44 protein-coding genes (1 of these 44 cut by a window edge) are annotated in these 48,709 nt (G+C 66.1%); 21 read left to right on the forward strand and 23 right to left on the reverse strand.

Annotated elements, in window-relative coordinates:
- The 5 genes from NUW50_RS15770 to NUW50_RS15790 form a co-directional block, all read left to right on the forward strand.
- Positions 1 to 537: the 3' portion of an N-acyl homoserine lactonase family protein gene (locus NUW50_RS15770; RefSeq protein ID WP_258290093.1), read on the forward strand. 312 nt of this gene lie to the left of the window's left edge; 537 of the gene's 849 nt are visible here — the last part of the coding sequence; its start codon lies beyond the left edge, outside the window; its stop codon occupies positions 535 to 537.
- 87 nt (positions 538 to 624) lie between these two features.
- Complete coding sequence (locus NUW50_RS15775; protein WP_258290094.1) at positions 625 to 2,253, forward strand: isochorismatase family protein; 1,629 nt, start codon at positions 625 to 627, stop codon at positions 2,251 to 2,253.
- A 215-nt stretch (positions 2,254 to 2,468) separates the two neighbouring features.
- Positions 2,469 to 3,215 carry an SDR family NAD(P)-dependent oxidoreductase gene (locus NUW50_RS15780; protein WP_258290095.1) on the forward strand — a complete coding sequence of 249 codons (747 nt, stop codon included), beginning with the start codon at positions 2,469 to 2,471 and terminating at the stop codon, positions 3,213 to 3,215.
- 27 nt (positions 3,216 to 3,242) lie between these two features.
- Positions 3,243 to 4,085: a fumarylacetoacetate hydrolase family protein gene (locus tag NUW50_RS15785; protein WP_258290096.1), complete on the forward strand. Its 843-nt coding sequence runs from the start codon at positions 3,243 to 3,245 to the stop codon at positions 4,083 to 4,085.
- A 121-nt stretch (positions 4,086 to 4,206) separates the two neighbouring features.
- Positions 4,207 to 5,193, forward strand: coding sequence for a formylglycine-generating enzyme family protein (locus tag NUW50_RS15790; RefSeq protein WP_258290097.1), 987 nt, complete (start codon positions 4,207 to 4,209; stop codon positions 5,191 to 5,193).
- Positions 5,194 to 5,205: 12 nt separating this feature from the next.
- On the opposite strand, the gene NUW50_RS15795 is transcribed toward NUW50_RS15790, so the two are convergent.
- Together NUW50_RS15795 and NUW50_RS15800 are read right to left on the reverse strand one after the other, a co-directional pair.
- Positions 5,206 to 6,798: a gamma-glutamyltransferase family protein gene (locus tag NUW50_RS15795; protein WP_258290098.1), complete on the reverse strand. Its 1,593-nt coding sequence runs from the start codon at positions 6,796 to 6,798 to the stop codon at positions 5,206 to 5,208.
- A gap of 2 nt (positions 6,799 to 6,800) precedes the next feature.
- Positions 6,801 to 7,982, reverse strand: coding sequence for a mandelate racemase/muconate lactonizing enzyme family protein (locus NUW50_RS15800; protein ID WP_258290099.1), 1,182 nt, complete (start codon positions 7,980 to 7,982; stop codon positions 6,801 to 6,803).
- 122 nt (positions 7,983 to 8,104) lie between these two features.
- Between NUW50_RS15800 and NUW50_RS15805 the strand changes: the two genes are divergently transcribed.
- From NUW50_RS15805 to NUW50_RS15820, 4 genes are read left to right on the forward strand one after another with little or no spacing between them, the layout of a single operon-like run.
- Positions 8,105 to 9,124 carry a succinylglutamate desuccinylase/aspartoacylase family protein gene (locus NUW50_RS15805; RefSeq protein WP_258290100.1) on the forward strand — a complete coding sequence of 340 codons (1,020 nt, stop codon included), beginning with the start codon at positions 8,105 to 8,107 and terminating at the stop codon, positions 9,122 to 9,124.
- A 1-nt stretch (position 9,125) separates the two neighbouring features.
- On the forward strand, positions 9,126 to 10,622 hold the full coding sequence (locus NUW50_RS15810; RefSeq protein ID WP_258290101.1) for a M81 family metallopeptidase: 1,497 nt from the start codon (positions 9,126 to 9,128) through the stop codon (positions 10,620 to 10,622).
- Complete coding sequence (locus tag NUW50_RS15815; RefSeq protein ID WP_258290102.1) at positions 10,619 to 11,797, forward strand: mandelate racemase/muconate lactonizing enzyme family protein; 1,179 nt, start codon at positions 10,619 to 10,621, stop codon at positions 11,795 to 11,797. Before NUW50_RS15810 ends, NUW50_RS15815 begins: the two co-directional genes overlap by 4 nt.
- 6 nt (positions 11,798 to 11,803) lie before the next feature.
- The gene (locus tag NUW50_RS15820) at positions 11,804 to 13,300 is read left to right on the forward strand and encodes a sulfatase-like hydrolase/transferase (protein ID WP_258290103.1); all 1,497 of its coding nucleotides are present in this window, start codon (positions 11,804 to 11,806) and stop codon (positions 13,298 to 13,300) included.
- Between the two features lie 16 nt (positions 13,301 to 13,316).
- Here the strand turns inward: NUW50_RS15820 and NUW50_RS15825 are convergent, their stop codons facing one another.
- Genes NUW50_RS15825 through NUW50_RS15835 form a run of 3 tightly spaced genes read right to left on the reverse strand, consistent with a single transcriptional unit; the run spans position 13,317 to position 16,596 of the window.
- Positions 13,317 to 14,594 (reverse strand): sulfatase family protein, encoded by a 1,278-nt coding sequence (locus NUW50_RS15825; protein WP_258290104.1) that lies wholly within the window; start codon positions 14,592 to 14,594, stop codon positions 13,317 to 13,319.
- Positions 14,591 to 15,589 carry an ABC transporter ATP-binding protein gene (locus NUW50_RS15830; protein ID WP_258290105.1) on the reverse strand — a complete coding sequence of 333 codons (999 nt, stop codon included), beginning with the start codon at positions 15,587 to 15,589 and terminating at the stop codon, positions 14,591 to 14,593. The genes NUW50_RS15825 and NUW50_RS15830 overlap by 4 nt, the downstream gene beginning before the upstream one ends.
- On the reverse strand, positions 15,586 to 16,596 hold the full coding sequence (locus NUW50_RS15835; protein WP_258290106.1) for an ABC transporter ATP-binding protein: 1,011 nt from the start codon (positions 16,594 to 16,596) through the stop codon (positions 15,586 to 15,588). The genes NUW50_RS15830 and NUW50_RS15835 overlap by 4 nt, the downstream gene beginning before the upstream one ends.
- A 116-nt stretch (positions 16,597 to 16,712) precedes the next feature.
- Here NUW50_RS15835 and NUW50_RS15840 point away from each other — a divergent pair, with 116 nt between their 5' ends.
- A complete protein-coding gene (locus NUW50_RS15840) occupies positions 16,713 to 18,149 on the forward strand; it encodes a sulfatase-like hydrolase/transferase (RefSeq protein WP_258290107.1) in 1,437 nt (478 codons plus the stop codon).
- A 19-nt stretch (positions 18,150 to 18,168) separates the two neighbouring features.
- Here NUW50_RS15840 and NUW50_RS15845 read toward each other — a convergent pair whose 3' ends face one another.
- On the reverse strand, positions 18,169 to 18,906 hold the full coding sequence (locus NUW50_RS15845; protein WP_258290108.1) for a GntR family transcriptional regulator: 738 nt from the start codon (positions 18,904 to 18,906) through the stop codon (positions 18,169 to 18,171).
- A 151-nt stretch (positions 18,907 to 19,057) separates the two neighbouring features.
- Here NUW50_RS15845 and NUW50_RS15850 point away from each other — a divergent pair, with 151 nt between their 5' ends.
- The 3 genes from NUW50_RS15850 to NUW50_RS15860 all read left to right on the forward strand — a co-directional run bounded on the left by NUW50_RS15850 (position 19,058) and on the right by NUW50_RS15860 (position 22,586).
- On the forward strand, positions 19,058 to 20,632 hold the full coding sequence (locus NUW50_RS15850; protein WP_258290109.1) for an ABC transporter substrate-binding protein: 1,575 nt from the start codon (positions 19,058 to 19,060) through the stop codon (positions 20,630 to 20,632).
- Between the two features lie 105 nt (positions 20,633 to 20,737).
- The gene (locus tag NUW50_RS15855; protein ID WP_258290110.1) at positions 20,738 to 21,685 is read left to right on the forward strand and encodes an ABC transporter permease; all 948 of its coding nucleotides are present in this window, start codon (positions 20,738 to 20,740) and stop codon (positions 21,683 to 21,685) included.
- Positions 21,675 to 22,586, forward strand: a complete 912-nt coding sequence (locus tag NUW50_RS15860; RefSeq protein ID WP_258290111.1) for an ABC transporter permease — start codon at positions 21,675 to 21,677, stop codon at positions 22,584 to 22,586. Before NUW50_RS15855 ends, NUW50_RS15860 begins: the two co-directional genes overlap by 11 nt.
- A gap of 7 nt (positions 22,587 to 22,593) precedes the next feature.
- On the opposite strand, the gene NUW50_RS15865 is transcribed toward NUW50_RS15860, so the two are convergent.
- From NUW50_RS15865 to dctP, 3 genes are read right to left on the reverse strand one after another with little or no spacing between them, the layout of a single operon-like run.
- Entirely contained in the window at positions 22,594 to 23,868 is a 1,275-nt protein-coding gene (locus NUW50_RS15865) for a TRAP transporter large permease (RefSeq protein WP_258290112.1), read from the reverse strand.
- Between the two features lies 1 nt (position 23,869).
- Complete coding sequence (locus tag NUW50_RS15870; RefSeq protein ID WP_258290113.1) at positions 23,870 to 24,352, reverse strand: TRAP transporter small permease; 483 nt, start codon at positions 24,350 to 24,352, stop codon at positions 23,870 to 23,872.
- A 57-nt stretch (positions 24,353 to 24,409) separates the two neighbouring features.
- Complete coding sequence (gene dctP, locus NUW50_RS15875; protein WP_258290114.1) at positions 24,410 to 25,417, reverse strand: TRAP transporter substrate-binding protein DctP; 1,008 nt, start codon at positions 25,415 to 25,417, stop codon at positions 24,410 to 24,412.
- 132 nt (positions 25,418 to 25,549) lie between these two features.
- Between dctP and NUW50_RS15880 the strand changes: the two genes are divergently transcribed.
- From NUW50_RS15880 to NUW50_RS15895, 4 genes are read left to right on the forward strand one after another with little or no spacing between them, the layout of a single operon-like run.
- Positions 25,550 to 26,389, forward strand: a complete 840-nt coding sequence (locus NUW50_RS15880) for an HpcH/HpaI aldolase/citrate lyase family protein (protein ID WP_258290115.1) — start codon at positions 25,550 to 25,552, stop codon at positions 26,387 to 26,389.
- Positions 26,386 to 26,922: a MaoC family dehydratase gene (locus tag NUW50_RS15885; protein WP_258290116.1), complete on the forward strand. Its 537-nt coding sequence runs from the start codon at positions 26,386 to 26,388 to the stop codon at positions 26,920 to 26,922. Before NUW50_RS15880 ends, NUW50_RS15885 begins: the two co-directional genes overlap by 4 nt.
- 1 nt (position 26,923) lies before the next feature.
- Complete coding sequence (locus NUW50_RS15890; protein WP_258290117.1) at positions 26,924 to 28,123, forward strand: CaiB/BaiF CoA transferase family protein; 1,200 nt, start codon at positions 26,924 to 26,926, stop codon at positions 28,121 to 28,123.
- Between the two features lie 4 nt (positions 28,124 to 28,127).
- Positions 28,128 to 28,862 (forward strand): GntR family transcriptional regulator, encoded by a 735-nt coding sequence (locus NUW50_RS15895; protein WP_258290118.1) that lies wholly within the window; start codon positions 28,128 to 28,130, stop codon positions 28,860 to 28,862.
- Between the two features lie 15 nt (positions 28,863 to 28,877).
- On the opposite strand, the gene NUW50_RS15900 is transcribed toward NUW50_RS15895, so the two are convergent.
- The 4 genes from NUW50_RS15900 to NUW50_RS15915 all read right to left on the reverse strand — a co-directional run bounded on the left by NUW50_RS15900 (position 28,878) and on the right by NUW50_RS15915 (position 33,537).
- Positions 28,878 to 29,864, reverse strand: a complete 987-nt coding sequence (locus tag NUW50_RS15900; protein WP_258290119.1) for an ABC transporter permease — start codon at positions 29,862 to 29,864, stop codon at positions 28,878 to 28,880.
- Positions 29,861 to 30,841, reverse strand: coding sequence for an ABC transporter permease (locus NUW50_RS15905; protein WP_258290120.1), 981 nt, complete (start codon positions 30,839 to 30,841; stop codon positions 29,861 to 29,863). Before NUW50_RS15905 ends, NUW50_RS15900 begins: the two co-directional genes overlap by 4 nt.
- Positions 30,838 to 32,358, reverse strand: a complete 1,521-nt coding sequence (locus NUW50_RS15910) for a sugar ABC transporter ATP-binding protein (RefSeq protein WP_258290121.1) — start codon at positions 32,356 to 32,358, stop codon at positions 30,838 to 30,840. The genes NUW50_RS15905 and NUW50_RS15910 overlap by 4 nt, the downstream gene beginning before the upstream one ends.
- Positions 32,359 to 32,421: 63 nt before the next feature.
- Positions 32,422 to 33,537 carry a sugar ABC transporter substrate-binding protein gene (locus NUW50_RS15915; protein WP_258290122.1) on the reverse strand — a complete coding sequence of 372 codons (1,116 nt, stop codon included), beginning with the start codon at positions 33,535 to 33,537 and terminating at the stop codon, positions 32,422 to 32,424.
- 461 nt (positions 33,538 to 33,998) lie between these two features.
- Between NUW50_RS15915 and NUW50_RS15920 the strand changes: the two genes are divergently transcribed.
- From NUW50_RS15920 to NUW50_RS15930, 3 genes are all read left to right on the forward strand, one after another.
- Positions 33,999 to 34,937, forward strand: coding sequence for a sugar ABC transporter substrate-binding protein (locus NUW50_RS15920; RefSeq protein WP_258290123.1), 939 nt, complete (start codon positions 33,999 to 34,001; stop codon positions 34,935 to 34,937).
- A gap of 101 nt (positions 34,938 to 35,038) precedes the next feature.
- Positions 35,039 to 36,523 carry a sugar ABC transporter ATP-binding protein gene (locus NUW50_RS15925; RefSeq protein ID WP_258290124.1) on the forward strand — a complete coding sequence of 495 codons (1,485 nt, stop codon included), beginning with the start codon at positions 35,039 to 35,041 and terminating at the stop codon, positions 36,521 to 36,523.
- A complete protein-coding gene (locus NUW50_RS15930) occupies positions 36,520 to 37,467 on the forward strand; it encodes an ABC transporter permease (protein WP_258290125.1) in 948 nt (315 codons plus the stop codon). Before NUW50_RS15925 ends, NUW50_RS15930 begins: the two co-directional genes overlap by 4 nt.
- A 50-nt stretch (positions 37,468 to 37,517) precedes the next feature.
- Here NUW50_RS15930 and NUW50_RS15935 read toward each other — a convergent pair whose 3' ends face one another.
- The 10 genes from NUW50_RS15935 to NUW50_RS15980 all read right to left on the reverse strand — a co-directional run bounded on the left by NUW50_RS15935 (position 37,518) and on the right by NUW50_RS15980 (position 48,078).
- Positions 37,518 to 38,603: an ABC transporter ATP-binding protein gene (locus NUW50_RS15935; RefSeq protein WP_258290126.1), complete on the reverse strand. Its 1,086-nt coding sequence runs from the start codon at positions 38,601 to 38,603 to the stop codon at positions 37,518 to 37,520.
- Between the two features lie 2 nt (positions 38,604 to 38,605).
- Positions 38,606 to 39,391 carry an ABC transporter permease gene (locus NUW50_RS15940; protein ID WP_258290127.1) on the reverse strand — a complete coding sequence of 262 codons (786 nt, stop codon included), beginning with the start codon at positions 39,389 to 39,391 and terminating at the stop codon, positions 38,606 to 38,608.
- A complete protein-coding gene (locus NUW50_RS15945; protein ID WP_258290128.1) occupies positions 39,388 to 40,374 on the reverse strand; it encodes an ABC transporter permease in 987 nt (328 codons plus the stop codon). Before NUW50_RS15945 ends, NUW50_RS15940 begins: the two co-directional genes overlap by 4 nt.
- A gap of 76 nt (positions 40,375 to 40,450) precedes the next feature.
- Entirely contained in the window at positions 40,451 to 41,557 is a 1,107-nt protein-coding gene (locus NUW50_RS15950; RefSeq protein WP_258290129.1) for an ABC transporter substrate-binding protein, read from the reverse strand.
- A gap of 48 nt (positions 41,558 to 41,605) precedes the next feature.
- Positions 41,606 to 42,712, reverse strand: coding sequence for an NAD/NADP-dependent octopine/nopaline dehydrogenase family protein (locus tag NUW50_RS15955; RefSeq protein WP_258290130.1), 1,107 nt, complete (start codon positions 42,710 to 42,712; stop codon positions 41,606 to 41,608).
- Complete coding sequence (locus NUW50_RS15960) at positions 42,709 to 43,296, reverse strand: peroxidase-related enzyme (protein WP_258290131.1); 588 nt, start codon at positions 43,294 to 43,296, stop codon at positions 42,709 to 42,711. Before NUW50_RS15960 ends, NUW50_RS15955 begins: the two co-directional genes overlap by 4 nt.
- Positions 43,293 to 43,775 carry a hypothetical protein gene (locus NUW50_RS15965; RefSeq protein ID WP_258290132.1) on the reverse strand — a complete coding sequence of 161 codons (483 nt, stop codon included), beginning with the start codon at positions 43,773 to 43,775 and terminating at the stop codon, positions 43,293 to 43,295. Before NUW50_RS15965 ends, NUW50_RS15960 begins: the two co-directional genes overlap by 4 nt.
- Positions 43,772 to 45,253: an NAD(P)-binding domain-containing protein gene (locus NUW50_RS15970; protein ID WP_258290133.1), complete on the reverse strand. Its 1,482-nt coding sequence runs from the start codon at positions 45,251 to 45,253 to the stop codon at positions 43,772 to 43,774. Before NUW50_RS15970 ends, NUW50_RS15965 begins: the two co-directional genes overlap by 4 nt.
- A gap of 30 nt (positions 45,254 to 45,283) precedes the next feature.
- The gene (locus tag NUW50_RS15975) at positions 45,284 to 46,621 is read right to left on the reverse strand and encodes an MFS transporter (protein WP_258290134.1); all 1,338 of its coding nucleotides are present in this window, start codon (positions 46,619 to 46,621) and stop codon (positions 45,284 to 45,286) included.
- On the reverse strand, positions 46,618 to 48,078 hold the full coding sequence (locus NUW50_RS15980) for an aminotransferase class V-fold PLP-dependent enzyme (RefSeq protein ID WP_258290135.1): 1,461 nt from the start codon (positions 48,076 to 48,078) through the stop codon (positions 46,618 to 46,620). Before NUW50_RS15980 ends, NUW50_RS15975 begins: the two co-directional genes overlap by 4 nt.
- A 111-nt stretch (positions 48,079 to 48,189) precedes the next feature.
- Between NUW50_RS15980 and NUW50_RS15985 the strand changes: the two genes are divergently transcribed.
- Positions 48,190 to 48,654, forward strand: a complete 465-nt coding sequence (locus NUW50_RS15985; RefSeq protein WP_258290136.1) for an Lrp/AsnC family transcriptional regulator — start codon at positions 48,190 to 48,192, stop codon at positions 48,652 to 48,654.
- The last annotated feature ends 55 nt before the right edge of the window (positions 48,655 to 48,709 follow it).

Consider the following 48,709-nt stretch of genomic DNA (forward strand, 5'->3'; position numbering starts at 1 on the left):
CTGTTCCCGATGAACACCACGGTGGTCCTGAACCGGCGCGAGATGGAATTCTCGGTCTCGGGGATCATGTATCCGCAATATCCCAAGCCCGACATCAAGCATCTGGTCGATCGGATCTACGAACCCGAGGCGATCCGCTTCCTCGATCTCGACATCACCACCGCCGAGGAGATCATCCCCGGCGTCTGGTGCGAACATGCCGGCGGCCATACCGAAGGCTCGATGAATGTCATCGTCGAGACCGCCGAGGGGCTGGCCTGCATCTGCGGCGACGTGATCTATGACTTCAACGACCAGATCGTGAACCACGTCTACACCAACAACTGGATGGAGCCGCGCACCACCGGCAACCATTCGCAGTCGAAGCGGGAAGAGAAGGGGGCGATCAAGAAGCTCCTGAACAACTACACCTTCCTGCTGCCGATCCACGACCGCCCGGCCAAGATCGAACGGCAGAAGGTCGTCGGCCGGCTGGGGATGCAGGTTCCCGGCCCGATGACCGAGACGCTGCCGGACCGGCCCTGGTTCCCGGCCTGATCGGTCGCGCCTTTCCGCAACACCCGGGGCCCGCAGCGGCGGGCCCCGATCCGACCCGCCCCGGCCGACTGAAGAGGACACCCAAAGATGGCGCATCAGGCAATCTCTGACAGGTTCACCGATCTCATCGACCCGGATGCGCCGGTACGGCAGCTGGCGACCGGCTTCACCTTCACCGAAGGTCCGCTCTGGCATCCGCTGGAGGGGCACCTGATCTTTTCCGACATGCCCGCCGATGTGCGCCGCCGCTATACGCCGGGGCAGGGCATTCGCGAGATTGCCAAGCCCTCGAACAAGGGCAACGGCATGACCTATGACGCCGAGCTCAATCTGCTGGTCTGCGAGCATTCCACATCTTCCGTGGCGCGGATCACCCCGGAGGGGCGGCGCGAGGTTCTGTGTTCGCATTATCAGGGCCGCGAGTTGAACAGCCCGAACGACATCGTGGTCGGCAACGACGGCAGCATCTATTTCACCGATCCGACCTATGGCCGGAAAGAGCATTTCGGGGTGCCGCGGCCGCTGCAGCTGGGCTTCCAGGGCGTCTATCGTCTGCCGCCCGGGCACCGGCCGGGGGACGAGCCGCAGCTGGTGGTGGACCGCTATCTCTTCACCCAGCCGAACGGGCTGACCTTCTCTCCCTGCCAGCGCTGGATGTGGGTCAACGATACCGATCAGGCCAACATCCGGATGTTCGATGTCGCGCCCGACGGCACGTTGACCAATGGCCGGGTCTTCGCCGGGGGGATTTCCGACAGCCGCCTGCCGGGCCGGCCGGACGGGATGAAGGCCGACAAGGACGGCAATATCTATGTCACCGCGCCGGGCGGGGTCTGGGTCTATTCCTTCGAAGGTGAGTTGCTGGGCAAGATCCGCGTCCCCGAGATGGTGGCGAACCTGCATTGGGGCGGCCCGGACTGGAGCACGCTCTATTTCTGCGCCATGACGACGCTGTTCTCGCTCGACACCAAGACCAAGGGCCGCGACGAACCGTTCATGTTCCCGCGGCCCCGGGCGCGCCCGACGGCCGCGACCGCGGCGCCGGCGCGAACTGCCGCGCCGGCGCGGGCCGCCGCATCCGCCGCGCCGCTGATCGTGAAGCAGCGGCTCGACGCCCGCATCGACGGGTCCCGGACGGCGCTGATCCTGCAGGACATGCAGAACGACGTGATCATCGACGGCGGCGCCTTTGCCGACACCGGGGCACCCGATCACGCAAGGGCGCAGAATGTCATCGCCAATGCCGCCAGCCTGGCCGAAGCGGCGCGGCGGCGCGGGGTGATGGTGATCTTCGTCTGGATGGTGATCGAGCCCGGCGCGCCCTATCTGGCGCAGCACGCGGCGCTGATGCAGGGGCTCAAGAGCCAGAACGCGCTGGTGCGCGGCACCTGGGGCGTCGCGCCGGTCGATGGTCTGGCGCCGCAGCAGGGCGATCTGGTCGTCGAGAAGATGAGCATGTCGGCCTGGGAAACCTCGCGGCTGGAATCCTATCTGCATCACGGCGGCCGGGACACGATCATCAACTGCGGAAGCTGGACCAACATGAGCGTCGAGCACACCGCCCGCACCGGCGCCGACAAGGGCTTTCACATGATCGTCCCCGAGGATGCCTGTTCGACGATGAACGCCGATTGGCATGCCGCCTCGATCAACTACGCGATGCAGAACGTGGCGACCGTGACCACCACCGCGGCGGTGCTGGAGGCCCTGGGCTAGGGTGCCCCGGCGCGGCGGACCGGCCTCGCCGGGACATCGAGTTGCCGCCGATGTCATTCCGTTGATGCAGCCGCCGCGGAACTGGTCGATATTGCGGTCGAGCCGAGGATGCCCGGCCAGCCCGTATCGGGCTGCCGAACCGTCATGTGCAGCCACTGCCGCCCCGCGCGGTGCCGGCTGCGCGATTTCAACCTTATCCATGAAAGGACAATCCCTTGAGCAGAGCTGAATTATCGAAGCAGAGCGCGATCGTGACCGGCGGGGCGCAGGGTATCGGCGGCGCCGTGGCCGAGCATCTTGCGGGGCGCGGTGTGCGGGTGGCGATCTGGGACATGGATGGCGATCTGGCGCAGGCGACGGCGACGCGTCTCGGCGCCGGGGCGATCGCGGTGTCGGTCGATGTCTCGGACTGGGACAGCGTGCAGGCCGCGACCGGGCAGACCGTCTCGGCCTTCGGCGGGGTCGAGATCCTGGTGAACTCGGCCGGGATCGCCGGGATGAACGCGCCGCTGGCCGACTACCCGGTGGAGGAGTTCCGCAAGATCGTGGACATCAACCTGAACGGCACCTTCCTGGTCAACAAGGCGGTGGTGCCGCTGATGAGTGCCGGGGGCTATGGGCGGATCGTCAACATCGCCTCGGTCGCCGGCAAGGAGGGCAATCCCAATGCCAGCGCCTATTCGGCCTCGAAGGCCGGGGTGATCGGGCTGACGAAATCGCTGGGCAAGGAGCTGGCGGGGCAGGATATCGCGGTCAACTGCGTGACCCCGGCGGCGGCGCGGACCCGGATCTTCGACCAGATGAAGCAGGAGCATATCGACTACATGCTGTCGAAGATCCCGCGTGGCCGGTTCCTGGAACTGGACGAGGCGGCGGCGATGATCGGCTGGCTGGTCTCGCCCGAGAACAGCTTCACCACCGGCGCGACATTCGATCTGTCCGGCGGCCGCGCGACCTATTGAACGACTTGAAGATCAAGGAACAACCTTATGAAACTGCTACGTTTTGGACCGAAGGGGCAGGAGCTTCCCGGGATTCTGGACAAGGCCGGCAAGCTGCGCGACCTGTCGGGCCATCTGGGCGATTTCGCCGGCGCCGGCCTGCCGGCGGCGATCGAGACCGCCCGGGGCATCGACCCGGAGAGCCTGCCGCTGGTGCCGGGCTCGCCGCGGCTCGGGCCCTGCGTCGGCGGCGTCGGGAAGTTCATCTGCATCGGGCTGAACTATTCCGACCACGCCGCCGAATCCGGCATGGAGGTGCCGCCGGAACCGATCCTGTTCTTCAAGGCGACCTCGGCGATCTGCGGCCCGAATGACGATGTCGAGATCCCGCGCAACTCGGCGGCCACCGACTGGGAGGTCGAACTGGCGGTGGTGATCGGCAAGACCGCGAAATACGTCCCGGAAGCCGAGGCGATGGACCATGTCGCGGGCTATTGCGTCGTCAACGACGTATCCGAGCGCGACTTCCAGATCCGGCGTCACGGGCAATGGGTGAAGGGCAAGTCGGCCGACACCTTCGGCCCCATGGGCCCCTGGCTGGTGACCCGGGACGAGGTGCCGGACCCGCAGGCGCTGGCCATGTATCTCGAGGTCAACGGCAAGCGCTACCAGAACGGCAGCACCGCGACGATGGTCTACGGGGTGCGGCATCTGGTGTCCTACATCTCGCAGTTCATGAGCCTGCAGCCCGGCGACATCATCTCGACCGGAACCCCGCCCGGCGTCGGCATGGGCCAGACCCCGCCGGTCTACCTGAAACCCGGCGACGTCATGGAACTCGGCATCGAAGGCCTCGGCAGCCAGCGCCAGCGCACCGTCGCCGCGGCGTGAGCAAGCCGGGCCCGGGCGGCCCCGGCGGCCCGGGCCGCGACGATTGGCGCGGGGCAACTGAGGGGCGGGGCATTGCAGCTCTTGCCCGGATCATGCGAAACCCGACCCGAGAGGGTGAGCGATGAACGACGAGACCAGTGTCGCATCGAAGGGCAACTGTTGCAGTGTCGGCTCGGCCGCGCCGGCATCGAATGACGAGCGCTACATGTCCGCGGCGCTGGCGGTGGCCCCGGCCGCGCCCGAGGTCCGGGCAGAACTGAAGGCCCGGTTGAAGCCGATCCCCGGCGGGTTCTTCGAGATGGGCACCCGGAAATCCCGGTTTCCGGCCGATCTCGACAGCCCGCGCCGCCGGGTCAAGCTGTCGCCCTACCTGATCTCGCCCTTCACCGTCAGCAATGCCGACTATGCCCGTTTCGTCGCGGCGACCGGCTATCGCACCGTGGCCGAGGAGGAAGGCTGGAGCTTCGTCTTCCACCTCTTCCTCGGCGAGAAGGCGCGGGCCTGGCCCGGTCCGCCGGGACTGGAATGGTGGCGGGCCGTCAATGGCGCCTATTGGGCCGCGCCCGAGGGACCGGGATCGGACTGGACGGGGCGCGAAAACCATCCGGCGATCCATATCGCCTGGTATGATGCGCTGGCCTATTGCACCTGGGCCGGGCTGCGCCTGCCGACCGAGGCCGAATGGGAACGTGCCGGGCGCGGCGGTCTGGCGAACATGAAATTCCCCTGGGGCAATGTCATGCAGCCCGGGGGCGAGCACCGGATGAACACCTGGCAGGGAACCTTCCCGGTCGAGAATACCGCCGAGGACGGCTTTGTCGGCACCGCGCCGGTCGATGCCTTTCCGCCCAACGGTTACGGGTTGCACAACATGACCGGCAATGTCTGGGAATGGGTCGCCGACCGTTTCGGGCCGCCGGATCTCGGGCACAGCCCGCTGGTCGATCCACAGGGACCGAAGGAAGGCATGGCGCGGATTCAGCGCGGCGGCTCCTACCTCTGCCACGTCAGCTATTGCGACCGCTACCACGTGCATTCGCGCACCGGAAACCCTCCGGACACCTCGACCGGCAATCTCGGATTTCGTGTTGCGGGCGACCCCGACTGAGCGCCGCCCCGGTCAGACCTCGGCTTCGCTCACCGCGGCCGCATAGGGCAGATCGACCGAGGGCATGCCGCAGTTGATGCCCTTTTCGGTGTCGCGCGCGACCGAAGAGATGCAGGCGAAGAGGAACGGATAGACCGTGTTCTCGACCACCCGCACCGGGGCGACCGCGGCAATCGCCTCCACCGCCTCGGGCGACAGGCGGTGATCGCAGGCCACCGCCTCCAGCCGCACCGGGTCGATCCGGGGCGCATGGGCGGCATCTTCCAGGCTCATCCCGTGGTCGATCACGAAGGAGATGGTCTGCAGGATCGAGGGCGGCACCCGGCGCCCGCCCGCAGCGCCGAGCGCCAGGACCGGCTTGCGGCCGCGCCGCACCATCATCGGGCAGGCATTGGTCAGGGGATACTTGCCCGGGCCGATGGAATTGGCGTGGCCCGGTTCGGGATCGAACCAGAACATGCCGTTGTTCATCAGCAGGCCGGAGGACTGCAGCGAGACTTTGGAGCCGAACCGCGCGCCCATCGTGTTGGTCAGCGCGGCCATGCCGCCGTTCCTGTCCACCACGCTGACATGGGTGGTGCATTTCTCGTTCGGATTGTCATCACCCATTTCGGAATAGCGTTCCTGCCACAACTCGCGCATCAGCAGCGCGAATTCGGCATAGTCGGCCGGGGTCGGCGGACGGCCCGAGGGGGCGAAGCGGTGTTCCACCCGCTCGAAGAACCGCATCACGGTCGGGGCACCGTTCAGGCCGGGTACGCCCAGGAGTTCCGTGTCGCGATAGGGCTTGATGTCCGGGGCGCTGACCCGGGCCCGGTAGGCGGCCAGATCGTCCAGCGTCCAGTTGCGCCCGACCGCCTGCATGTCGGCGACGATCGCTTCGCCGATCTCGCCCTCGTAGAAATCGCGCGCGCCGTTCTTCTGCAGTTGCCGCAGAAAACCGGGCATCATCGGATCGCGGACTACTTCCGAGGCATCGTCGCTTTCGCTGACCGGCGGGAACAACCCGTCGCGCAGGAACACGTCGCGGGTATGCGGATATTGCGAGATTTGCCGCGCCTCCACGGCAATGGCGAAAGTCGTGTACCAGCCCACCGGAATGCCGCGCTCGGCCAGCGGGATCACATATTCCAGCGCATCGCCCCAGGACAGGGTGCCATAGTGGTCGAGCGCCGCGGCCAGGCCGTCGGCGGCACCGGGGATCAGGATCGAATGCGGGCCGACCGTGTTGCGGTCATCGGCGACCATGGGCCATTGGAACGGCCCGTGCCGGCCCGGCACCCCGGCCAGCGGATAGTTCGCCGGATCGGCATCCGCCGCCGCCTTCATCGAGAAATTGACCGCCCCGGCCCCGTGGCCCGGCAGGTCGAGCACCAGGAAGCCGCCACCGCCCAGGCCGCTGCTCCAGGGTTCAACGACGTGCAGGGCCAGCGCCGTGACCACCGCCGCATCGACGGCGTTGCCGCCCGCCGCCAGTGCCCGCGCCCCGGCCGCGGCGGCAATCGCGCTCTGTGCCGAAACGACGCCGCCTTCGGTCAGAACCGCCGGCTTGGAGAGGGTCCAGTGCTGGTGCCGGTCCTGCTTGCGGATCATGTGGCCGGACATGCTCAGGCCTCCTGCGCGAACATCTGCGCCGCATTGGGCGCGTAGCGGGCGACCTTCTCGGGGTCGAGCGTGACCCCAAGCCCGGGGCGGTCGGGGATCGAGAGGTTGCCATCGGCGTCCAGCGTGAACGGGTCGGTCAGCAACCCGTCGACATAGGCGCTGCCGCCGATGTACTCGACCAGGTCGACATTCGGCAGCGCGGCCGCCAGTTGCAGGTCGGCCGCCAGGCCAAGGGCGGTGTTCCAGCCGTGCCCGACATATCTCACCCCGAAATCCTGTGCCGTCCTCGCGATCCGCCGCTGTTCCGACAGCCCGCCGACCTTGGTCACGTCGGGCTGCACGATGTCGAAGGCGCGCTGCACCAGGAAGGGCAGGAACGCCTGGCGGCGGGTCATGACCTCTCCGCCGGAGATCGGCACCCGGCTGGTCTGGCGCAGGGTCACGAAATCCTCCAGCGCGTCGGGCACCAGGGCTTCCTCGAACCAGGAGACCTCGTGATCGGCCAGCATGTCGGCGGTGCGGAGCGCCCATTTCAGGCCGTTGGGCCAATAGGCGTCGCTGCCCCCGGCATCGACCATCAGCTTGCCACCCTCGGGCAGTTCCGCCCGGGCCGCGGCGACGATGGCCTCGTCCAGCTTCGGATCATCGCGGCGCCCGAACGGGCCCCAGCCGATCTTGAAGGCGCGGAACCCCTGTTCGCGGAAGCGCACGATCACCTCGGCCATCGGGCCGGGTTCCTCCATCAGCACCGAGCAATAGGGTTGCACCTTTTCGCGGTGCCGCCCGCCCAGAAGCATTCCGACCGGCAGCCCGGTCGCCTTGCCCAATATGTCCCAGAGCGCGATGTCGATGCCGCTGATGGCATGGGTCAGGGTACCGCCGCGCCCCATCCAGAAGCTGTTCTGATGCAGCTTCTCGCTGACCCGCTCCGGCTCCAGCGCGTTCTCGCCCAGATACAGCGGCGCAAGATGTGCGACGGCGGCTGCGGCCAGCCGGCCATCGGTGAAGACGCTGCCGAAGCCGGTGATACCGGCATCGGTATGCACCGCGATCAGCGTATGGACCGAGTCGGTCGGCTGGATTTCGTTCGACCAACCGCCCGGCGGGCTGTCCCCGAAGAGCGGCGCCGCCACGATTCCGGTGATGCGCACCTTCGGGATTGCCTGCGATCGTTCCTCGATCATGTCTCGCTCCTTCCTCGTGTGGGCTGGCGATGATTGACAGTCAAAAAAATAGTATACAATAATACGATGCGTGCAAGCTTGCGCGAAAAACGGGCAAACAAGACTGCAGGGGGGAGTGTCGAATGGCTGAGGCCGCGAGCCGCATTACGGCAGAGATAGATTTCGACCAGCAAGGGCGTCAGGCGGGATACCTTCGTGCGCCGCTGTCCCGCAACACCTCGGGCTGGGGTGTCATCGAGATCCCCATCGTCGTGGTCAAGAACGGCAGCGGTCCGACGCTGCTGTTCACCGGCGGCATCCATGGCGACGAATACGAACCGCAGATCGCGGTTTCGGAACTGGCCCGCACGCTCGACCCCGCCACGGTGCAGGGTCGGGTGATCATGCTTCCGGCGGTCAACATCCCGGCGGTCATGAATGACACCCGCCTGTCTCCGGTGGACGACCGCGACATGAACCGGTGCTTCCCGGGCGACCCCAGGGGCACCTTCAGCGAGATGGTGGCACATTACCTTGACGCGGTGATCCTGCCGATGGTCGATGCCTCGGTCGATCTGCACACCGCCGGGCATTCCAGCGATGCCGCACTGTCGACCAACATGCATTACATCGCCGATCCCGACGGCATGGCCCGCACGCTGGCCGCCGCCGAAGCCTTCGGTGCGCCCTACAACGTGGTTTTCTCGGGCGTGGACGAAGGCGCGACCCTCACCTCGTCGGTCGAGCGGCGGGGCATCCTGTCGCTGGGCACCGAAGTGGGGGGCTGGGGCCGCGTGAATATCGAGGGCGTCCGGATTGCCCGGCGCGGGCTGCGGCGCTTCCTGAACTTCATGGAGGTGACCGAGACCGGCCTGGAGGAGGACGACGATCCGAAGACCCGCCACATGCAGGTGAGCGACCGGGCGAACTATTCCTTCGCCCCGGCCGCGGGCCTGTTCGAACCCTGCAACCTGGCGGGCGACACGGTGCGCAGTGGCGACCCTGCCGGCTATCTGCATTTCGTCGAGGATGTGGATCACGAACCGATAAAGGTGACCTACAAGCGGGACGGGGTGCTTTGGATGTCGGCCGGTCCGGGCCGTGTGGCGCGCGGCGATACCGTGGCCGTGGTGATGAATGAATACACTGGTGGGAGGCTCTGACATGAGACGCATTCTGATGCTGGATTGCAAACAGGAGATTTCCTCGTTCAATCCGCTCCCCTCGCAATACGAGAACTTCCACATTTCCCGGGGCGCGGAGTTGCTGGAGCATCGCGGCCTGAACACCGAGATCGGCGGGGCGCTGTCGGTCTTCGAGGCCGGTGGCGACATCGAGGTGGTTCCGACGATCGCTGCGCGGGCCGGCAGCGCCGGGCTGTTGTCCGCCGAAGGCTGGGCGCGGCTCTCGACCGAAATCCTGGACGCGGTCGCGGCTGAAATCGGCTCGGTCGACGCGGTCTATGCCTCGCTGCATGGTGCCATGGGCGCGGACGGGGAACTGGACCCCGAAGGCCACCTGCTGACCGAGATCCGCCGCATGCTCGGCCCCGACAAGCGGCTGGCGATCTCGCTGGACCTGCATGGCATCTGCACCGACCGGATGCTGCGCCAGGTCGATGGGCTGACGCTCTATCACACCTATCCGCATGTCGATTTCGCCGATACCGGTGCCCGCGCGGCGCGGTTGCTGCTGAAGCTGATGAACAGCGACGTGCGGCCGATCATCTCGCGGGTGGTGATGCCGACGCTGGTGCGCGGCAACGAGTTGATCACGGCCAAGGGCTACTACGGCGACCTGATCCGCGAATGCCAGCGGCTGGAGCGCGACGGCTCGGTGCTGGCCGCCGGGATCAGTATCGGAAACCCGTTCACCGACGTGCCCGAGCTGTGCTCGCAGGTGCTGGTGACGACCGAGTCCGATGAAGGGCTGGCCAAGGCCGAGTCGATCCGGCTGGCGCAGGAGTTCTGGCCGAAACGGGCCCTGATGCAGGCCAATCTGATCGAACTGCCCCGCGCCATCGCGCAGGCCTCGACGATGGCCGGGCCGCTGTTGTTCACCGATGCGGCCGATGCGACCTCTTCCGGCGCGACCGGGGATTCCAACCTGATCCTGAAAGGTCTGCGCGATGCGGGCTATCCGGGCCGGGTGCTGGCCCAGATCGTCGATCCCGGCGCGGCGGCTGCGGCGCACAAGGCCGGGGTCGGGGCGCGGATCAAGGTCACGCTGGGCGGGGCGATCGACCCCGCCCGCTTCCCGCCGATGCCGGTCGAGGCCGATGTCGCCCTGCTGTCGGACGGCAAGGCCCGGCTCGAAACCATGGGAACGCCCCTGGCGGCGGGTCCGACGGCGGTGCTGCGCTTCGACAACTTCACCGTGGTGGTTCTCAGCCGCTCGGTCAGCCTCTTCGACCGTGCGCTCTACTATGCCAATGGCTGCAACCCGCGGGATTTCGACCTGATCGTGCTGAAATCGCCGCATGCCGAGTTCCACATGTATGACGCCTGGGTCGAGAAGAACTTCAACATCGACGTGCCCGGGGCGACCTCGGCCAACCTGCCGACGCTCGGCCACACGATCTGCGCCCGGCCGATGTTCCCGCTGGACGAAGATGCCGCTTTCACGCCCGAGGCGGTGATCTACCGAAGGGGATCGGCATGAGGGTCGAGGCGGTCGATTTCTTCTACCTCTCGATGCCGGAGGTGACGACCGCAGCGGACGGCAGCCAGGATGCGCTTCTGGTCCGGGTCGCGGCCGGCGGGCATGTCGGCTGGGGCGAATGCGAAGCGGCACCTCTGCCCTCGATCGCCGCTTTCGTCTGCCCGATGTCGCATGGCGCCTGTCGGCCGGTCTCGGCCTCGGTGCTGGGCGCACAGCTGAACGACCCCGGCGATATTGCGGCGATCTCGGCCCGGGTGGCGCATGACAGCATGGACCTGTTGCAGGCGGCGCATACGCTTTCGGGGATCGAGATGGCGCTCTGGGACCTGCTGGGCAAGGCCCGGGACGAACCGGTCTGGAAGCTGCTCGGCTACACCCGTTCCGAACCCAAGATCCCCTATGCCTCGCTGCTGTTCGGCGACACGCCGGCAGAGACGCTGGAGCGGGCCCGCAAGGCAAGGTCCGAGGGGTTCAGGGCGATGAAATTCGGCTGGGGTCCGATCGGCACCGGCACCGCCGCCTATGATGCCGAGCATTTCGATGCCGCCCGTGAAGGCGGTGGCGAAGACAGCCATCTGATGGTCGATGTCGGGCAGATATTCGGCGAGGATGTCGAGGCCGCGGCGGCGCGGCTGCCCGCCCTTGTCGCGGCGCGGGCGACCTGGCTGGAGGAGCCGTTTTCCGGACATGCCTTCGAGGCCTATGCCGCCCTGGGAGCGCGAAGCCCGACCGTCGGCATCGCCGGGGGCGAGGCGGCGCACAACGTCGCCATGGCCCGGCACCTGATGGATTTCGGCCGCGTGAAATTCATCCAGATCGACTGCGGCCGGATCGGCGGCATCGGCCCGGCCCATGAGGTGGCGCAGCTGGCCGCCGCGCGCGGGGTCTCTTACGTCAATCACACCTTCACCACGCATCTGGCGCTCAGCGCCTCGTTGCAGCCCTTTGCCGGGCGTGCCGAGGACCGGATCTGCGAATATCCCGCCGACCCATGCGTGCTGGCGCTGCGCGTGGCGGCCAATCCGATCCTCCGCGATGCCGCGGGCGAGATCCGGGCGCCCGAGGCGCCGGGGCTGGGGATCACCGTCGATACCGAGGCGCTGCAGCCCTATCTGGTCGATACCGAAATCCGGGTCGGCGGCAAGCTCCTCTACGCCACTCCGCCGCTCGGCTAGGCGCGGATGGGCGACCGGCCGGATATCCTGTTCCTGTTCTCGGACCAGCATGCCCGGTCGGTTTCGGGGGCCTATGGCGATCCGCTGGGCGCGACGCCGCATCTGGATGCGCTGGCGGCGCAGGGCGTGACCTTCGACAATGCCTATTGCCCCTCGCCGATCTGTACACCCAGCCGGATGTCGCTGCTGACCGGACGCTGGCCGCACGAGCAATCCTGCTGGACGCTGGACGACATGCTGGCCTCGGACCTGCCGACCTATGCCCATTCCCTTGGCGCCGCCGGATACCGGACCATCTCGGTGGGCAGGATGCATTCGATCGGGCCGGACCAGCTGCACGGCTTTTCCGAGCGGCTGGTCGGTGATTGCGGGCCGAACTGGATGGGCGTGGCGCGGCAGAGGCTGGGGCCGCTGGTCGGCGCCCAGGGGCCGAGCGGGCCGGGGCCGGACGGTCTGGCCCGCTCGCTGGCATTGTCGGGGCGCGGGCAGTCGGGCTACGAGGTGGTGGACGACGCCACGACGCAGGCCGCCTGCGACCGGCTGGCGGAACTGGGCCGCGCCCGGCAGGGCGGCGACGACACGCCGTTCTGCATGGTCGCCGGGTTCATCCTGCCGCATTGTCCCTTTGTCGCCCGTGCCGGGGACTATGACCGTTTCGAAGGCCGGGTCCCGGCTCCGCGCCTCCCGAAACCGGCGCCGGGGGCCGAGCCCGAATGGGTGACGCAATGGCGTGCCGAGGGCTGCACCGAGGCGGCGGATGCCAAGGCGGTCGAGCGGGCACGGGCTGCCTATTGGGCGCTGGTCCACGCCATGGATGTCAAGATCGGGAAAATCCTGGACGCCTTGCGCGGCGCCGGGCTCGGAGAGAACACGCTGATCATCTATGCCTCGGACCATGGCGAGCATGCGGGCGAGCGCGGGCTGTGGTGGAAGAACACGATGTACGAGGAATCGGCGGGGGTGCCGCTGATCCTGTCCTGGCCGGGGCATCTTCCCGAAGGGAGCCGCTGCCGGAGTGTCTGCAACCTGGTCGATCTCGGCGCCACGATGATCAGCGCCGCCGGGGCGCCGGCGCTGCCCCGGTCGCGGGGCCGGGATCTGTTGCCACGGGCCCGCGCCCCCGACGCCGGCGTGACGGGCGAGACCTTTAGCGAATATGTCACCGACCTGTCCTCGCCCTGGACCGGCAAGGAGACGAAATGCATCCGGATGATCCGCTCCGGGCGGTGGAAATACGTCCATGCCGAGGGCGACCGGCCGATGCTGTTCGATCTGGTCGCCGATCCGGACGAGATCGACGACCTGTGGGACCGCCCGGAACATGCCGGGCTGCGCGACGAGCTGAAGGCCCGGCTGCTGGCCGGCTGGAACCCGGCCGCGATCCGGGCCGAAGTCGATGCCCGCTGCGCCGAGAAAGAGATACTCAGGGAATGGGGCCGCCGCACCCGGCCGCCCAGCACCGCCCAGTTCCTGATCGAGGATTCCGACAACTGGCTGGACTAGGGCAGGGGCCGGTCCGCTAGGATCGAAGCGCGGCCAGGCGTGGCGCCAGGTCCGCCCGCATCGCGGCGATCATCGCACTGCCTTCGCCGTCGGCAATCTCCTCGGCCTTTGCCGCCATGTCGGCGGCCAGCGCGTCGATCTCTCGCGCATAGTCGGGATAGTGCTTGTAGCGTTCGAAGCCGGGGTCCGGGCGGGGGGTCAGGAAGATGTTCCACTCTTCCTCGGGGTCCGTCTCCAGATCGTAGAATTCATGCGCCCCGTTGGCCGAGACGACCAGCTTCCAGCGGTGGGTCCGCCAGGCCCTTTGGTGAATGGCGCTGATATGGGTGATGTTCTGGACGTAGAAGCCCCGGCGCCAGTCCCCGGGCTCGGCGCCGCGCAGCAGCGGCAGAAGCGACCGGCCCTGCAGCTGGGACGGTCTCTCGATCCCGGCGAGGTCCAGCATCGTCGGCGCCAGATCCTGCAGGCCGATCTGCAGGTCGCAGCGGCTTCCGGGGCGGATCCCCGGCCCTTCCACGATGAAGGGAATCCGCAGGGAATCGTCGGTGCAGACGAACTTGTGCTCGCCCTCGCGGCGATACCAGAAGGTGTCGCCGTGGTCCGAGAAATAGATCACCACGGTGTTCTCGGCGAGCCCCGCCTCGCGCAGGGCCGCACGAACCCGGCCGAGGTTGTGGTCCAGCGCCGAGACGGCGGCATAGTATCCCGCGAAGGGCACGCCGCGACCGCGATAGGGCTCATAGAACCTTTCCGGCGCGGTATAGGGATCATGCGGCGGATAGAAGCTGAGGATCATCGCGAAAGGGCTGTCGGCCCCGGCCTGTGCGCCGATCCAGTTCGTCGCCGCGTCGGTTGCACGGTCGGGGCGATAATCGCCGTTCAGCTTGCCGTCGATCCAGTGCCCCTGCCGCGAGTTGAAGCTCTCTTCCCAATGGTCGAAGAACGGTGGCTGCTTCTCGCCCAGGTGCCACTTGCCGAAATGCGCGGTGCGATAGCCGCCGCGCTGCAGGTGGTCCCAGACGGTATCCTTGACCGCGGAATGGGTCGCGAAGGCATTGTCGACGCCATAGAGGTTGTCGATCACGCCGTGGGTCGAGGGGTAGGTCCCGGTCCAGGCCGTCGCCCGCGCCGGCGTGCAGACCGGCCAGGGGGTCAGGGCGGTGTCGAAACACATGCCGCCCGCGGCCATCGCCTCGGTCTGCGGCGTCACGGTGAAGCGATTGCCGTAGCAGGTCAGGCTGTCCATCCTCTGCTGGTCGGTCATTACCAGCACGATGTTGGGGCGGTCCGTCATGGGGGTGATCCTGTCGCTGGTTGCGGGGTTCCGGCCAGATGGCACGAGACCTGGCGCCCGTCGTCCAGCATCCGCAACTGCGGCGGATCGGTCCGGCACCGGGCTTCGGCGATCGGGCAGCGGGTGTGAAAGCGGCAGCCCGGCGGCGGATTGGCCGGGCTGGGAACGTCGCCCTTGATGGTGAAGAAGGACTTGCGGCCCTTCTTGGCCGAGGGCACCGAGCTGAGCAGTGCCTGCGTGTAAGGATGGGTCGGAGCCTCGAAAATCGCCTTGCGCGTTCCGATCTCGACGATCTGTCCCAGATACATCACCGCGACCCGGTCCGAGATGTGATGCACCACGCCGAGGTCATGCGAGATGAACAGATAGGTCAGCCCCAGATCGCGGCGCAGATCGACCAGCAGGTTCAGGGTCTGCGCCTGTACCGAGACATCCAGCGCCGAGACCGCTTCATCCAGCACCAGAAACGCCGGGTCCAGCGCAAGGGCGCGGGCGATGCAGACCCGCTGCCGCTGGCCGCCGGACATCTCGTGCGGGAACCGCGCCGCCTGCCACATCGACAGGCCGACCCGGTCCAGCAGGCCGCGCAGCTTGCGCTCGCGCGACACCGGGTCGCCGACATCGTGGACCACCAGCGGTTCGACGATCAGCTCGCCCACGGTCATTCGCGGGTTCAGCGCGCCGAACGGATCCTGGAACACGATCTGCATCCGCTTGCGCAGCGCCCGCATCTCGGCCGGGGGCAGGGCGAGGATATCGGTGCCGTCGAAGGTCACGGCGCCCGAGGTCGGCTCGACCAGCCGCAGGATCAGCCGCCCGGTGGTGGTCTTGCCGCAGCCGCTTTCGCCGACCAGGCCCAGGGTCTCGCCGCGGGCGATATCGAAACTGATGTTGTCCACCGCCAGGATATGGCCGCGCTTCTTCAGCGCCCCGCCAGACCCGGTGAGGAACTCCTTGCGCAGGTTGCGCACCGACAGAAGTGGTTCCTTGCTCACGTCGGCCCCTGAAACTTGTAATCCGTGTTGCGGATGCAGGCGGCGCGGTGATCGGGGCCGACCGGTGTCAGCAGCGGCCGGGCCGTGTCGCAGACCGGCCGGGCGTGATCGCAGCGCGGCGCAAAGCGGCAGCCCGGCGGCAGGTCATGGATCGGCGGAACCGTGCCGCGGATGGCATTCAACCGCTCCGGTTCGCCGTCGATCTCGGGGATGCTGGCCAGCAGCGCCTCGGTATAGGGATGGCGCGGGTCGGAGAAGATCTCGCTGGCCGAGGCTTCTTCGAGCACCTGGCCCAGATACATGATCATCACCCGGTCGGTGAAGGCCGAGACGACGCCCAGGTCGTGGCTGATCAGGATGATCCCCATGTGGTATTCGTCCTGGAGGTCCAGCATCAGGTCCAGGATCTGCGCCTGGATGGTGACGTCCAGGGCTGTCGTCGGTTCATCGGCGATCAGCAGCCTTGGCTGGCAGATCAGCGCCATGGCGATCATCACACGCTGCCGCATCCCGCCCGACATGTGATGAGGATAGTCCTTGATCCGCTGCTCGGGCGAGGGGATCCCGACCCGGCGCAGCGCCTCGATGGCGCGGTCGCGGGCCTCGTGCCGGCTGACGTTCAGATGCCGCTGCGCGGTCTCGGCGATCTGCTGGCCGACCGTCAGCACCGGGTTGAGCGCCGTCATCGGCTCCTGGAAGATCATCCCCATCCGGGAGCCGCGCAGGGATTCCAGCCGGGCTTCGCTGGCCGAGAGAATGTCTTCGCCGTCCAGGAGCATCCGCTTGGCGCTGACCCGGCCGCCCCGGGGCAGAAGCCGCATGATCGCCAGGGCCGTCATGCTCTTGCCGCTGCCGGATTCCCCGACGATGCCCAGGGTCTTGCCCGGATCGAGCCGGAACGACACGCCGTTCAGGATGTTGAGCTTGCCGAAATCGACCGACAGGTCCTCGACTTCCAGCAGCGGTGTGCCTTCGGGCGCCTGGACAGGCATGTCGGTGCTGTGCATCTCGGTCTCAGCTATCCCATGCATCGATTGCTGTGGCTGGTTTGTGCCTCATGATCGTATACTATAATACGATCCTGTATAAGCAAGCGTCACGGCATCCGGTCGCGGAGGTTAGAATGCACCAGCCCAATATCGTTGTCGTTCTCGTGGACCAGATGCGGCGCGATGCCTTGAGCTGCATGGGCGATCCGAACCTGCGCACCCCGCATATCGATGCGCTGGCCGCGCGCGGGATGCAGTTCACTGCGGCCAATTCGACCTTTCCGGCCTGCGTGCCGTTCCGCTTCTCCATGATGACCGGCCACTATGCCCACAGCCGCAATGTGCCGGCGCTCGGCTATCGGCTGTCGCCGGCCGAACGCACCCTGGGCGAGGCGGTCGCGGGGCAGGGCTATGCCACCGCCTATATCGGCAAATGGCATCTCTATTCCGCCTACGGTGTCAGCGGCGGGTTGAACCTGTCCCAGGCGGCGCGCTGCCCGATCCCGTCCACGCACCGGCGAGGGTTCGACTATTGGCGAGGGTTCGAACTGCGCAACGACTTCTATGACACCTGGCTGTTTTCCGACGACGACCCCGAGCCGGAACACCTGGAAGGCCATCAGACCGATCTGCTGTTCGAGCGGGCCTTCCGCTACATCGAGCAGGACCGCCCGGGGGATACGCCATTCTTCCTGATGCTCTCGGTCGAAGCACCGCATCCGCCCTTCATGGCGACGCCCGAACATCTGGCGCGGGTCCGGGCGCGGGGGCCCTGGAAACCGCGACCGAACACCGACATGGGCGCGATCGAGTTCTTTCCGCCCGAATGGTACGATCCGACCGGACCGGCGGGGGCGATCGACGATGCCGACCCGGCGACGATCGCGCCGGTCTTCGAAGCCAACATGCAGGCCTACTCGGCGATGATCGAGCAGATCGACGACCAGATGGGCCAATTGGACGCCTGCCTGAAACGGGCCGGGCTGGATCAGGACACCATCGTGATCTTCCTCTCCGATCACGGAGAACTGGCGGGCAGCCACGGGCAGCTTGGCAAGGCGCAGCCCTGGGAGGAATCGGTCGGCGTGCCCTTGATCGTGGCCGGGCCGGGGATCGGGCAGGGGCGGCGCTCGGGCCTTCCGCTCTGCACCGAGGACCTGTTCCCGACCTTCCTCGGTCTTGCCGGCGGCCGCGATGACGGCGTGCCGGGACTGGACCTCGCGCCTTTCCTTCGGGGAGGACCCGAACCGGAACGGGACGGGGTTCTGCTGGAGTTCGTGACCGAGACCCGGCCGGGACGGGGCTACTATGACGAGACCTGGCGCGGCATCCGGACCCGCCGGCACAAGTATACCGTCCTGGGAGATCGCAGCGGCGCCCGGCCCTGGCAGCTGTTCGACCTGGAGGCCGATCCGTTCGAGAAGACCAACCTGGTCGATGATCCCGCGGCGCGGGAGGTCGCCGCCGATCTGCACCGCCGGCTCGGCGCCCTGCTGCTGGAAACCGGTGACGACTACGCTCTGGGGCCGGCCTTCGGCGTTCCCGGCCAGGGCTGCGTGGCCCCCGCCTGACCGGAGCGGGCGCGGAGCCTCAGACCGCCTTGTGGTTCTCTTCGATCTTCCGGAGCTGTTCGACCAGATCCTCGTAATCGACCGCGCGGGTGTATTCGAGGATGTGGATTTCCATCAGCCGGTTGTACTTGTCGCGGTCGCCGGCACGCAGCGCCGCGATCACGTCATCATGTTCGGCGACGATGCCCTTCACCGGCTTGCGCAGCGTGGCGAGGCCGAAGATGATCGTGAGCTGGCGCGACAGGGGTTCCCAACTGCGCACCAGCACATCGTTGCCGGACAGCTGGCAAAGACAGCGGTGGAACTCGGTATCCAGCTTGGCGACACCGAAACTGTCTTCGGCATCCGCCGCGGCATGCATCCGCGCCAGGATGTGTTCCAGCGGCCCGGTATCCGCCAGGCCTTCCTTGATCCGCCCGATCGCCTCGGCCCCGGCAAGCTGTTCCAGCGCCAGCCGGACCCTGAGGATTTTCTCCAGCCCGTGGATATCGACACTCATCAGCCGCATGCCCCGGTAGCGCTCGCTGACCACGACCGACTGGCTTTCCAGCAGGCGCAGAGCCTCGCGCACCGGGATGCGGCTGACATTCAGGGCCCGGGCGACCTCGGCCTCGACGATCCGGTCGCCAGGCAGGAATTCACCCCGCGCGGTGGCCTCTACGATGGCGTCGACGACCTGATCGACCAGGGTCTTGGTCTGCAACGGGGCAAGGCGTGACAGGCCCTTGCGCTCCTTTTTCGCGGCGATCTCGGCCATGCTTCGCGAATCCCTTGACATAAATTGGCGGGGCGAACATCGTATACGATAATACGATCCTCGCGCGATTAGTGTCGATATACTGACATTGGTCTGAATCGACAAGCAGTCGACAGACGGGGGCAAATCCAGCAAGGGAGGACTCAAAGCAATGAATATCCACAGAAAACTGGCATCGGGGCTCAGGTCGTTGAGCGCTGTCGGTGTCATCGCTCTGGCTGCGGCATTTTCGCCCGCTCCAGCGCAGGCGCAGGTCAAGGGCGGTGAACTGGTCGTCGTTCAGGGGTCGAACCCGCCCAGCCTGGACGGCATGTCGACCTCGTCCCAGGCGTCGCGCAACATCAACATGAACATCTACGAGACGCTGTATGGCTTCAGCGAGGACATCAAGCCGATCCCGATCCTGGCCGAAGGGGTCGATATCTCGGAAGACGGTCTGACCTATGTGTTCACGCTGCGCAAAGGCGTGCTGTTCCACAACGGCGACGAGATGAACGCCCGCGACGTGAAGGCCTCGCTGGAACGTTATCGCCGGGTCGGGGCGACCAAGAACCTGCTGGCCCCGGTCAAGGACATCGAGATCACCGGCGAGTATGAAGTCACCTTCCACATGGTCGAGCCGACGCCGACCTTCCTCGAAGCCTTCTCCTCGCCGCGCGCCCCGGCGATCATCATCCCTGAAGAGGATGGCGATACCGAAGCCGGCAAGAACAGCTTCATCGGCACCGGGCCCTACAAGTTCGTCGAATATGTCCCCGACGACCATGTGACCATCGAACGGTTCGACGACTATTCGCAGGACCTGCGCTCGGACGGCATCGACGGGTTCGGCGGCAAGAAGACCGCCTGGCTTGACCGGGTGATCTTCCGGATCATTCCGGAGCCGGGTGCCCAGGTCGCGGCGCTCGAGGCCGGCGAGGTGGATATCCTCGAACAGATTCCGATGCCCGCCGCGCGGCGTCTGGAATCCGATCCGGATATCGTCCTGCACGAGAACGCCCGCTGGGCCTTCACCACCTTCATCTTCAACACCAATGTGCCGCCCAGTGACAACGTGAAGTTCCGCGAAGCCGTGCAGGTGGCGCTGAACATGGAAGAGATCATGGCGATCTCCTCGGAAGGGCTCTACACCCTGAACCACCGCTGGCAGTACGAGGGCACGACCTATGATCCGGGCCAGATCGGCGCCGAATACTACAACCAGGCCGACACCGAACGCGCCAAGGCGCTGCTGGAGGAAGCCGGGTACAACGGCGAGGAGTTCGTGATCCTGACCGACTCCAACATCCCGCAGCACGGCCGTTCGGCGGTTGTGATCGCGGAACAGCTGAAGGCCATCGGCATCAACGCGGTGATCAACCAGGTGGACTGGCCGACCGCGCTGAACATCCGGATGCAGGACGAAGGCTGGAACGGCTGGACCCTGCAAATGGGGATCGAGCCCTATCTCGGGCCGGTCGGGCTGATCGCCACGCTGACCTCTCCGGCACGTCCGCATTTCGTCAAACCCGATCCCGAGCTTGATGCGCTCTATCAGGAACTGATCAAGGGCGAGACGGTCGAGGCGCGGCAGGAGACCTTCAAGAAGATCCAGACCCGGCTCTACGAGATCTTCGCGATCATCAAGGTCGGCGACTCGGGCCTGATGCATGCGTCGCGCGCCAGCGTGAAAGGGTTCATCCCGTTCCGCTTCCCGCGGGTCTATGACATCTGGCTGGAAGACTGAGGCCCCTTGCCATGACGACCAGCGGCGCCAGCCCTCCCGGCGCCGCTGGTTCTTTCCGGACCACCAGGCGGTCCGCCAACCCCCGAAACCGGTAGATCGAGCGAGATGATCCGATTTCTGGCCTATCGACTTCTCAGCGCCATTCCGGTGCTCTTCGTCGTTTCGCTCGTCACCTTTCTCATCATGTGGCTGGTTCCGGGCGACATCTCGGCAGAGATCGGCGGGATCGACGCGACGCCGGCGGACCTTGCCGCGATCCGCGAGCGTCTGGGGCTCGACCGGCCGCTCTGGGAGCGGGCGCTGAACTGGTACGGCGCCCTGTTTCAAGGCGACCTGGGGCAATCCTACACGCTGAACCGTTCGGTTCTGGGCGCGGTGATGGAGCGTCTTCCGGTGACGCTCTCGCTGGCCGCCATCGCGTTGATGCTGGCGACCCTGATGGGGATGCTCCTCGGCATCCTGGCCTCGGTCCGGCACAACACCTGGCTGGATCAGGGCGCGATGGTGACGGCGCTGATCGGCCTGTCGATCCCGGACTTCTGGTTCGGCATCGTGATGATCATCCTCTTCGGCGTCTGGCTGGGCTGGCTGCCGACCGGCGGCTTCGTGCCGCTTTCCGAAGACCCCGTCGGCTGGGCCCGCAGCATGGTGCTGCCCTCGCTGACCCTGGCGATCACCCAGATGGGCGTGATTGCCCGGATGACCCGCTCGGCGATGCTGGACGTGCTGGGGCAGGACTACATCCGCACCGCCCGCGCCAAGGGGATGCGGGCCCGCACGGTGATCTTCCGGCACGGGCTGCGCAACGCGATGATCCCGATCATCACCGTGGTCGGCGTGCTCAGCGGGGTGCTGCTGTCCGGCGCCGTGGTGATCGAGACGGTGTTCTCGCTGCCCGGGGTGGGCCGGCTGATCATCGGCGCGATCCAGCGCCGCGACTTCCCGATCATCCAGGGCGGATTGCTGATCACCGCCTGCGTCTTCGTCTTTGTCAACATCTTGGTCGACATGGCCTATGCCTGGTTCGACCCGAGGGGCCGCGATGACAGCTGAGGCCAACCCGGATACCCTGTCGATCGGTCAGGAAATCAAGCTGGCGCGGCGCCGCCGCAGGCTGACCTTCGCCCGCCGTCTGCTGACCCATCCATCCTTTCTGGTCGGCTTCGTCATCCTGGTTCTGTTCACCCTGACGGCGCTTCTGGCCGATGTCCTGGCGCCTTACGGCCCGACCAAGATCAACTACCGCTCGATCCTGGCGCCGCCCTCGGCCGAGTTCTGGTTCGGCACCGACGCCTATGGCCGCGACGTGCTGAGCCGGGTCATCTACGGCACCAGGGTCTCGTTGCGGATCGGCGTCTTCGTCGTGGTGATGACCGGTATCCTGGGCACGCTGCTGGGCACCCTAGCGAGCTATGTCAAATGGCTCGACGGGCTGATCATGCGCTCGCTCGACGGGTTGATGGCCTTTCCCGGGGTGCTGCTGGCGATTGCGCTGGCCGCGGCGCTCGGCCCGTCGGAGGTCAACGCGATCATCGCCCTGACCGTCACCTTCACCCCGCGTACCGCGCGGATCGTCCGGGCCAGCGTGATCGTGGTGCAGGGGATGCAGTTCATCGAGGCCGCCCATGCCGTGGGTGCCAGCCATGCGCGGGTCATCTTCCGCTATATCCTGGCCAATGCCCTGTCGCCGCTGATCGTGCAGCTGACCTTCGTCTTTGCCGTCTCGATCGTGGCCGAGGCGATCCTCAGCTTCCTGGGCGTCGGTCCGCCGCCGCCGGCGCCCTCGCTGGGCAACATCATCGCCGACGGGCGCAGCAACATCCAGGAAGCCTGGTGGATCGCGGTCTTTCCCGGCCTGATCATCGCGGTGGCGGTCCTGGGGCTGAACCTGATGGGCGACGGTCTGCGCGACATCCTCGACCCGCGCCACAGCGGCGCCCGCGACAAGACCTGACGCGGTCCTAGTCCAGCACGAAATCGGGCAGCATCAGCGAGAGCTGCGGGAAGAACGTCACCGCGACCAGCAGCACAGCCATCAGTGCCAGGAATGGCAATATCCCCCGCATGACCTCGGTGACCGGCGCCTTGGCGACGCTGGACAGGACAAAGAGGTTCAGCCCGACCGGCGGTGTCAGCATCGCCATCTCGATATTGATCACCACGATGATCGCGTAATGCACCGGGTCGATCCCGAATTGCTGGAACAGCGGCAGCACCAGCGGGACCGTGATCAGCACGATCGACAGCCCTTCCAGCACCATGCCCAGCAGCAGCATCGACAGGTTCATCATGATCAGGAACTGCCAGCCCTTCAGGTCGATCTCGTTGACGAACTCGACCAGCCGCGCCGGCATCCGGGTCTCGGTCAGCCAGTGGCCGAAGAGCTGCGCCGCGACGACGATCATGATGATCGCGGCCGAGCGGCGCATCGCCACGGCCGTGATCGGCACCACTTCGCGCAGGCTGCAGCCCCGGTAGACCAGCAGGCTGACCAGGATGGCCAGGAAGGCGGCCAGCCCGGCGGCCTCGGCGATCGTCGCATAGCCGCCGTAGATGCCGACAAAGATCACCACCGGGATCAGCACAGCCGGGACCGCGTTCCAATTGGCCCTGAGAAACTCGGACAGGCTGGGCGCCTCCAGCCGGGGCAGTTGCTTGCGAGTGCCGTAGATCAGGATATAGGCGACGAAGAGCGAGCCCTGCAGCAGGCCCGGCACGATGCCGGCCAGGAACAGCCGCGGGATCGAGGCCTCGGCGATCAGGCCGTAGATCACCAGGATGATCGAGGGCGGGATCAGGATGCCCAGCGTGCCCGAGGCGCCGACCACGCCAAGCGCGAAGGGCCGGTCATAGCCCCGCGCCAGCATCGCCGGAACCAGGATCGTCGCCATCGCCAGTGCCGTCGCCACCGATGAGCCCGAGACCGCGGCAAAGACCGTGGTCGCGCCGACGCAGGTCAGCGCCAGTCCGCCGCGCAGCCGGCCGAGCCAGACCTCGGCCATCTCGATGAGGCTCTTGGCGATGCCGCCGCGTTCCATGAACTGCGCCGCGATGACAAAGAAGGGCACCGCCAGGATCGTCTCGCCGTTCAGCTTGTCGATGGCGACCTGCGCCACCGAGATGCCGGGCGTGTTCCCGGTCCAGAGCAGCACCAGCGACAGCCCGCCCAGGGCGGCAAAGATCGGGATGCCGAGAAACAGAAGCGCCAGCAGGCCGGCGAAGACGGCGGCCAGCATCTCAGACCTCGCCCGCGGTCGCCATCGGGCCGCGGCGTATGAGAGAGACCAGCTCCACCACGTAGCGGATGCTGCAGGCGGCCATCGAGACGGGCAGCGCGGCATAGAACCAGGCGGTCGGAATCTGCAGGAAGGAGGGGCCGCGTTCGTCCCAGGCCAGCGCGAAGGCGACGACCTTGGTGCCGAACCAGGTCAGCGCGATGCAGAAGGCCAGACCGGCGAGGGAGGCCAGGATATTCGCGAAATGGACGAATCTCGGTCCGGTCAGCCGCAGGAAGAAATCGGCCCGGATATGCTCGCCATTCGCGACGCAGGCGGCCGAGGAGATCAGCAGCGCCCAGGCGACCAGATAGGTCGTGATTTCCTGAATCCAGCCGCCGCTCAACGGTGAGGAGATCAGCCGCAGCACCATGCCGGACAGAAACAGCAGCAGCGCCGCAAGGGCCAGGACCGCGCCGAGATAGGCTTCGATGGATTTCCACATGGGCGGAACCCTCTGTTCGGATGGAAGAGGGGGCGGCGCCGGGCCGCCCCCCGTGGGTCAGTCGCCCAGAACCGCAGCGGCGCGGGCCACGAAGTCGGGGTCCATGCGGGTGGCCGCGACGATCTCGTCCTGCCGGGCCAGCAGCCGGGCGCGGAAGGCGGCAAGCTCTTCTTCCGAGGCCTGCACGGCCTGGATCCCGTTGGCGATGCCTTCGGCGCGGGCATCGATCTGGCGCGAGGCGGCCAGCTTGCGCGCGTCGTCCACGGTGTCGGCCCAGCTGTCGAGCACGATCTGCTGCAACTCCGGCCCCAGCTTGTCCCAGGTCGGCTTGCCCACCATCGGCACGTAGACGAGGAAGTTCTCCTGCGTGTCGATCGCGTATTTCAGGCCGGACTCCCACAGCTTGGCGCTGCGGATCGTCTCATGCGTGGTGTTCAGCCCGTCGATGCTGTGCTGCGCCAGGGCGATCGGCACGTCGGCAAAGCTGATCGCCACCGATTCGACGCCCATTTCCTCGTAGCGCACCTTCGAGGCCGGGCTGCCCGGCACCCGTAGCCGCAGACCGTCAAGCGCTGCCAGCGAGGTCGCCGGAACGTCTGTCGTGAAGATCGAGGTATGGCCAAGGTCGAGATAGGGCCCGAGGACCTTCACCCCCAGTTTCGCTTCGATCTCGGCATTGAGTTCGGCGCCGACCTCGCCGTCGATCACCGCATGGACCTCGTCGGCCGAGCGGCCATAGAACATCGGCAGGTCGAGCAGCCCGGTGTCAGGAACCACGCTGCTGAGATAGAGGATGATCGGCACCCCCATCTCGACCCCGCCTTGGGCCAGCGCCTTGGGCACGTCGGGGCCCTTGAACAGCTGCGAGGAGGGGAACACCTGCACGTCGAGCTTGCCCTCGGTCCGCTCTTTCAGGGTTTTGACGAACTCCTCCAGCGCGATGTTGCGGACGTGGTTCGGCCCGGTGTTGAGCGTGATCCTGAACGGGATCTCCTCTGCGTGAAGCGCCGGGGCCGCCGCCATCGCCAGGGCCGCAGCTGCGGCCAGAGCACCAAATACCTTCATCTCTTCCTCCCTTGAGTTTTCGGTCCTTGAAGTCTCGCGTTTCGGGGTGGGCCGGATCGACCGGCTCTTGACAACGGACAATAAGACGGAAAATTTATACGGACAACCAAATAAATTGGTGGAGACCAACAGGTGCCGGCCAGAAGCCTTCTGTTTACCCCAGCAACGCGGCTGGACCGTCTTGCCAGGGCGATGGCGGCCGGGCCGGACTGGGTGGCGCTCGATCTCGAAGACGGTGTCGGCCCGGGCGACAAGGCTTCGGCCCGCGAGGCGCTCTCGGTCTTTGCCCGTGACGAGCTGAGGCCCCGGGCAGACCGGGTCGCGGTGCGGATCAACGCGCTGTCCACGGCCGAGGGCATCCGTGACATGGCCGCGATGCTGGACTGGCCGATCTGGCCGGGGATGCTGATCCTGCCCAAGGTCTCGGCGCCTTCCGAGGTGGCGCAGGTGCTGGCGCTGGCGGCTGATTGCGGGCAGGCGCCGGTGATCATGGCGGTGCTGGAGACCGCGGAAGGGATCGCCAATGCCGAGCCGATCGCCCGCGCCCTGCCCGGGAGCGGCGTGCTGGCCTATGGTTCGGCCGACCACATGGCCGAGACCGGCGGCGAGATGTCGGCGCCCTCGCTGGCCTGGGCGCGTGGCCGGATCGTCAACGCGGCGGCTCTGGCGGGCATCCCGGCGATCGATGGGGTCTGGCTGGACTATCGCGATGCGGAAGGGCTGACGGCCGAGGCGCAGCTTGCCAAGTCCATGGGATTTGCCGGTAAGATCGCCATCCATCCCGACCAGATCGCCCCGATCAACTCGGTATTCTCTCCGACCGGGGCCGAGGTGGAATCGGCGCGGGCGCTGCTGGCGGCATCCGAGGCGGCCGGGGGCGGGGCGTTCTCTCACAATGGAAAGATGGTGGACGCGCCGGTTCTGGCCCGCGCCCGCCGGATCGTCGAGACATGCAACAGGAGCAAGACATGACCCGTCACCTCAACGGAATGACACATGTGGAAGGGCAGAGGTTCCGCGAGGATCCGGGGCTGAACTACGAGGATTTCGAAGTCGGCGACATCTACGAACACTGGCCCGGCCGGACGGTGACCGAGACCGACAACATCTGGTTCACCAACCTGACGATGAATACCCATCCGCTGCATTTCGACCTGAACTATGCGGCGCAGTCCGAATTCGGCAAACCCCTGGTCAATTCCACCTTCACGGTTGCCCTGGTGGCGGGAATGGCGGTGTCCGCATCCAGCCAGAAGGCGATTGCCAACCTGGGTTGGGAAGAGATCAAGCTGCCGGCGCCGGTCTTTGTCGGCGACACGCTCTATGCCGAGACCGAGGTTCTGGGAAAGCGCGATTCCAAGTCCCGTCCCGGCGCCGGGATCGTGCGGGTCCGGCATTCGGGCAAGAACCAGGACGGGGTCTATGTGCTGCACATGATCCGGTCCTTCCTCTCGACCCGCGCCGGGCATTCGGTCGTCGATATCGTGCGCGGCGGGTTGGGCTGAGATGGCGCCGCCGCTGTCAGGACTGCGGGTGCTCGCGGTCGAGCAATACGGGGCCGGTCCGTTCGGCACCCAGCATCTGGCCGATCTCGGTGCCGAGGTCATCAAGATCGAGAACCGGGCCACCGGCGGCGACTATGCCCGCAGTCTCGGCCCGTTCTTCGTCGAAGGCGCCGAGGCCGACGAGGGCAGCCTGTTCTTCCAGTCGATCAACCGCAACAAGAAGAGCCTGACACTCGACCTGGGCAACCGCGAGGCGCAGGCGGTGCTGCACCGGCTGGTGGCCACGGCCGATGCGGTGGCCGACAACCTGCGCGGCGACGTGCCGGAACGGCTGGGCCTGACCTATGCGCAGTTGAAAGAGGCCAACCCGGCCATCGTCTGCGCCCATTGCTCGGCCTACGGGAGGACGGGGGAACGTGCCGACTGGCCCGGCTATGATTTCCTGATGCAGGCCGAAGCCGGCTATTTCCACATGTCGGGAGAACCGGATACCCCGCCGACCCGCATGGGCCTGTCGATCGTCGATTTCATGGCCGGGAATTCGATGGCCCTGGGCCTTGTCTCGGCAGTGCTGGCGGCGCGCGAGAGCGGGATCGGCCGGGATGTCGATGTCAATCTCTACGATACCGCGCTGTTCAACCTCAGCTACCTGGCCACATGGACGCTGAACAGCCTGTATGATCCGGCCCGCGTGTCGCGCTCGGCCCATGCCACTGTCGTGCCCTGCCAGCTGTTCCGGACCGGCGACGGCTGGATCTACATCATGTGCAACAAGGAAAAGTTCTGGACCGCGCTCTGCAAGGCCATCGACCGGCCCGAACTGGCCGCCGATCCGGCCTATGCGACCTTTGCCGACCGCGCCGGGCGGCGCGAGGAACTGACCCGGATACTGGACAGCGCCCTTCAGGCCCGCACCACCGCGGACTGGCTGCAACGCCTGCAGGGCGTGGTTCCTGTCGCCCCGGTCCGCACCCCGCGCGAGGCGTTGATGGACCCGGCCCTGCGCGAGACGGGGCGGGTCGAGACGCTGGAGCTTCCCGGCGGCGCGGCCTTCGACGTGCTTGCCTCACCATTGGATGCAGGCGATAAACCCCCATCCAGGCCCTGTCCTCCCATGGGAACGAACACCGATGAAATTCTCGACTCCGCCGGTTTTTCCGAAGCCGAGATCCGCGACCTGCACCGGCGCGGCATAGTCTGACGGGATGCCCGGCAAGCCTTCCAAATACCGGTTGATCGCCGATCACCTGATGGAGGAAATCCGCAAGGGCCGTCATCCGGTCGGCGGTCTGCTGCCAACCGAGTCCGAATTGATGCAGGCCTATGGTGTCAGCCGCCACACGGTGCGCATGGCGGTCCAGGAACTGCGCAGCCGCGGCGCGGTCGCCTCGCGGCAGGGGCAGGGCTCGACGGTGGTCTCGACAAGCGGGCACGGGCGGCTGACCGAGACCATCAGTTCGATCGAAGACCTCGTCGCCTTCGGCCAGGACACCCGGCGCGAATTCCTGTCGAGCCGGATCGTCACGGTGGATGAGGCGCTGGCGGCCCGGCTGGGCTGCCGGATCGGGCGCCGCCTTGTCGAGGTGCTGATGCTGCGCAAGGCCGCCGATACCGGTGACCGGCCGGTGGCGCTGGTGACCCTGTGGCTGGATATCGTGCTGGAACCGGCGGTCGAGGACCTCGGCCAGGTCCAGAAATCCGCGGCCGAGGTCATCGAGAACCGCTTCGGCTTGAAGGTGGAAACGGTGGCGCAGACCATCGAGGCGGCGCTGCTGACCGCCGATCAGGCCCGGGATCTGGGCGCCGAACCGGGCGACCCGGCGCTGGTCGTGCGCCGCGACTATGCGACCGCACCGGACGCCGATCCGTTCCTGATCGCCCATTCCATCTGCCGCGCGGATGCCTTCAAGGTCCAGTCGCGCTTCAGCTATCAGGCCTGAGACATCGGCCCGCGCTCAGACGCTGCGCGGCCCGCGCCCATAGGCCAGGAGCATTGCCAGGATCACCACCCCGTAGATCATCTGCCGGCCTGCTTCGGGCATCTGCATCACCGAGAGGATCGATTGCAGAAGCGTGATCAGGATCACCCCGGCGACGGTGCCCAGATAGGACCCCTTGCCGCCGAGGATCGAGGTGCCGCCCAGCACCACCGACGCGATGGCCGGCAGCAGATAGGCATTGCCCATCGACTGCGCCGCCTTCGACGCATAGCCGGCCAGCAGGACGCCGGCGAAGGCCGACAGCGCCCCGGCCAGGACAAAGGCCAGCAGCACCACGCGGCGGGTGCCGATGCCCGAAAGATAGACGGCCCGTTCGTTGTTTCCGATGCCGTAGAGCGTGCGCCCGAAGGCGGTCCTGCCCAGCAGGAACGAGATTGCCACCGCGACCAGCGCCCAGACCAGGATGGCATTGGGAACCCCCGGGATCAGCACTCCGGTCGCCAGCCAGCGCATCGCGTCCGAGGCCGAATCCTGCGGCGAGAAGCCGCCCGAATAGACCACCATCAACCCCTGCGCGACGACATTGGTGGACAGCGTGACGATCATCGCCGGTATCCGGAGATAGGCGACCCCGATCCCGTTGAACAGGCCGAACAGCGCGCCTGTCAGGATGCCGGCGGGCACGGCCAGCGCGGTGCCGACTGGGCCGAACCCGGTCGCGGCGCAGGCCATCATTGCTCCCGCGGTCAGAACCCAGGGGATCGACAGGTCGATATGCCCCAGCAGGATGACCAGCATCACCCCGGAAGCGGCGATGCCCAGAAAGGCCGCGACCTTCATCTGCTGGATCAGATAGGTCGCGGTCAGGAAGTTCGACGAATAGAAGCTGCCGATCAGCAGCAGCACGATGATGCAGGCAAAGGCGGTGGCCACTGCCGGATCGAAGCGACGTTTGAAGGCTTCGACGAACCCCGGGCGGTCCTGCTGTTGAAAGTCGCTCATTCGAACCAGTCCAATCGGTTGCGGACACGAAGCAGGGCGATGGCTCCGATCGAGATCGCCAGCACCAGGAAGACGCCCTGCAGCAGCGGCTGCCAGAGCGCATCGACATCGAAGACGAACAGCATGTCGCCGATGGTGCGCGCGGTGAAGGCGCCGAACACCGCCCCGACGGCACTGCCGCGCCCGCCATAGAGCGACACCCCGCCCAGGACCACCGCCGCGATCGACCACAACGTGTAGCCGTCACCGCTCGCATAGGCCGCCTCGCCGGTATAGGTGTAGAAGGTCAGGAACAGCCCGCCGAGTGAGCCGAACAGCCCGGCCAGCACATAGGCTGCGAACTTGCAGCGGTGGATCGGCACACCGGACATGTATGCGGCGACTTCGGACGATCCGGCGGCAAAGGCGCCACGGCCCAGAGGTGAACCGCGAAACGGCACCCAGAGAACAAGCAGCGCCCCGGCCAGCAGGATCAGACTCGTCGGCACCACACCGAATATCTGGCCGGTCATGGCGTCGGCCAGGTCCTCGTTCACGCTGCCGCCCGGATAGGGCCGCAGGATCAACGCCAGGCCAAAGAAGATCGCCCCGGTGGCGATCGTGGTGATGATCGGCTGCAGGCGGCCATAGATCACGATGGCGCCGTTCAGTGCCCCGCATAGGATGCCCGAGCCCAGGACGCCCAGCACCCCCAGACCGGTCTGCATCGGCGTGCCGACGACGATCCAGGAGGCAATGCAATTGGTCAGGACCAGCACCATCCCGACCGACAGGTCGATCCCGCCGGTGATGACCACAAGTGCCTGCGCCACCACGACAAAGGCCAGAAGCACGCCCTTGTTCGCCGCGGTCTGCGCGACATTGGCGGTAAGGCCGACGGGATGGTTTGCGATATAGATCACGAACATCGCCAGAAAGACCGCGATGGCAATCAGGGTGCCGCGGCGCTCGGCGATCCAGTAACGCGATTCGTTCATGCTGTGGTCTCCGCCACGCTGTCATCCAGGTTCATCGCGCTGGCGACCAGCGCATGTTCGGTCAGCTCCTCGCCGGCCAGCTCGCTGCGGATACGCCCGTCGTAGAGCACCAGGACACGGTCGCAGCAGCCGATCAGCTCGTCGTAGTCGGTCGAATAGAACAGGATCGCCGCACCCTCGGCGGCCAGCTTGCGCATCAGCTGATAGATTTCCTGCTTGGTGCCGACGTCGATGCCGCGGGTCGGGTCGTTCAGCAGGATGATCCGGGGCGCCCGCATCAGCCATTTGGCGATCACCACCTTCTGCTGGTTGCCGCCCGACAATGCGCCGACCGGCAGGTCGAGCCCGCCGGTCTTGATGGCCAGCAGCCGCACCATTTCGTCGATCAGCTGCTGCTCCTGCCTGCGGTCCACGACTCCGGCCCTTGTGACCCGGTCGAGCGCCGCGAAGGACAGGTTCTGACGCACCGACATCGGCAACATCAGGCCCTCGGTCTTGCGGTCCTCGGGGATCAGCGCCATGCCGACCGCTTCCGAGCGGGCGGCGGCGGGGCTGGTCAGGTTGACAGGTTTGCCCGCCACCAGGATGTCGCCCTCGAGCCCGCGCAGGACGCCGAACAGCGCCAGCAGCAGCTCGCGCTGGCCCTGGCCATCCAGGCCGCCCAGCCCGATCACCTCACCTTCGCGCAGGGTGAAGGAGATGTCCGACAGCCGGCCGTTCCAGCCCAGGTTGCGGGTTTCGAGCACCGGTCTGGCGTCGGCAGGTACCGGCGCGCGTTCGGGGAAGGCGGCGCTGTATTCCCGGCCGATCATCATCTCGATGACCTCGGCGTCGCTGCGCGTTCCCTGATCGTAACTCGATACATTGTGCCCGTTGCGAAAGACGGTGCAGCGGTCCGCCAGTTCGGCGATCTCGTTCATCCGGTGCGAGATGTAGAGCAGCGCCAGCCCTTCGCTGCGCAGCCGCTTGAGCACGTCATAGATGCGGCCGACATCCGCCGCGGTCAGCGCCGAAGTCGCCTCGTCCAGGATCAGGATGCGCGGATTGCGGGCCAGGGCCTTGGCGATCTCGACCATCTGCCGGCGCGACAGCGGCAGGTCCTTCACCAGGGCGCGCGGATGGATGTCGCTGGCGCCGGCCCGGGCCAGGGCGGCCTCGGCGATTCGGCGCTGTTCGGCGCGGTCGATCATTCCGAAGCGCATCGGCGGATTGGATATGACGATGTTGTCGGCGACGCTGAGCTCGGGGATCAGCGACAGCTCCTGGAAGACGCAGACGACGCCGGCCGCATTTGCCGCCGCCGGCGAGGCAAAGTGCATTTCCTTGCCATCCAGAAGGATCCGCCCCTCATCTGCCGGAACAACGCCCGACAACACCTTGATCAGCGTGGATTTTCCCGCGCCATTCTCGCCCAGTATGGCGTGGATCGATCCGGCCTCGACTTCCAGATCAGCGCCTGACAGCGCCGTGACACCGCCATAGCGTTTCGAAATGCCTTCCATGGTCAGAAGCGGCACGCAATTCTCCCGTCGCAACCTGTCGTCCGGTCCGGCGCCGCGCGGGGCGGCGCCGGCTCGAGCCTATTGGTTGTCTTTCGTCTGGCCCATGATTTCCTGCGCCGTGAAGCTGATGCCGCAGGTCGGGAAGGAGTTTCCGACGAAGAAGTTGTCGGATTCTTCGGGGAAGTAGTCGACGCCTTCCTTCATGTCGGGGTCCGAGGCCACGGCCAGCGGCAGCTTGAGCGCCTGCGGCACGACCTGACCTTCCAGCGCCGCAATGGCCACCTTCATCGCCACGGCGACCTGGGCCGGGCCGGAGCCTGCCGAGGTGCAGTCCAGCGCCTCGTCCGCGGCGCAGAACTTGCGGAAGCCGTTCTCGGTCTCGCCGCCGAAGGGCACCATCGGGTGGCCGGCATCCAGCATCGCCTGGACGATCCCGGTATCGCCGCCCTGGCCGGAAACACCCACGAAGGGGCCCGAAGTCGCGATGGCGTCGGCCGTGGCCTTCTGGGCCACGCCGTCATCCCATTTGCCGACGACCTCGATCACTTCCCAATCCTTGCCGGAGCCGTCCAGCACCTCGTGCAGGCCGTTGTGCCGGTCGGTGTCGACAGAGGTTCCGGCGACGCCGCGCACCTCGAGCACCTTGCCGCCGTCCGGCACCTTGTCGACCAGCCACTGGCCCCAGAGTGCGCCCAGGCCCTTCTGGTCGACGTTGACGTTGATCACGTCCTCGGAATCGAGCGTGTTGTCGAAGGCGACGAGCACCACGCCAGCCCTCTTGGCGCGCTTGATGACCGGGCCGAAGGCCGTCGGATTCTGGGCGTTGACGACGATGGCATCATACCCCGCGTCGATGAATTGCTGGATCGCGGCGATCTGGGCCGGGACATCCTCGCCGGTCGAGACCACCTTGAACTCGGCCAGCTTCGCGGCCACTTCCGGCTGCTCGGCATAGGCCTTGGCAGTCTGCACCATCTGGATGCGCCAGGTGTTGGCGATATAGCCGTTCGCCAGTGCGATCCGATAGGGGCCCTTCTTCTCAGGAAACTTGAAAAACGCGGTACTGTCTGACCACGGCACGAAGCAATCCGGTTCCGCAGCCGGTCCTGAAACAATTTCGGGCTCGGCGACAAGCATGGTCGAGCCCAGAACTGCCGTGGCGGCACTTGTCGCTAATATCTTGTATAGCTTCATCGTTTTCCTCCCGATAAGCCGTCTGCACCGAGCGATGGATCCCGATGCCGGTTTTGCCCCCGTTTCTTTTCTGGAAACGGCGAAGGCCAAGGTCGACGCTATCGTTGGACCAGTTTCTTGTAAACCCGCCCGTTGGTCGTCGCGATGCCTGCAGACAATTGGAGCGGCGCAACAACAATCGAAAAGGCCGCCGGATCCCAGGCAAGGTATTGGCTTTGTGCCCATTGAGAGCGTTCGCGGCGCTTGTTTTCGGGGCGGCTGGCCGGTTCCGCAGAGGATTCAATTTGACAGCGCAAGAAAGCATTGCGATACAAACGCCAGTATTCGGAAGTAAACGAAAATACCGAATGCTGTTATGATGTGTGTCCAGTCACGTTTGGCTGCGAAACATTTTTGATCAACAGGGGCGCGGCAGAATGCTGGCGCGAAGGAGCGGCGGGAGGCCGCGGGAGGAGAAGAACATGCTTAGGAGAACTTTCGGTCGCCTGGCCATTGCGGCGGCATCGCTGACATTCGCGACGGCGGCGATTGCCGACCAGCTCAAGGGCGCGATCGTCGTGATGGACCTGACGACAAATGCGTTCCAGATCGAGATGGCCGAGCAGGCCGTCGCCTATGGCAAGGAGATCGGCGTCGATGTGAAGCCCTACGCGCCGGCCGGTTCCTTCGGTGACTACGAGGGCCAGATCTCGATCATCGAGAACCTGATCACCAAGCAGGTCGATTTCATCATTCTGGTCGCGGGCCATACCACGGCGCTGGTGCCGGTGGTCGACAAGGCGATGGAAGCCGGGATCGCCGTGGTCAACATGGACAACCGCCTGAACACCACCAATGTCGTGTCCTATGTCGGCGTCGACAACGGTCAGGGCGGCAAGATGGCGGTCGACTACATCGCCAAGCAGCTGGGCGGCAGCGGCAAGATCGCGCTGATCCAGGGCGAGACCGGCAACCCGGTGCAGATCCTGCGCACCATGGGCTTCGAACTGGGCGCCGCGGTGCACCCGGGTCTCGAAGTGGTGGCCAAGCAGGGCGCGCACTGGACCGAGGAAGAAGGTCTGAAGGTCATGGAGGACATCCTTCAGGCGAACCCGGACCTTGATGCGGTCTTCGGTGAATCCGACAACCTCGCCGTCGGTGCGGCCCGGGCGGCCCATTCAGCCGGGCGCGACGACATCGTCATTGTCGGCTATGACGGGCAGCAGGGTGGCTATCAGGCGATCAAGGCCGGCGACATTGCCGCGACGATCCGCATGGATGCGCGTCTGATGGTCAAGCTCAGCATCGATGCTGCGGTCAAGTATATCGAGAACGGCAAGACCCGGGACGGCATCGACGCCGAAACCTACATCTTCCCGGAATTGGTGACCGCTGCGGAAGTGGACCAGTACATCAAGTGATATCGGTGCGGCGGTGCCCGGCGGCCCCGCCGACCCTTTGACCCCAACGGGCCGCGAAACCGCGTTTCGCGGCCCCGATCTCTGACCCACAGGATGTCCCAATGGAACCGCTGCTCAAGGTGCGGCAGGTCTGCAAGCAGTTTCCCGGCGTGCTTGCGCTGGACCATGTCGATTTCGACCTGGCCCCGGGCGAGGTGCATGCCCTGCTCGGCGAGAACGGCGCCGGCAAATCGACCCTCGTAAAGATCATCACCGGCGCCTACCGCCTCGATTCCGGCACGATCTCGATCGACGGCAAGGAGGTTCGCTTTCACGGACCCGTCGACTCGCGCGAAGCCGGGATCGGCGTGATCTATCAGGAGTTCTCGCTGGTCAACACGCTCTCGGTGGCCGAGAACATCTTCCTTGGCGACTACCCGATGCGGCGCGGCCGGATCGACTGGAAGGCGATGAACGAGGCGGCGGCCGAGCTTCTGCAACGCTTCGCGGTGAACGCGCATCCCGAAGACATCCTGACCTCGCTGGGTGTCGCGACCCGGCAGATGGTCGAAATTCTCAAGGTTCTGAACCGGAAGAACCTGAAGATCCTGATCATGGACGAGCCGACCTCGTCGCTAACCGATACCGAGGCGCGGACCCTGTTCGGCTTCATCAGGAAACTGCGGGAGCAGGGCGTGTCGGTGATCTACATTTCGCACCGCCTGGACGAGATCAAGCAGATTTGCGACCGGGTCACGGTGTTCCGCAACGGCCAGAAGATCTCGACCGAGCCGGCGCATGATCTGAGCGTGGCCGACATCGTCACAAAGATGCTGGGCGCCGAACTGGCCGAACATTATCCGCCGAAGAGCAAGGCAACCGGCGCACCCGGGCTTCAGGTCGAACACCTGTCCGGCCCCGGTTTCGAGGACGTGTCCTTCGTTGCGCGACAGGGCGAGGTCCTGGGCATCACCGGCCTGGTCGGGGCGGGCAAGTCGGAACTGGTCGAGACGATCTTCGGTGCCCGGCGCCACACCGGCGGAACCGTGATGATGGGCGACGTGAAGGTCGATCCCAAGTCCCCGCGCAGCGCCGTCGCCAATCGGATCGGGCTCCTGCCCGAAAGCCGGAAGGAGCAGGGGCTGGTGCTGGGGCTGAGCTGTGCCCAGAACATCACTCTGGCTTCGCTGGACAAGATTTCCCGTCCCTTCCTGGCCCTGGGCGAGGAAATGCGGCTCGCGTCCGAGAAATTCGAGACGCTGGAAGTGCGGCCCGGCGATCCGCAGAACGCCGCGGTCAATCTCAGCGGCGGCAATCAGCAGAAGGTCGTGCTGGCAAAGTGGCTGACGCGCGACTGTCGGGTGCTGTTGTTCGATGAACCGACCCGCGGCATCGATGTCGGGGCCAAGTTCCAGATCTACGCGATGATCGTCCAGCTGGCCGAGGCCGGGAACACCGTCATCGTGTCGTCGAGCGAGATCGAAGAGATCTGCGGAATCTGCAACCGGACTCTGGTCATGCGCAATGGCCGGATCGTGGCCGACCTGGCCGGGGACGAATTGACCAAGGAAGACATCCTTGCTGCGATTTCCAGGGGAGAGAAATGAGTATCAACCGTGTCGTGAGAGAGAACCGGCAGCCGATCATCGCGGCAGTCTCGCTGGTCGGGGTGGTGGTTCTGCTGACCTTCCTGTCAGAGTATTTCCTGACCACAAACAACATGTTCAACATCGGCAAGCAGGCCTCGATCAACCTGATCATCGGGCTTGGCATGACCGTCGTCATCATATCCGCCGGGATCGACCTGTCTGTGGGCTCGCTTCTGGCCCTGACCATCTCGGTCTCGGCGGTGCTCAGCGTGGTGCACGGCATGAACATCGTGCTGGCGACCTCCATCGCCGTGGTGCTGACGGTTCTGGCCGGGGTTCTGAACGGGGTGATCATCCAGTTCGGTAAGGTGCCGGCCTTCATCGCGACGCTCGGCATGATGGGAGTCGGGCGCGGGGTGGTGCTGCTGATTTCGCGCGGGAACCCGTCGATGTCGTTTCCGAAGTCGTTTCTGTGGATCGCCGACGGGACCATCCTGGGCATTCCCTTCCCGATCTTCCTGTCGTTGATCATGGTCGCCCTGACCGCGGGAATGCTGAAATACACCCGCTTCGGCCGCGCGGTCTATGCGATCGGCGGCAATGAAGAGGCGGCGCGGCTCTCGGGCATCAACATCCCCGCCGTCCGCGTCGCGACCTACGGGATCTGCGGATTCTGCTGCGCCCTGGCCGGGATCATCTTTGCCGCCCGGGTCGGGGCGGCGCCGCCCTCGGCGGGGGTCGGTTACGAGTTGAACGCGATCGCGGCGGTGATCATCGGCGGCACCGCGCTGAACGGCGGCAAGGGCAATGTCCTGGGCACGGTGGTCGGGGCGCTGCTGATGGCGGTGATCTCGAACGGGCTGAACATCATCGATGTCGATCCCTATTGGCAGAGCATCGTGATCGGGCTGATCATCGTCTTCGCGGTGATGATGTCGAACCTGCGCAGCGCCGCCACCTGAGCGACGCCGCGCCCCGCCAGGGTCTGGAGGGGGCGCGGCGCCGGCCGGTGTCAGTCGCGCAGGACGGCCATGTTCTTGCTGTCCCAGCCGACCCAGACCGCATCCGAGCCGATCGATTGTCCGGTCTCGGCATCGACAAAGGCCCGCAGCGAGGCGCCCTCGGCGTTGTCGACCAGCAGGTCAATGGCCATCCGGCTGCCGAGAAAGGTCCGGCCGATGACCTTGCCCTGCACGGCATTCCCGGTCTCGGGGCGGCTGGCGTGGAAGTTCAGTTTCTCCAGCCGCACCGAGGCGGTGATCGCCGCGCCTTCCTGCGGTGCGCCGCCGGGGGCGTGGCCGCTCAGCCGGTGGCCGAACCAGTCCATCACCACCGTGTCGCCGCTCTGGCCATGCACCTGGCCGGTCAGCAGGTTGGTCTCGCCGATGAACTCGGCCACGAAGCGGCTGGCCGGTTGGAAGTAGAGCTCTTCCGGGGTGCCGTCCTGCTCGACCCTTCCGTTGTTCATCACCACGACCCGGTCGGACATGGTCAGGGCCTCTTCCTGGTCGTGGGTCACGAAGAAGAAGGTCTTGTCGGTGCGGCGCTGGATCGATTTCAGTTCATGCTGGACCTGCCCGCGCAGCTTGGCGTCGAGCGCGCCCAGCGGTTCGTCCAGCAGCAGCAGCGCCGGATCTGGCGCCAGGGCCCGCGCCAGCGCAACCCGTTGCCGCTGCCCGCCCGAAAGCTGCGTCGGGTAGCGGTCGCCGTAGGCGTCGAGCTCGAGAAAGGCCATGATCTCGTCCTGGCGGGCCCGGATCGCCGCCTTGGTCATGCCCTTCAGCTCCAGCCCGAACGAGATGTTCTGCCGCACCGTCATGTGCGGAAACAGGGCGTAGTCCTGGAACACCATGTTCACATGGCGTTTCTCCGGTGGCTGCCGGGTCACGTCCTCGCCGTTCAGGATCACCCGGCCCGAGGTCGGGCGCTCGAACCCGCCCAGGATGCGCAGGGTCGTCGATTTGCCGCAGCCCGAGGGGCCGAGGAAGGTCACGAACTCGCCCCGCGCGATGTCCAGGGTCAGATGGTCCAGCGCGACGGTATCGCCGAAATGCTTGGTGATGCCTTCGAGGCGGACGAGCGGTGTTTGGTCGGTCATGCTCATGACTCCTTGTTCATGCGCCGGGTGAACCGTTCGGCCCAGAGGCCGATGGCAGCGGTCAGGACCAGGGCGACGGTCGCGATGGCGTTGATTTCCGGGGACATGCCCGATTTCAGCTTGGCGAAGATCAGCACCGGCAGCGTCGGCTTGTAGCCGCCGAGGAAGAACGATCGCACGAAATCGTCGAAGCTGAGCAGCAGGCAGAAGATGCTGGCGCCCAGGATCGCCGGGACCAGATAGGGCAGGGTGATCCGCAGGAAGGCGACGATCGGGTCGGCGCCCAGGTCGCGCGCCGCCTCGATCTGGCTCTTCGGCATGGTCGAGAGCCGGGCCGAGACCACCAGCACCACGAAGGGCACGTTATGCACCGCATGGGCCCAGATGATCGCACCCATCCCGGGCTCGATTCCCAGCATCCGGGCATAGATGCGAAAGGCGATGGCCGAGATGATCCCCGGCACCAGCGCCGGAAGGATGGTCAGCCCGAACAGCGCCGCCCGGCCAAAGAACTTGCGCCCCTCCAGCAGCACCGCGATCCAGGTGCCGACCGCGACCGAGATCAGGGTCGACAGCACCGCGATGGCCACCGAATAGCCGAATGTGGCCAGCACCTCGGTATTGGCGAAGACGCCGGCATACCAGTCCAGCGTCCAGGACCGGATCGGGAAGCCGATGAACTTGCTGTCCTTGAAGCCCATCATGATCATCAGGACCAGCGGCACGAAGACGTAGAGCACGAAGGCCCAGTAGACGCAGGACAGCAGGATGCGGTTGCCGCGGTTCATTTCGTGTCTCCCTTGCGCAGAGAGTTCATCAGCTTCTGGAATATCCCGGTCAGGACCAGCGCCGCCGCGAACATGATCGTCGCAAAGGCCGCGCCGGTGGGCCATTGGTCGCCCGCGACATGGAAGAAGCCGGCAATGGTTTCGGCAAAGACGGTTGTGGACGGCCCGCCCAGCAGCACCGGCGTCGCGTAGAAGCCGGTGGAGATCAGGAAGACCAGCGTGCAGCCCGAAGAGATGCCTTCGAGGGTCAGCGGCAACGTCACCCGGCGGAACCGGGTCCAGGCTCCGGCGCCTAGGTCGGCGGCGGCCTCGTTGTAGCTCTTGGGGAGTTTCTCCAGCGCCGAGTAGAGCGGCAACAGCATGTAGAGCGCGGTCAGATAGACGATGCCGACGCCCATGGAGAAACTGGTGTACATGAAGGGGATCGGGCGGTCGATCAGGCCGATCCATTTCAGCACCATGTTCACCGCGCCGGTGTTGCCGAGCAGGATCATGATCGCATAGGTGCGCACCACCTCGCCGACCCAGAACGGGATCAGCAACAGCAGAAGCATAAGCACCTGGTTCTTGCGGCTGACATGGCGGGCCAGGAAATAGGCCACCGGATAGGTCAGGATCAGGGTGCAGAAGGTGAATACCCCGGCAAAGATCAGGGTCCGGAAGAACGGCTGCCAGAAGATCCGGTCTCCGAAGAAGCGGGTGTAGTTCTGCAGGGTGAAATGCTGCTCGGTCCCCGGGGCGACCGGATAGGCATCGGTCAGGCTCACCCGCAGCATCTGCAGCATCGGCCCCAGGTGCTGGGTCAGGACCCAGATCAGCGGGAAGATGGCCAGGATCACGAACTGCCGGCGCGGCGAGGCCGTCAGGAAGGCGGTGAAGCCACGATAGAGCGGCCAGTTCGCCAGACGTCCCCAGAAGGTGCGCTCCCCCTGGCCGGCAATCTCGGCCTTGCTGAAGCTGCGCCCGGCTGCGTCATCACTCATGTCGGGGGTCCTCTCCCTGCGCGGTCGTGGTGCCCGGTCCGCCGTTTCCGGCGGGCCGGGTCGGGATTGATGAAGCTCAGGAGGCCTTGATGGCTTCGACCGCGGGGTCGATGAGCTTGTATTTCATGTCGTTGGCCTCGGCGCGGAAGAACTGGAGATTGGCCAGCTGCTCTTCCGGGAAGGAGGTCGATTTCTTCTCGATGTCGCTCAGGTACTCGGAGGCTCCCTTGTAGGTCGAGATGAAGCCGGAAGCCTTGGTCATCGAGGCGCCGATCTCGGGCGAGGCAAGGATCGCGTCGAGGAAGGTATAGGCATTGTCGAGGTTCGGCGCGTTGTTGGCGATGTTGAACGTGTAGACAAAGCCGTAGGAGCCTTCCTTCGGGATCGACATCGCCAGCGGGAAGCCGTCGTTGATCAGCGCCGCCGCCGGACCGTTCCAGCTTTGCGCCAGCGCGATGTCCTGGTTGACGAACATCTGCTGAACCTCGGCACCGCCGTCATAGTACTTCCGCACCAGCGGCTTCTTCTCGATCAGGTACTGCTTGACCTCTTCGACGATCTCCGCGGCCTTCGCCGGATCGTCCATATAGGCCACCATGTTGCCGTCATAGCCCATCTTCAGCATGACGATCGACATCATGTCCTGGATGACATAGGCGGTCTGGCCCTTGTACTTGTCCGAGAACAGCGTGTCCCAGGTCTCGGCTTCCTCGGGCGTCACCAGTTCGGTGTTGTAGGACAGGACCTCCATCCCGGACAGGATCGGCGCGCCCCATTTGTGGCCGTTGATCGTCGCCCAGTCGCTTTCCGAGAAGGTCGGGTTGATGGCGCCCCAGTTCTTCAGCCGGTCGGTGTCGAGCGGCGTCAGCAGGTCGCTGTCGATGAATTGCAGGAAGCGGTGCCCGGCGACGGTCATGATGTCCACCGAGGGGTTCGGCGCCTCGGCGGCCAGCAGGTTGAACTGCTTGCCCTGATCGTCGACCAGGCGGACGTTGACCTTGATCCCGGTCTCGGCCTCGAACTGCTCCTTGAAGGCCGTCGGGACGAATTCGTTGTAGGTCCAGATGTTCACTTCGCCACCGGCCGCATGGGCACGGCGCAGATACACCGGGCTGGCCAGGGCGGCACCGGACATCGCGGCGGTGCCGATGAAATTCCGGCGGTTGAGGATGAGCTTGGTCATGTGAGGCGTCTCCTTGTTGCTTCAGTTCGTTTCCGTATCAGTTATTGTTCACGACGCCACAGGGGGCGTCGTCCGCAGCATTCCGGTACGGGCGGCCTGCCGCAGATCGTCCAGGCCGAAGCGGTCCAGCTCCAGCGCATTGAGCAGCGTGTTCTCGGCGGCGAAGTCGCGGCCGTACATCGCTGAAAAGATGTCGATTCCCGCCTGATGCAGCACCGCCGGACGGCCCGCAAGACGGCCAAGGACGGCGGTCAGCTGCAGACCGTAGGGGACATCCTCGGTGACATAGCGGCTGTCGGCCGTGGCCGGACCGGTGCCTCCGTTGCCGAGGGCGTGCATCTGCTGGTTCATCTCCGAGATCGAGGCGACCGGGACATGAAAACTCAGGTGGAAATGCTCGAAGATGGTCTTGACCTCCAGCCCGAGCGCCTCGGCGATGGCCAGGCGTTCGAGGTCGAGCTGCTCCAGCAGCCGCCCAACCTTGGGGGTCACGTTCTGACCCTGGCTCCAGGTCTCGCCGCGCTCCATCCGTGTGATGTTGCCCAGGGCGATTCCCATGTGGTTTTGCGGGTTGAGGTTCGACAGCGAGATCGCCAGCAATCCGTCGCGGGGCTGGAACCGGTCTCCGAACAGGCGCCGGCAGATCGCCAGGGCACAGTCCGAGCGGGTGTCCGGCACGGTGCAGAGATCGACCCGGCTGCGCACGGTATTGACGTTGACCGTCGGCCCTTCCTGTCGCCGCCCGGTGACGACGGTGGTGCCCCAGGCGGTGATCGGCGCCTGAACGCCCCGCGCCGCGAGCATCTGCATCAGGTAGACGGCACCCAGCGAGGCATGGGAGGAAATGATGACATGCTGGCCGTCGCGGATATGCGGCGCCAGCGCGTCCATCGCGGCCTTGTGGCCATAGGCGGGCAGGGCGATCAGCAGCAGGTCGTTCTCGTCCGCCAGTTGCCGGGCCGTGTCCGCGATCCCCGGCGCAAACCGGGTCTCGACGGCGCCACCGGCGGTCAGCGGGGCGTCCTTCAGCGGCGCGGTTCCCGCCCCCGAAGGCGACCAGAGCATCGGTGCATGGCCATTGTCATGCAGCAGCGCTGCCGTGGCGAAGGCGATGGAGCCGGCTCCGGCAATGCCGACACGGATCGGGTCGCTCATGCCTGGACCTCCTGGCGTACCGGGTCGCCCAGCACATGCATCAGCCGGTTGGCCCAGCCGAACAGCGCCGCGGACAGGATCAGGTCGAGGATCTCGGCATCCGAAAGGCCGGCGTCGCGCAGCGCCTGCATGTCCTCGGGCCCGGCAGTGGGCGGCGCTTCGGCGGCCTTGCGGGCAAAGTCGAAGATCGCCCGGTCGCGGGGGCCGAGATCGGCCTTCTCGCCCTTGGCGAACAACTCGTCCGTGACGCTGGTGTCCTTTTCCAGCTTGGCATGGCGGTCGGCATGGACGGCGGCGCAATAGATGCAGCGGTTCACCATCGAGGCCGCCAGCGCACTCAATTCGCGCTCGGCCCGCGACATGCCGCCCCGGTCATACATGATCGCGTTGAACAGAGGCGAGCGAACGCTGAGGCTTTCGACATCATGCGCCAGCGTCAGCACATAATCCGAGACCTTGGTGTTCGAAGGCGTGACCTGCAGGGCGTCGAGCTGGTCCTGCGTCGCCTCGGCCAGGTTCACCGGGGTGACGCGCGGCTGCCAATGCGGCACATTGCGGGTGAATTTGTGGATCACGCGGCTCATGCGGCGGCTCCGTTCATCAGGCGCAGCCCCGAGATCACCCGCAGCTGATAGGCCAGGAAAGCGACCAGTTCGCAGAGTCGGACGATATCGGCATCGGCGAAGCCGGCGGCCTGAAGCCCCGAGATATCCGCGCCGGCAATGTCGCGGGTCTGGTTGGCCGCCTTGTCGACAAAGGCCAGGATGACCGAAAGTTCCTGCTCGGCCCCGTCGCTGGCCGGATCGGCCAGCGCCGCGTATTGCCCGGCCGCGGCGCCATGATGGGCCGCCAGTGCCTCATCCCCGGCGAGCCGCGCCACCCGCGCCGCAAGCGCGGAGCGCAGATCATGTCCGAAGGCGCCGAAATCCTTCGGCCGCAGCACCGCGTCTTCGGCGGCCTGGGTCATCTCGATGATCTTGCTTCGCGCCGTCACGGCCTCGGCCACGGGTCCGTCGCGGCCGACTCCGGCAAGGCGCAAAAGGCTGGTGTCGAAAATGCTCATGCGATCTGGTCTTCCCGTTCCGGTTGGCTGGCCCCGAGTTCGCTCGGACGCCATTCGTCACCCTGCAATTCGGGTGTGTCATAGTCCTGCAGGCCCTGCCAGTGCGACGGCAGGTCCTCGCGGTAGAGCGTCGCCGCCAGGGCGCGCGACAACCAGGCGGCGCCTTCGCTGATCCCGGGGATATCGCCGCTGATCTTGCCGAGGCTGGCCGAGGCACCATAGTTGAAACAATAGACATTGCGTAGCCAGGGGGCCTTTCCAGGGGTCTTCTCGCGGAAGGTGAAGTCCGGGTTCAGATAGGGAAACTGCCCCAGATCCCGGGACTGTTCGTCTTCCGGAGGCGTGTAGACATCCTGCCAGAGCAGGATTTCCCCCGCCGTGTCGCCGAACTCGGTCCGGGCCATCGGGTCGATGACAAAGCCGGTGCCGAGGATCACATAGTCGGCCTCGTAGGACGTGCCGTCGGCGAAATGCACCAGCGCCGCGTCGCCCTTTTCTTCGATCCGCGTGGTGGATTTGCCAAAGTGGAAATAGGCGTTCGGATGGCGGCTGACCCGCAGGGTCGAGCCGCGCGGCGCCGGGGTCTGGGTGGCGAAACTGTATTGCATGAAGCGCCAGCGCCATTCGTCGGGCAACTCGGGGTAGCCGGCGGTAAAGCCGAAACAGCCGATCCCCATCATCTTGTTGATCGTCGGCATCTCCTTGCGCCGGATCAGGTGCCGGACCTCGGCGGCGCCATGCTCCAGCGCCTCGGCCGCATTGTCCACCGCCGAGGCTCCGACGCCGATCACCGCCACCCGCTTGTCCTTCAGCGCGTCAAAGTCGATCTCGTCGGCGCTGTGGGCCCAGAGACGGCGCGGCAGGTCCCGCACGAAGCCCGGAATGTTCGGCCCGCCGGTGCCGTCGCGGCCGGTGGCGAAGATCAGCTTGCGGGTCAGGATGCTGCCGCTCTCGGAACCGGAAAGGGTCAGCCGCAGCAGATCGCCCTCGGGCTCGACATGATCGACGGAAATCCCGTTCTCGACCGGTATTTCCAGCGCCTTGCGGTACCAGATCAGATAGTCCATCCACATCGGCCGCGGGATCTTGTCGAGCGCCTCCCAGGCCTCGCTGCCATGCTGTGCCCGATACCATGCCTGGAAGGTCAGCGACCCCATCCCGAAGGCCGGACCGGTCAGCACCTTGGGAGAGCGCAGGGTTTCCATCCTTGCATAGTTGAGCCAGGGCCCCTCGCGCCCCGCCTCGGCACGGTCGAGAACACGGATGTTGCGGATGCCGGCGGTCGTGAGCGCCAGCCAGGCGACCATGCCGCACATGCCGCCGCCGATGATGACCACATCCGTCACGCCCTCGCGCTGCGGCACCCAGTCCTTGCCGGGATAGCAAAGGAAGGCGAGTTCTTCGCGGAGCCGGGCCTCGAGCTCGGGCAGGCCCTTGGCGTCGATGGGTGACGGATCTTTTGCGTGCTGGGAGGTCATCTTGTGCAAAACTCGCCTTTCAGTAGGAAATCATATGGCGCTCTGGCGCCAGGACGGATGCAGGTCGTCTATGCGGAAATCATGCACGTGACGATGCTGGCGGCCCAGTGCCGGAACCGCATGCAGATGCGGGTGATCCTCGGGCAGGTCAGGATGAACATGCGGCCGCTGCAGCGGATCATGCGCCGGCCAGACCGTCATCGCCATCAACGCGATCGTGGCGCTCAGCGCCGCCAGCATCAGCAGCGCCGGCTCCAGCGAGACGGCCCCGGCCAGCCAACCGGCCAGCGGATAGGCGACCAGCCAGCCGGCGTGGCTGAGCGAGAACTGTGCCGCAAAGACCGCGGCCCGGTCGGCGCGTGTGGCGGATCGCGTGATGACCAGCCCGCCGGGGGTGAGGACCAGCGAGGAGGTGGCCCCGAACAACAGCCAGATCGGCGCCAGCGCCGGCAAGGGCAGGGCGGGCAGAAGCGCGAAGGTCGCGCCGGTGGCGGCAAAGCCGAAGGCCCCGGTCAGCATCGCTTGCCGCTCGCCGATCCGCTTCAGCAGCCGCGGCATGAAGATCGCCCCGCTCGCCGCGCCGATCCCGTAGCAGGCCATCAGCAACGGATAGAACCGCTCGGCATTCCCCAGTCGCGCCCCGGCATAGACCACCGTGTTGACCAGCACCCAGGCCATCGAGACCGAGAGCGCGAGGTTCAGCAGGAACAGGCCGCGCAGCCGCGGCGTATGGGCATAGATGCGCATGCCCCGCAGCGCCCGGGTCAGGAACGGCCCCTTGACGGCCGTCTCGCCGCGCGCCGGGAACCGGATGCTCAGAAGCGCCAGGACCGAGCCGAGAAAGGCCAGCGCCGCGGCAAGGAACAGGGCTTCCCCGGTGACGACGTTCAGCACCGCCGCCGCGATCACCGGGCTCAGCACCGCTTCCATCGTATAGGCGATCCGCGACCAGGCCAGTGCCTTGGTATAGCTTTCCTCTTCCGGAAGAACGTCCGGGATCACCGACTGGAACAGCGGCGTGAAGCCGGCCGCCAGCACGAAGAAGGCAAAGGCCAGCACCGCCACATGCCAGATTTCGGTCGACAGCCCCATCGGCAGCAACAGGAGCATCCGGCCGAAATCCAGCGATACCATTGCCCGCTTGCGCGGGACATTGGCCAGAAGCGTCTCGGCCAGCGGCGCCAGCAGCACATAGGCCACCATCTTCAGCGCCAGCAGGAACCCCAGCAGCGTTCCGCCCGCCGCCGCGCCGCCGATCCGGTAGGCCGCCAGCGACAGCGCGACGGTCAGCAGGCCGACGCCGAGCAGCGAACAGATCTGGGCCGCGAACAGGCGGCGAAAGGTGGGATTGGACAGCGGGCTGCTCACGAGGCGAGGCTTTCTGCGCCGGAGGCGACCGGTTGGAAACGGGCGGTTTCGGGATCGGCGCGGTAGGAATTGCCGTATTGTGCCGCATCCGAGGCAAGATTGTCCACCGCCGCAATGATCAAATCGGCCTTCTCGTCGGTCAGCAGCGCCGAGAGGTTGAGCCGCACCCAGCCCGGTTTCTCCAGCTCTTCGCCGCGCAGGATGGCGTCGCGCATCTGCCGCGAGCGGTCCTGGTCCAGTCCCAGAAGGCGATGCGCGTAGGAGCCGGCACAGGCACAGCCGCCGCGCGCCTGAACCCCGTGGACATCGCTGAGAAGCCGGGTGAACAACTGGTGATGGACATGGCCGCCCATGCCGTCGCCGATCCGGAAGGAAAAGATCGGCAGCGCCTCGGCGTCGCGCCGGCCCAGCAGCTCGATCCGGGGATTGCCGTCCCAGACCGCCAGCGCCCGGGCCCGCAGCTCTGCCTGGCGCCGGTCCAGCCAGTCCTGCCCCAGGGCCTCCTTCAGCAGCATGGCCAGCGCGGCGCGGATATCGCCGGTCACGTTCGGGGTGCCGCCTTCCTCGCGCTCGCTCAGCTGCCGGGAATAGACCTGGTCCCAGGGCGAGACGAAGCTGACGGTGCCGCCGCCGGGCAGGGTCGGGGTGCGGCGGCGGGCAATGGCGTCGCGCAGGATCATCACGCCCGAGGCGCCGGGACCGCCGGGGAACTTGTGCGGCGAAAACACGATCGCGTCCTTGGCGGCATCGGTTCCGGCCCGCATGTCCATCTCGACATAGGGGGCGGCGCAGCCGTAGTCCCAGATCGCCAGGGCGCCGTGCCGCCGGAGCATCCGGGTGACCGCATCGGTGTCGGTCAGGATGCCGGTGACATTCGAGGCCGCCGAGAAGGCCCCGACGATCAGATCGGCGCCCTGCGCCTCGGCCAGGGCCTGTTCCAGCGCCCCCATGTCCGGACCGCCGCCGGCGCCTTCCGGGATTTCGATCGTGGTGGCGCCGCTCTCGCGCCAGGGCAGCAGGTTCGAGTGATGCTCGTAGGGGCCGACAAGCACCACCGCCCTGCCGCCCTGCGCCAGCACGCCGGGGATGTCGAGCAGGCCGACGATCCGGTTCAGCCCGGCGGTGGAGCCGGCCCCGGTGAAGACCACGCTCGTCGCCGCATCGGCACCGGTCATCCGGGCGATCTCGGCCCGCGCGGCCTCTCGCAGCCGGGTCGTGTAGGCGCCGCAGAACGATGCCTGGGTATGGCTGTTGGCGTAATAGGGCAGCACCTTGTCGCGGATGAAATCCTCGACCTGCAACAGGCCGCGGCCCGAGGCGACATAATCTGCATAGAGCAATCTGCGCGGGCCGAAGGGGCCTTCGATCTGCACCCCGTCCCCGATCAGCCCGGACCGTATCCGGGCCGGAAGGTCGGGACCGGCCAGCGATGCCTTGAACTCGTCCAGTGGCGACATGCCTGCTCCGTTGCTGTCGTTGGCTACGGGGGCAAGATTGGCACAGACTGCCGTGTAAACCTTACCTATCTTAACCTTGTGGTGACAAAAATTCGATCATATGATCGAAAAATGCAGTCGAAACTCGATCATATGGATTTGCGCATCCTGGAGGAGTTGCAGCGCGATTCCGCACAATCGCAGCGGGCGCTCAGCGACCGTGTCGGGCTGTCGCAGAATGCGTGCTGGCGCCGTCTCAAGACGCTGGAGGCGGCAGGGATCATCCGCAACCGGACGGTGGTTCTGGACCGCAAGCAGCTGGGCGTCGGGCTGGTGGTCTTCGCGATGATCAAGACCCGGCATCATTCGGCCAGCTGGCTGAAGCAGTTCCGCCAGCATGTCTCGACGATCCCCGACGTGATCGACTTCTTCCGCATCGGGGGCGATTACGACTATCTGCTGAAGATCGTGACCCGCGACATGAACAGCTATGACGAGGTCTACAAGCGGCTGATCGGCGATCTGGAACTGGAGGCCGTCACCTCCTATTTCGCGATGGAGGCGATCGCCGAGCAACGCCCGATCCGGCTGACCTGACGCGCCGGCCGGCCGGGGCCGCCCGGCGCGTCTGTTCCCTTCCGCCTAGAAGAAA

It is taken from the genome of Frigidibacter sp. ROC022 (genome assembly GCF_024723735.1).
Taxonomy (GTDB): Bacteria; Pseudomonadota; Alphaproteobacteria; order Rhodobacterales; family Rhodobacteraceae; genus SLM-1.

Excerpts from the sequence above, each read along its gene's own strand:
- NUW50_RS15860 (WP_258290111.1), top strand. The coding sequence starts at position 21,675 with ATGACAGCTGAGGCCAACCCGGATACCCTGTCGATCGGTCAGGAAATC.
- NUW50_RS15835 (WP_258290106.1), bottom strand. The coding sequence starts at position 16,596 with ATGCACAGCACCGACATGCCTGTCCAGGCGCCCGAAGGCACACCGCTG.
- NUW50_RS15930 (WP_258290125.1), top strand. The coding sequence starts at position 36,520 with ATGAGTATCAACCGTGTCGTGAGAGAGAACCGGCAGCCGATCATCGCG.
- NUW50_RS15795 (WP_258290098.1), bottom strand. The coding sequence starts at position 6,798 with ATGTCCGGCCACATGATCCGCAAGCAGGACCGGCACCAGCACTGGACC.
- NUW50_RS15925 (WP_258290124.1), top strand. The coding sequence starts at position 35,039 with ATGGAACCGCTGCTCAAGGTGCGGCAGGTCTGCAAGCAGTTTCCCGGC.
- NUW50_RS15980 (WP_258290135.1), bottom strand. The coding sequence starts at position 48,078 with ATGTCGCCACTGGACGAGTTCAAGGCATCGCTGGCCGGTCCCGACCTT.
- NUW50_RS15940 (WP_258290127.1), bottom strand. The coding sequence starts at position 39,391 with ATGAACCGCGGCAACCGCATCCTGCTGTCCTGCGTCTACTGGGCCTTC.
- NUW50_RS15920 (WP_258290123.1), top strand. The coding sequence starts at position 33,999 with ATGCTTAGGAGAACTTTCGGTCGCCTGGCCATTGCGGCGGCATCGCTG.
- NUW50_RS15955 (WP_258290130.1), bottom strand. The coding sequence starts at position 42,712 with ATGAGCGACCCGATCCGTGTCGGCATTGCCGGAGCCGGCTCCATCGCC.
- NUW50_RS15775 (WP_258290094.1), top strand. The coding sequence starts at position 625 with ATGGCGCATCAGGCAATCTCTGACAGGTTCACCGATCTCATCGACCCG.
- NUW50_RS15850 (WP_258290109.1), top strand. The coding sequence starts at position 19,058 with ATGAATATCCACAGAAAACTGGCATCGGGGCTCAGGTCGTTGAGCGCT.
- NUW50_RS15890 (WP_258290117.1), top strand. The coding sequence starts at position 26,924 with ATGGCGCCGCCGCTGTCAGGACTGCGGGTGCTCGCGGTCGAGCAATAC.
- NUW50_RS15885 (WP_258290116.1), top strand. The coding sequence starts at position 26,386 with ATGACCCGTCACCTCAACGGAATGACACATGTGGAAGGGCAGAGGTTC.
- NUW50_RS15965 (WP_258290132.1), bottom strand. The coding sequence starts at position 43,775 with ATGAGCATTTTCGACACCAGCCTTTTGCGCCTTGCCGGAGTCGGCCGC.
- NUW50_RS15790 (WP_258290097.1), top strand. The coding sequence starts at position 4,207 with ATGAACGACGAGACCAGTGTCGCATCGAAGGGCAACTGTTGCAGTGTC.
- NUW50_RS15950 (WP_258290129.1), bottom strand. The coding sequence starts at position 41,557 with ATGACCAAGCTCATCCTCAACCGCCGGAATTTCATCGGCACCGCCGCG.
- NUW50_RS15935 (WP_258290126.1), bottom strand. The coding sequence starts at position 38,603 with ATGACCGACCAAACACCGCTCGTCCGCCTCGAAGGCATCACCAAGCAT.
- NUW50_RS15870 (WP_258290113.1), bottom strand. The coding sequence starts at position 24,352 with ATGTGGAAATCCATCGAAGCCTATCTCGGCGCGGTCCTGGCCCTTGCG.
- NUW50_RS15785 (WP_258290096.1), top strand. The coding sequence starts at position 3,243 with ATGAAACTGCTACGTTTTGGACCGAAGGGGCAGGAGCTTCCCGGGATT.
- NUW50_RS15960 (WP_258290131.1), bottom strand. The coding sequence starts at position 43,296 with ATGAGCCGCGTGATCCACAAATTCACCCGCAATGTGCCGCATTGGCAG.
- NUW50_RS15845 (WP_258290108.1), bottom strand. The coding sequence starts at position 18,906 with ATGGCCGAGATCGCCGCGAAAAAGGAGCGCAAGGGCCTGTCACGCCTT.
- NUW50_RS15805 (WP_258290100.1), top strand. The coding sequence starts at position 8,105 with ATGGCTGAGGCCGCGAGCCGCATTACGGCAGAGATAGATTTCGACCAG.
- NUW50_RS15915 (WP_258290122.1), bottom strand. The coding sequence starts at position 33,537 with ATGAAGCTATACAAGATATTAGCGACAAGTGCCGCCACGGCAGTTCTG.
- NUW50_RS15945 (WP_258290128.1), bottom strand. The coding sequence starts at position 40,374 with ATGAGTGATGACGCAGCCGGGCGCAGCTTCAGCAAGGCCGAGATTGCC.
- dctP (WP_258290114.1), bottom strand. The coding sequence starts at position 25,417 with ATGAAGGTATTTGGTGCTCTGGCCGCAGCTGCGGCCCTGGCGATGGCG.
- NUW50_RS15905 (WP_258290120.1), bottom strand. The coding sequence starts at position 30,841 with ATGAACGAATCGCGTTACTGGATCGCCGAGCGCCGCGGCACCCTGATT.
- NUW50_RS15895 (WP_258290118.1), top strand. The coding sequence starts at position 28,128 with ATGCCCGGCAAGCCTTCCAAATACCGGTTGATCGCCGATCACCTGATG.
- NUW50_RS15855 (WP_258290110.1), top strand. The coding sequence starts at position 20,738 with ATGATCCGATTTCTGGCCTATCGACTTCTCAGCGCCATTCCGGTGCTC.
- NUW50_RS15985 (WP_258290136.1), top strand. The coding sequence starts at position 48,190 with ATGCAGTCGAAACTCGATCATATGGATTTGCGCATCCTGGAGGAGTTG.
- NUW50_RS15865 (WP_258290112.1), bottom strand. The coding sequence starts at position 23,868 with ATGCTGGCCGCCGTCTTCGCCGGCCTGCTGGCGCTTCTGTTTCTCGGC.
- NUW50_RS15970 (WP_258290133.1), bottom strand. The coding sequence starts at position 45,253 with ATGACCTCCCAGCACGCAAAAGATCCGTCACCCATCGACGCCAAGGGC.
- NUW50_RS15810 (WP_258290101.1), top strand. The coding sequence starts at position 9,126 with ATGAGACGCATTCTGATGCTGGATTGCAAACAGGAGATTTCCTCGTTC.
- NUW50_RS15800 (WP_258290099.1), bottom strand. The coding sequence starts at position 7,982 with ATGATCGAGGAACGATCGCAGGCAATCCCGAAGGTGCGCATCACCGGA.
- NUW50_RS15815 (WP_258290102.1), top strand. The coding sequence starts at position 10,619 with ATGAGGGTCGAGGCGGTCGATTTCTTCTACCTCTCGATGCCGGAGGTG.
- NUW50_RS15840 (WP_258290107.1), top strand. The coding sequence starts at position 16,713 with ATGCACCAGCCCAATATCGTTGTCGTTCTCGTGGACCAGATGCGGCGC.
- NUW50_RS15820 (WP_258290103.1), top strand. The coding sequence starts at position 11,804 with ATGGGCGACCGGCCGGATATCCTGTTCCTGTTCTCGGACCAGCATGCC.
- NUW50_RS15900 (WP_258290119.1), bottom strand. The coding sequence starts at position 29,864 with ATGAGCGACTTTCAACAGCAGGACCGCCCGGGGTTCGTCGAAGCCTTC.
- NUW50_RS15825 (WP_258290104.1), bottom strand. The coding sequence starts at position 14,594 with ATGACGGACCGCCCCAACATCGTGCTGGTAATGACCGACCAGCAGAGG.